Source organism: Cryobacterium sp. 10S3, from assembly GCF_034344045.1.
Taxonomy (GTDB): domain Bacteria; phylum Actinomycetota; class Actinomycetes; order Actinomycetales; family Microbacteriaceae; genus Cryobacterium; species Cryobacterium glucosi.
In genome coordinates, this window is sequence record NZ_CP133773.1 from 1,484,369 (window position 1) to 1,541,826 (window position 57,458).

At 68.0% G+C, this 57,458-nt stretch carries 48 protein-coding genes, 1 tRNA gene, 1 other RNA gene and 1 pseudogene (1 of these 51 cut by a window edge); 20 read left to right on the top strand and 31 right to left on the bottom strand.

The window, feature by feature from the left end:
• The 7 genes in view from RHM57_RS06925 to RHM57_RS06955 are tightly spaced (at most 11 nt apart) and all read right to left on the bottom strand, a layout consistent with a single transcriptional unit that may run on beyond the window.
• Positions 1-164 carry the 5' end (the start) of an SRPBCC family protein gene (locus tag RHM57_RS06925; protein ID WP_322135881.1) on the bottom strand. The gene continues 607 nt to the left of window position 1, outside the view, so 164 of the gene's 771 nt are visible here — the first part of the coding sequence; the start codon lies at positions 162-164; its stop codon lies off the left edge, out of view.
• Complete coding sequence (locus RHM57_RS06930; RefSeq protein WP_322135880.1) at positions 154-1,476, bottom strand: vWA domain-containing protein; 1,323 nt, start codon at positions 1,474-1,476, stop codon at positions 154-156. Before RHM57_RS06930 ends, RHM57_RS06925 begins: the two co-directional genes overlap by 11 nt.
• A 1-nt stretch (position 1,477) precedes the next feature.
• A complete protein-coding gene (locus RHM57_RS06935; protein ID WP_322137316.1) occupies positions 1,478-2,416 on the bottom strand; it encodes a MoxR family ATPase in 939 nt (312 codons plus the stop codon).
• Positions 2,417-2,418: 2 nt separating this feature from the next.
• The gene (locus RHM57_RS06940) at positions 2,419-3,420 is read right to left on the bottom strand and encodes an XdhC family protein (protein ID WP_322137315.1); all 1,002 of its coding nucleotides are present in this window, start codon (positions 3,418-3,420) and stop codon (positions 2,419-2,421) included.
• Positions 3,421-3,431: 11 nt separating this feature from the next.
• A complete protein-coding gene (locus tag RHM57_RS06945; protein WP_322140799.1) occupies positions 3,432-5,825 on the bottom strand; it encodes an aerobic carbon-monoxide dehydrogenase large subunit in 2,394 nt (797 codons plus the stop codon).
• Positions 5,822-6,427: a (2Fe-2S)-binding protein gene (locus RHM57_RS06950; RefSeq protein WP_134446460.1), complete on the bottom strand. Its 606-nt coding sequence runs from the start codon at positions 6,425-6,427 to the stop codon at positions 5,822-5,824. The genes RHM57_RS06945 and RHM57_RS06950 overlap by 4 nt, the downstream gene beginning before the upstream one ends.
• A 4-nt stretch (positions 6,428-6,431) precedes the next feature.
• Positions 6,432-7,340 (bottom strand): xanthine dehydrogenase family protein subunit M, encoded by a 909-nt coding sequence (locus RHM57_RS06955; protein ID WP_322135879.1) that lies wholly within the window; start codon positions 7,338-7,340, stop codon positions 6,432-6,434.
• Between the two features lie 340 nt (positions 7,341-7,680).
• Here RHM57_RS06955 and RHM57_RS06960 point away from each other — a divergent pair, with 340 nt between their 5' ends.
• Positions 7,681-8,946, top strand: a complete 1,266-nt coding sequence (locus tag RHM57_RS06960; RefSeq protein WP_134446462.1) for a ScyD/ScyE family protein — start codon at positions 7,681-7,683, stop codon at positions 8,944-8,946.
• A 99-nt stretch (positions 8,947-9,045) separates the two neighbouring features.
• On the opposite strand, the gene RHM57_RS06965 is transcribed toward RHM57_RS06960, so the two are convergent.
• The 6 genes from RHM57_RS06965 to RHM57_RS06990 all read right to left on the bottom strand — a co-directional run bounded on the left by RHM57_RS06965 (position 9,046) and on the right by RHM57_RS06990 (position 17,083).
• The gene (locus tag RHM57_RS06965; protein ID WP_134446463.1) at positions 9,046-9,759 is read right to left on the bottom strand and encodes a response regulator; all 714 of its coding nucleotides are present in this window, start codon (positions 9,757-9,759) and stop codon (positions 9,046-9,048) included.
• Positions 9,760-12,342 carry a DUF4118 domain-containing protein gene (locus RHM57_RS06970; protein WP_322189673.1) on the bottom strand — a complete coding sequence of 861 codons (2,583 nt, stop codon included), beginning with the start codon at positions 12,340-12,342 and terminating at the stop codon, positions 9,760-9,762.
• 10 nt (positions 12,343-12,352) lie between these two features.
• Entirely contained in the window at positions 12,353-12,967 is a 615-nt protein-coding gene (gene kdpC / locus RHM57_RS06975) for a potassium-transporting ATPase subunit KdpC (protein ID WP_322140801.1), read from the bottom strand.
• 51 nt (positions 12,968-13,018) lie between these two features.
• Complete coding sequence (gene kdpB / locus RHM57_RS06980) at positions 13,019-15,229, bottom strand: potassium-transporting ATPase subunit KdpB (RefSeq protein ID WP_322140802.1); 2,211 nt, start codon at positions 15,227-15,229, stop codon at positions 13,019-13,021.
• A gap of 91 nt (positions 15,230-15,320) precedes the next feature.
• Positions 15,321-16,994, bottom strand: a complete 1,674-nt coding sequence (kdpA, locus tag RHM57_RS06985; protein ID WP_134558434.1) for a potassium-transporting ATPase subunit KdpA — start codon at positions 16,992-16,994, stop codon at positions 15,321-15,323.
• Positions 16,994-17,083: a potassium-transporting ATPase subunit F gene (locus RHM57_RS06990; RefSeq protein WP_134446468.1), complete on the bottom strand. Its 90-nt coding sequence runs from the start codon at positions 17,081-17,083 to the stop codon at positions 16,994-16,996. Before RHM57_RS06990 ends, kdpA begins: the two co-directional genes overlap by 1 nt.
• Before the next feature lie 321 nt (positions 17,084-17,404).
• On the opposite strand from RHM57_RS06990, the gene RHM57_RS06995 reads away from it, so the two are divergent.
• Complete coding sequence (locus RHM57_RS06995; RefSeq protein WP_322189674.1) at positions 17,405-19,207, top strand: bifunctional 3'-5' exonuclease/DNA polymerase; 1,803 nt, start codon at positions 17,405-17,407, stop codon at positions 19,205-19,207.
• Positions 19,208-19,280: 73 nt separating this feature from the next.
• The gene (locus RHM57_RS07000) at positions 19,281-20,195 is read left to right on the top strand and encodes a DUF1684 domain-containing protein (RefSeq protein WP_322135874.1); all 915 of its coding nucleotides are present in this window, start codon (positions 19,281-19,283) and stop codon (positions 20,193-20,195) included.
• Positions 20,196-20,289: 94 nt separating this feature from the next.
• On the opposite strand, the gene RHM57_RS07005 is transcribed toward RHM57_RS07000, so the two are convergent.
• Positions 20,290-20,901 carry a PadR family transcriptional regulator gene (locus RHM57_RS07005; RefSeq protein WP_322135873.1) on the bottom strand — a complete coding sequence of 204 codons (612 nt, stop codon included), beginning with the start codon at positions 20,899-20,901 and terminating at the stop codon, positions 20,290-20,292.
• A 216-nt stretch (positions 20,902-21,117) separates the two neighbouring features.
• Here RHM57_RS07005 and RHM57_RS07010 point away from each other — a divergent pair, with 216 nt between their 5' ends.
• Entirely contained in the window at positions 21,118-22,419 is a 1,302-nt protein-coding gene (locus tag RHM57_RS07010; RefSeq protein WP_322135197.1) for an ISL3 family transposase, read from the top strand.
• 178 nt (positions 22,420-22,597) lie between these two features.
• Positions 22,598-23,119 carry a DUF3145 domain-containing protein gene (locus tag RHM57_RS07015; RefSeq protein WP_134446471.1) on the top strand — a complete coding sequence of 174 codons (522 nt, stop codon included), beginning with the start codon at positions 22,598-22,600 and terminating at the stop codon, positions 23,117-23,119.
• Between the two features lie 132 nt (positions 23,120-23,251).
• Here the strand turns inward: RHM57_RS07015 and RHM57_RS07020 are convergent, their stop codons facing one another.
• The 6 genes from RHM57_RS07020 to aceE form a co-directional block, all read right to left on the bottom strand.
• Complete coding sequence (locus RHM57_RS07020) at positions 23,252-24,487, bottom strand: beta-ketoacyl-[acyl-carrier-protein] synthase family protein (protein WP_134558431.1); 1,236 nt, start codon at positions 24,485-24,487, stop codon at positions 23,252-23,254.
• 88 nt (positions 24,488-24,575) lie between these two features.
• The gene (locus RHM57_RS07025) at positions 24,576-24,824 is read right to left on the bottom strand and encodes an acyl carrier protein (protein WP_134446473.1); all 249 of its coding nucleotides are present in this window, start codon (positions 24,822-24,824) and stop codon (positions 24,576-24,578) included.
• A 60-nt stretch (positions 24,825-24,884) separates the two neighbouring features.
• Positions 24,885-25,889, bottom strand: coding sequence for a beta-ketoacyl-ACP synthase III (locus RHM57_RS07030; RefSeq protein WP_134446474.1), 1,005 nt, complete (start codon positions 25,887-25,889; stop codon positions 24,885-24,887).
• 18 nt (positions 25,890-25,907) lie between these two features.
• On the bottom strand, positions 25,908-26,825 hold the full coding sequence (locus RHM57_RS07035; RefSeq protein WP_134446475.1) for an ACP S-malonyltransferase: 918 nt from the start codon (positions 26,823-26,825) through the stop codon (positions 25,908-25,910).
• Positions 26,826-26,928: 103 nt separating this feature from the next.
• On the bottom strand, positions 26,929-28,134 hold the full coding sequence (locus RHM57_RS07040; protein ID WP_134446476.1) for a PucR family transcriptional regulator: 1,206 nt from the start codon (positions 28,132-28,134) through the stop codon (positions 26,929-26,931).
• A 7-nt stretch (positions 28,135-28,141) separates the two neighbouring features.
• Positions 28,142-30,868, bottom strand: a complete 2,727-nt coding sequence (gene aceE / locus RHM57_RS07045) for a pyruvate dehydrogenase (acetyl-transferring), homodimeric type (protein ID WP_134446477.1) — start codon at positions 30,866-30,868, stop codon at positions 28,142-28,144.
• A gap of 244 nt (positions 30,869-31,112) precedes the next feature.
• On the opposite strand from aceE, the gene RHM57_RS07050 reads away from it, so the two are divergent.
• From RHM57_RS07050 to RHM57_RS07070, 5 genes are all read left to right on the top strand, one after another.
• Entirely contained in the window at positions 31,113-31,580 is a 468-nt protein-coding gene (locus RHM57_RS07050) for a peroxiredoxin (protein WP_134446478.1), read from the top strand.
• A 63-nt stretch (positions 31,581-31,643) separates the two neighbouring features.
• Positions 31,644-31,719: transfer RNA gene (locus RHM57_RS07055), tRNA-Val, on the top strand.
• Positions 31,720-31,951: 232 nt separating this feature from the next.
• A complete protein-coding gene (locus RHM57_RS07060) occupies positions 31,952-32,707 on the top strand; it encodes a GAF and ANTAR domain-containing protein (RefSeq protein ID WP_322135872.1) in 756 nt (251 codons plus the stop codon).
• Between the two features lie 9 nt (positions 32,708-32,716).
• Positions 32,717-33,430, top strand: coding sequence for a GAF and ANTAR domain-containing protein (locus tag RHM57_RS07065; RefSeq protein ID WP_134446480.1), 714 nt, complete (start codon positions 32,717-32,719; stop codon positions 33,428-33,430).
• Positions 33,431-33,509: 79 nt separating this feature from the next.
• Positions 33,510-33,848: a hypothetical protein gene (locus tag RHM57_RS07070; protein ID WP_134446481.1), complete on the top strand. Its 339-nt coding sequence runs from the start codon at positions 33,510-33,512 to the stop codon at positions 33,846-33,848.
• On the opposite strand, the gene RHM57_RS07075 is transcribed toward RHM57_RS07070, so the two are convergent.
• Entirely contained in the window at positions 33,842-34,747 is a 906-nt protein-coding gene (locus RHM57_RS07075) for a universal stress protein (RefSeq protein WP_166790607.1), read from the bottom strand. The two genes, RHM57_RS07070 and RHM57_RS07075, sit on opposite strands and share 7 nt — an antisense overlap.
• Before the next feature lie 65 nt (positions 34,748-34,812).
• Here RHM57_RS07075 and RHM57_RS07080 point away from each other — a divergent pair, with 65 nt between their 5' ends.
• The 5 genes from RHM57_RS07080 to rnpB all read left to right on the top strand — a co-directional run bounded on the left by RHM57_RS07080 (position 34,813) and on the right by rnpB (position 39,203).
• Complete coding sequence (locus RHM57_RS07080; protein ID WP_134446483.1) at positions 34,813-35,316, top strand: DUF427 domain-containing protein; 504 nt, start codon at positions 34,813-34,815, stop codon at positions 35,314-35,316.
• A gap of 38 nt (positions 35,317-35,354) precedes the next feature.
• Positions 35,355-37,085 (top strand): purine-cytosine permease family protein, encoded by a 1,731-nt coding sequence (locus RHM57_RS07085; RefSeq protein ID WP_134558426.1) that lies wholly within the window; start codon positions 35,355-35,357, stop codon positions 37,083-37,085.
• A 92-nt stretch (positions 37,086-37,177) separates the two neighbouring features.
• Positions 37,178-37,999, top strand: a complete 822-nt coding sequence (locus RHM57_RS07090) for a Nif3-like dinuclear metal center hexameric protein (protein ID WP_134558425.1) — start codon at positions 37,178-37,180, stop codon at positions 37,997-37,999.
• 73 nt (positions 38,000-38,072) lie between these two features.
• Entirely contained in the window at positions 38,073-38,810 is a 738-nt protein-coding gene (locus tag RHM57_RS07095; RefSeq protein ID WP_134446486.1) for a zinc ribbon domain-containing protein, read from the top strand.
• 22 nt (positions 38,811-38,832) lie between these two features.
• Positions 38,833-39,203, top strand: an RNA gene (gene rnpB / locus RHM57_RS07100) — RNase P RNA component class A.
• 71 nt (positions 39,204-39,274) lie between these two features.
• Here rnpB and ppgK read toward each other — a convergent pair.
• Positions 39,275-40,039, bottom strand: coding sequence for a polyphosphate--glucose phosphotransferase (gene ppgK / locus RHM57_RS07105; protein ID WP_134446487.1), 765 nt, complete (start codon positions 40,037-40,039; stop codon positions 39,275-39,277).
• Positions 40,040-40,056: 17 nt separating this feature from the next.
• The gene (gene map, locus RHM57_RS07110; protein ID WP_134446488.1) at positions 40,057-40,923 is read right to left on the bottom strand and encodes a type I methionyl aminopeptidase; all 867 of its coding nucleotides are present in this window, start codon (positions 40,921-40,923) and stop codon (positions 40,057-40,059) included.
• A gap of 12 nt (positions 40,924-40,935) precedes the next feature.
• Here map and RHM57_RS07115 point away from each other — a divergent pair, with 12 nt between their 5' ends.
• Entirely contained in the window at positions 40,936-41,124 is a 189-nt protein-coding gene (locus RHM57_RS07115; protein WP_134558423.1) for an SPOR domain-containing protein, read from the top strand.
• A gap of 3 nt (positions 41,125-41,127) precedes the next feature.
• Here the strand turns inward: RHM57_RS07115 and panB are convergent, their stop codons facing one another.
• Positions 41,128-42,000, bottom strand: coding sequence for a 3-methyl-2-oxobutanoate hydroxymethyltransferase (panB, locus tag RHM57_RS07120; RefSeq protein WP_134446490.1), 873 nt, complete (start codon positions 41,998-42,000; stop codon positions 41,128-41,130).
• A 100-nt stretch (positions 42,001-42,100) separates the two neighbouring features.
• Between panB and glnA (RHM57_RS07125) the strand changes: the two genes are divergently transcribed.
• Positions 42,101-43,438 (top strand): type I glutamate--ammonia ligase, encoded by a 1,338-nt coding sequence (gene glnA, locus RHM57_RS07125; RefSeq protein ID WP_134446491.1) that lies wholly within the window; start codon positions 42,101-42,103, stop codon positions 43,436-43,438.
• A 6-nt stretch (positions 43,439-43,444) separates the two neighbouring features.
• Positions 43,445-46,477 carry a bifunctional [glutamine synthetase] adenylyltransferase/[glutamine synthetase]-adenylyl-L-tyrosine phosphorylase gene (locus RHM57_RS07130; protein ID WP_322140803.1) on the top strand — a complete coding sequence of 1,011 codons (3,033 nt, stop codon included), beginning with the start codon at positions 43,445-43,447 and terminating at the stop codon, positions 46,475-46,477.
• A 65-nt stretch (positions 46,478-46,542) separates the two neighbouring features.
• Here RHM57_RS07130 and glnA (RHM57_RS07135) read toward each other — a convergent pair whose 3' ends face one another.
• Positions 46,543-47,967 carry a type I glutamate--ammonia ligase gene (gene glnA, locus RHM57_RS07135; RefSeq protein WP_134558421.1) on the bottom strand — a complete coding sequence of 475 codons (1,425 nt, stop codon included), beginning with the start codon at positions 47,965-47,967 and terminating at the stop codon, positions 46,543-46,545.
• A gap of 144 nt (positions 47,968-48,111) precedes the next feature.
• Between glnA (RHM57_RS07135) and RHM57_RS07140 the strand changes: the two genes are divergently transcribed.
• On the top strand, positions 48,112-48,555 hold the full coding sequence (locus tag RHM57_RS07140) for an RDD family protein (protein WP_134446505.1): 444 nt from the start codon (positions 48,112-48,114) through the stop codon (positions 48,553-48,555).
• Positions 48,556-48,639: 84 nt separating this feature from the next.
• Here RHM57_RS07140 and RHM57_RS07145 read toward each other — a convergent pair whose 3' ends face one another.
• From RHM57_RS07145 to lipB, 3 genes and pseudogenes are all read right to left on the bottom strand, one after another.
• Positions 48,640-49,350 carry a DUF4191 domain-containing protein gene (locus tag RHM57_RS07145; RefSeq protein WP_134446506.1) on the bottom strand — a complete coding sequence of 237 codons (711 nt, stop codon included), beginning with the start codon at positions 49,348-49,350 and terminating at the stop codon, positions 48,640-48,642.
• A gap of 79 nt (positions 49,351-49,429) precedes the next feature.
• Positions 49,430-50,413: pseudogene (gene lipA, locus RHM57_RS07150) on the bottom strand (lipoyl synthase); the annotation flags it as partial.
• Complete coding sequence (lipB, locus tag RHM57_RS07155) at positions 50,410-51,045, bottom strand: lipoyl(octanoyl) transferase LipB (RefSeq protein WP_322135867.1); 636 nt, start codon at positions 51,043-51,045, stop codon at positions 50,410-50,412. The gene lipB and the pseudogene lipA, both read right to left, overlap by 4 nt.
• Before the next feature lie 169 nt (positions 51,046-51,214).
• Here lipB and RHM57_RS07160 point away from each other — a divergent pair, with 169 nt between their 5' ends.
• Complete coding sequence (locus tag RHM57_RS07160; RefSeq protein ID WP_322135866.1) at positions 51,215-52,825, top strand: hypothetical protein; 1,611 nt, start codon at positions 51,215-51,217, stop codon at positions 52,823-52,825.
• A 73-nt stretch (positions 52,826-52,898) separates the two neighbouring features.
• Here RHM57_RS07160 and RHM57_RS07165 read toward each other — a convergent pair whose 3' ends face one another.
• From RHM57_RS07165 to RHM57_RS07175, 3 genes are all read right to left on the bottom strand, one after another.
• On the bottom strand, positions 52,899-54,323 hold the full coding sequence (locus tag RHM57_RS07165; RefSeq protein ID WP_322135865.1) for a 2-oxo acid dehydrogenase subunit E2: 1,425 nt from the start codon (positions 54,321-54,323) through the stop codon (positions 52,899-52,901).
• Between the two features lie 70 nt (positions 54,324-54,393).
• Entirely contained in the window at positions 54,394-55,767 is a 1,374-nt protein-coding gene (lpdA, locus tag RHM57_RS07170) for a dihydrolipoyl dehydrogenase (RefSeq protein WP_322135864.1), read from the bottom strand.
• A 140-nt stretch (positions 55,768-55,907) separates the two neighbouring features.
• Positions 55,908-57,395 (bottom strand): leucyl aminopeptidase, encoded by a 1,488-nt coding sequence (locus tag RHM57_RS07175; protein WP_322135863.1) that lies wholly within the window; start codon positions 57,393-57,395, stop codon positions 55,908-55,910.
• Between the last annotated feature and the right edge of the window lie 63 nt (positions 57,396-57,458).

Genomic DNA, 57,458 nt, shown 5'->3' on the forward strand with positions numbered 1-57,458 from the left:
ACAGGTCCGAGCTTCACCTTCATGCCGACCTGATAGGCGTCGTCGGAGAGACGGTTCAGGATCTGCGCTCCCGGTACGCAACCGGCGACACGTTCGAAGTCCATCAGGGTCGCCCAGACCTCCTCGATCGGCGCGGTGACGGAAAAGGTGCTGTCAAGCTGCATGGTCATGTCCTCTGGTCGTCGGGTGGGGTCGAGTACGGGGATCGGTGCTGGATGCGGTGCAGGGACGGGTGCGGGGGTCGAGCCGTTCTGCGCGGATCAGGTCGGCGAGTTCGCCGAGCGCCGCGTAACTGTGGCCGCTCACGATGGCGTCGATGTAGGGCAGGGCGGCGTTCATCCCTCCGACGAGCGGCTGGAATCCGGGAGCGACCGTACGCGGGTTGACCCAGACGATCCGGTACGCGAGGCGGCGCAGACGGGCCATCTGGTCGGCAACGAAAGCGGGGTCGTCGAGGGCCCAACCGTCGGAGAGCACCACGATCACAGCGCCCCTGGCCAGTCCGCGCCGACCGTGGTCGTCGATGAACCGGCGGATGCTGTCGCCGAGCCGGGTGCCGCCGGCCCAGTCCGAGGAGCTCGCCGCGGCGTTCGCGAGCGCGGCGTCCGCATCCCGGACGGCGAGTTGGCGGGTCAGCCGGGTCAGCCCGGTCGAGAAGACGAAGGCCTCCGCGTGCGCGCCCGCAACGGCGCCCTGGAGCAGGGTGAGGAACACCCGGGTGTACGGTTCCATCGACGCCGACACGTCGCAGAGCAGGACGAGCCTGCGCGGTTGTTCCCTGCGGCGGGAGGAGACCAGAAGGATCGGCTCCTCGCCGGTGCGGTGTGCGGCCCGGACGGTGCGCCTCAGGTCGAGCCGGGCACCGTCCGCTCGGGTCGGCCGAACCCGCCTGCTGCGCCGAAGCGGGGTCGAGAGCGAGATCCGGCGCACGAGGTTCCGAACCTGCTCTGTCTCCTCAGCGCTCAGGAGCGAAAACGAGGTCTCGTGCAGGCGGCGTTCGAGCGAGGCGAGCATCAGGATCGTCTCGCGTTCGACGGCGCCCGGATCTGAGGGCCCTGCTGCGGGAGCAGGCGTCGGAGCCCGGGTCTCTGGTCCTTCGCGCGGTTCCTGCCGTCTTGCGGCGAGGTCGTCGTGTGGCGCCGGGCGGGTCCTGGCCTCCGAGCCGATGGCCGGCGGCGCGTTCGGGTCACCGCGCTGGTCCGCCGGGTCGAGCAGGCCGTCGAAGACGGCAGAGAAGACCGCGTCGAACACCGGCAACTGGTCTCTCGACGAGAGGAGCACGATGCGGCACGTCCAATAGAGTGCCGAGCGATGGGTCGGCGGCACCACCTGGACCGCGTCAGCGAGCCGGGCAGCCCCGTCGACCGAAACCGGCAGGCCCGCGCGGCGGAGCGCGGTGACGAACCCCGCGGCGAATGCGGCCGGTTCAACCCGCGGGGCGGCATCCGCCGGTGCGCGCTCGGTGATCTCTGCCATGTCAGCTCCCGGCCATCCAGTCGGCCCCGCGCACGAGCGCGAGATCGAGGTCGTCCCTGTTCTTGATCAGGGAACCCCAGGTCTGGGCGACGTACTGCGGATCAAGACGGTCGGCCCCGAGAACGGCGAGCGCAGCCGCCCAGTCGATGGCCTCGGCGATGCCGGGTGGTTTGACGAGGTCGAGGGAGCGCAACCGGGTGATCGCGGTCGCGGCGTCGAGGGCGAGGCGTTCGGTACTGCCGGGCACCCGGCGGCGCACGATCTCGGCGATCCGTTCCGGGCTCGGGTAGTCGATCCAGTGGTACAGACACCGCCGGGTGAGGGCGTCGTGCAGGTCGCGGGTGCGGTTCGAAGTCAGGATCACGATCGGCGGCACCGCGGCCCTGATCGTGCCGAGCTCGGGGATCGTCACGGCGGCCTCGGCGAGGAGTTCGAGGGTGAAGGCTTCGAACTCGGCGTCCGCACGATCGATCTCGTCGAGCAGCAGCACGGCGGGCCGGGGACCGGGGTGTTCGATGGCCTGCAGGAGGGGGCGTCGCAGCAGGTACTCCGGCCCGAACAGCGCATCCTCGTCGATCCCTGATCCGCTGGCCTCCGCGAGCCGGATCGCGAGGAGCTGGCGCGGGTAGTTCCACTCGTAGAGGGCCTCGCCCGCGTCGATGCCCTCGTAACACTGGAGCCGGAACAGGGGCGTGTCGAGAGCCCTCGCGAGCGCCTTGGCCGCCTCGGTCTTACCGACACCCGGTTCGCCCTCGAGCAGGATCGGCTGCGGCAGGCGTACCGCGAGGAAGAGGGCCGTCGCGAGGCCTTCGTCTGCGAGGTAGTCCTCCGCGGCGAGCGCAGCCTGCAGTGCAGGCACGTCAGGGACCAGTGCCCGGACCGCGGACGTCGCCCCGCCCCTGGCCGGGCTCGAGGGGATTCCCTCAACGCTCGGTGCCATGGTCAGTGCTCCACGGTCGAGGTGTGGACGTGGGTCTTCGTGAGGGCGAAGCGCTCTGGATCTGCGACGAAGGCCGCGCGACAGCCGGGGGAGCAGAAGTAGTGTGTTGCCCCCGCGTGCTCGTAGTGCAGGCTCGTGGGCAGGGCGGCAACCGTCATCCCGCAGACCGGATCGATGGCGCTCGGAGGCTCCAACGTCGCGTCGGCCTCCCCGGGGGACACCGGGAGCGGCAGGGCCCCCGCGGCCCCGGCGAGCCCCGCCGACCGGAGCCTGAAACGTTCGGCGACGAGTTGCGCGAAGACCGAGACCGCGATCTCGCCGGGGGTCCGGCCGCCGAGGTCGAGTCCCGCAGGGTTGAACACCCTGGCGCGTTGCTCGGCGTCGACGTTGAGGGAGGCGAGCACTGCGGAGCCCCGGGTGGGGCTCGCGACGAGCGCGACATAGGGCACCCCCGCGCGGAGGGCCGCCTCGAGGGCGGGTTCCTCTTCCCGGCCATGGGACGCGACGATGAGTGCGGCGTCGTCCCGGCGCGGTGTCGTGGCCGTGCCGGGGGCGCCGATCGTCTCGGTGAGCTCGACGTCGAAGCCGAGGTCGACCCCGATCGTGGCGAGGGCCCGCGCGACCGGTGTCGCGCCGACGACGATGACCCGCGGTGCCGGATGCCACGGCTCGAGGAAGATCTCGACAGCGCCCCCGCTGAGGCACGGGTTCCGCACCTCGACAGCGCCGTCCTCCGCCACGCCGGACGGGTCCCCTGGCACGACCCGGAGCAGGACGGGCTCGCGTGCGGCGAGTTGCCTGAGCCCGTAGTACCGAACGGATGCCTCGACGCAGGCACCGCCGACGAACCCGTCGATCCGGCCGGCGGCATCCACAACGGCGGTGTCGCCGGCGTGCGCGCTCGTCGGACGCTGGGCGCGTACGACGGTGGCGCGGACGAACGGCTCGCGGCGTTCGGTGAGTTCGTGCGCCCTGCGGGCGAGGGCGTCCGGAATCGGTGGCATCGGCACGGCAATCAGATCGGCGGGCGGGGACGACCCTGGATGGCCGCCCACACCCGTGCCGGCGTGCACGGCATGTCCATGTGCGTGATCCCGAACGGGGCGAGGGCGTCGACGACCGCGTTGACGATCGCGGGGGGTGAACCGACCGTCGCGGACTCTCCGATGCCCTTCGCTCCGATCGGGTGGTGCGGCGAGGGGGTCACGGTGTACCCGGTCTCCCAGTCCGGCACCTCCATCGCCGTCGGGATGAGGTAGTCCATGAAGGAGCCGCCGAGGTTGTTGCCCGACTCGTCGAATTCGATGAACTGCATGAGCGCCATGCCGACGCCGTCGGTCAGGCCCCCGTGCACCTGCCCCTCGATGATCATCGGGTTGATCCGGGTACCGCAGTCGTCGACGGCGACGAACCGGCGCACCGTGACGTGCCCGGTGCCGGGGTCGACGTCGACGACGCAGATGTAGGCGCCGAAGGGGAAGGTCAGGTTCGGCGGGTCGTAGGTCACTTCGGCGTCGAGGTTGCCGTCGATCCCCTCCGGCAGGGCTACGGTGCCGTATGCGCCCATCGCGATCTCGGCGATGGTCTTGCCGACACTCGGGTCGCCCTTGACGAACCAGCGGCCCTTCTCCCATTCGAGGTCTTCCGGGCGGGTCTCGAGCATGGCGGCGGCGATGAACCGGGCCTTCTCGCGCACCTTGCGGGCGACGAGGGCCACGGCGGCGCCACTGACCGGGGTCGACCGGCTGCCGTAGGTGCCGAGGCCGAACGGCGTCTGGTCGGTGTCGCCGTGCACGACGTCGATGTCCTCCGGCGGGATGCCGATCTCCTCGGCGACGATCTGGGCGAAGGTCGTCTCGTGGCCCTGGCCCTGGCTCTGCACCGAGATGCGTACCACCGCCTTGCCGGTCGGGTGCACGCGCAGTTCCGCGCCGTCGTTCATGCCGAGGCCGACGATGTCCATGTGCTTGCGCGGGCCGGCACCGACCGTTTCGGTGAAGAACGAGATACCGATGCCCATCAGTTCGCCGCGGTCGCGTTTGGCTTGCTGCTCCCGGCGCAGGTCGTCGTACCCGGCCATCTTCATCGAGAGCCGCAGTGCACGCTCGTAGTCGCCGGAGTCGTACTCCCAGCCGGTCTTGTTCGGATAGGGGAACTGCTCCGGCTTGATCAGGTTCTTCAGGCGCAGTTCCGCCGGGTCCATCTCGAGCTTCGCGGCGAGGATGTCGACGAGCCGCTCCACGAGGTAGACGGCCTCTGTGACCCGGAAGGAGCACGCATATGCGACACCGCCGGGCGCCTTGTTCGTGTAGACGCCGGTTACCGAGCAGTGCGCGGCCTGGAGGTCGTAGCTTCCGGTGAAGATGTGGAAGAAGCCGGCGGGGTATTTCGTGGGCTGCGCCGTGGCGTTGAAGGCACCGTGGTCTGCGAGGACGTTGGTGCGCACGGCGAGGATCCTGCCGTCTTTCGTCGCGGCGATCTCGCCCTGCATGATGTAGTCGCGGGCAAAGGAGGTCGACATCAGGTTCTCCGAGCGGTCCTCCATCCATTTCACCGGTTTGCCGGTCACGATCGAGCCGACGACGGCGAGGATGTAGCCCGGGTAGATTCCGACCTTGTTGCCGAAGCCGCCGCCGATGTCGGGGGAGACGATCCGGATCTTGTGCTCCGGGATGCCCGCGACCATGGCGAACAGGGTCCGGTGGGCGTGCGGGGCCTGGCTCGTCTCGTAGAGTGTGAGCTTGCCGGTCACCGCGTCGAAGTCTGCGACGGCGCCGCAGGTCTCCATGGGAGCCGGGTGCGATCGCGGGTAGACGATCTCCTGGCTGACGACGACGTCTGCTGCGGCGAAGACGGCATCCGTCTCGGCCTTGTTGCCTGCCTCCCAGTCGAAGATATGGTTGTCGGTGCGCCCTTCCATCTCGTCGCGCACGACCGGTGCGTCTGCGTCGAGCGCCTTCCTGGCGTCGACGACAGGCGGGAGCACGTCGTAGTCGACCTCGATGAGTTCGAGTGCGTCCCGGGCGGCGTAGCGGTCCTCCGCGACGACGAAGGCGACCTCCTGGCCCTGGAAGCGCACCTTGTCGGTCACGAGCACCGCCTGCACGTCGGCGGAGAGGGTCGGCGCCCACGCGAGGCCGAGGGCGAGCAGGTCGGCCCCCGTGATGACGGCGACGACGCCCGGGTGGGCGAGGGCTGCGGTCGTGTCGATCGAGACGAGCCGGGCGTGCGCGACCGGTGAGCGCAGGATCGCGCCGTGGAGCATTCCGGGCAGCGTGATGTCGTCGACGTAGTGGCCGCGGCCGCGCACGAAACGGGGGTCTTCCTTGCGTTGCAGCCGGCCGTAGCCGATCGGGCGGCCCTCGTCGTCCGCCGCCGGGTTGGGTGCGTGTTCCTGCAGGATGGTCATGCGGTCACCTCTTCCGGTTCCGTCTGCGAGGCCGGGATCGCCCTGGCCGCTTCCGCGGCGGCGGCGCCCGGTTCCGTGGTCGTGCCCGCCGAGTCGTCGAGCGCTGCGGGGTCGCCACCTGCGGCATCCGCTTCGGTCATGCCCGCCGGGTGGTCTGCTGCCCAGTGCACCGAACGGACGATCGTCGCGTAGCCGGTGCAGCGGCAGATCTGCCCCGAGATCGCCCGGCGGATCTCGGTGTCGTCTGGGTGCGGGTTCACGTCGAGGAGAGCGCGGGCGGTGAGCATCATGCCGGGGGTGCAGAACCCGCACTGCAGCCCGTGTTCCTCCATGAAGCCCTGCTGCACGGGGTCGAGGGTGCCACCGGTGGCGAGGCCTTCGACCGTCGTGATCGCATGACCATCGGCCATCGCCGCGAGCACGGTGCACGACTTCACCGGCTGCCCGTCCATGAGCACGACGCAGGTACCGCAGTTGGAGGTGTCGCAGCCCCAGTGGGTTCCGGTGAGCCTCAACACGTCGCGGATGTAGTGCACGAGCAGGACGCGCGGTTCGACCTCGTTGGTCACGTCGGTCCCGTTCACCGTCATGGTGATCTGCATGGATTCAGCCTTCCTGCGGTGTGGTGGGGTGCCCGGTCGGGCCGGCGAACTCCGCGACACGATCTGTCGCGCGGCGAAGGACGCGGCGGGTGAGCTCGTCGGCGAGGTGCCGCTTGTAGTCGACCGGTCCGCGCTGGTCGGCGACCGGGTCGGCCGCGAGTGCTGCGAGGCGGCCGGCCTCGATGAAGAGCTGCTCGCCGGGGCGTTCACCGCGGAGCAGCTCCGTGACCGCGCCGACGGTGCCGTCGAGCCCCACGGCGGTCAGGCCGACGGATGCCTCCGCGATCGTGCCGTCCTCCGCGAACGAGAGCGCGGCTCCTGCCGCGGCGACGGCCCAGTCGCCGACCCTGCGCTCGACCTTTTCGTATGCGCTTCCTGAGCGCGGCCGGATCGGGATGCGCACTTCGCAGAGCAGCTCATCCGCGGCGACCGCCGTCTCGTAGGCTCCGCGATGGAACTCGGTCATGGTCAGCATCCGCTCGCCGAGGGGACCGCGAACGATCGCCTCGGCACCGAGCACATCGCAGACGGTCGCGAGGTCCTCCGCAGGATCGGCCTGGCAGAGCGAACCTCCGATCGTGCCGCGATTGCGGACGATCGGGTCTGCGATCACTCGCTCGGCGTCGCCGACGATCGGGAAGAGCGCGGCGATCTCAGCGGACTCGAGGAGGGTCGTGTGCCGGGTGAGGGCGCCGATCCGCAACCGGTCTCCGTCCCGCAGCACGAAGTCGAGTTCGAACAGGTCGTTGATGTCGATGAGCCATTCCGGCCTGGCCAGCCGGAGCTTCATCATCGGCAACAGGCTGTGACCGCCCGCGATGATGCGGGCCTCGGGGCCGTACCGGGAGAGCAGTGCGATGGCGTCGTCGACCGTGTCGGCGCGGGCGTATTCGAATGGTGCCGGAATTTGCACGGACCCTCCCCATTGAGGCATGCCCTGCGGAATGGGGGGCACTGGATGCCACACATAGTGGCCCCGGGCCCCAGCGAAGTCAATGACCCGCCGATCGGGCATTTCCTTTCGGTTCATGGCAAAGACCTAGACAACGCACAGGCTTCGGATTAATCTGCCAGCGTCGGCACCCGTGTGTGTGCCGGCCTCCCCGGGAGACGCTGTGCATCACACGTTCTCTCCGCGGTGCTTGACAACATGCAACCGTCATCTGCTCTCGGCGTACCTGCGCAGCGCTTGTCTTCCGGTGCTTCTGTCCCAGCGGTCGTGGCGAGAGCCGATCGTGAAGAGAACAGAGATCATGACCAGGACACTGCACGGAACAGGACTGCACGGAACGGCACGGCACGGAACAGCACGGCACGGAACAGGACTACGCAGGCGGCTCCTCGCGGGGGTGGCGTGCGCCTCCCTCGCGGTGGCGTTCTTCGGCGCCACCCCGGCATCGGCCGGACAGGGATCCGGACACGGCGACGGCGACGGGGAAGGAACAGGCGCGCCGGTGACGCTCGCGGAGGGCCTGCTCGGCCCGCTCAGCCTCGAGGTCGGCCGGCACAACACCGTCTACGTCAGCCAGAACTTCGCCGGCGAACTCACGAGGGTGGCCCGCGACGGAACGACAGCGACCATCGCGAGCGCCCCGGGCGACGAGATCTCCGCGGTCACCGCGCGGAAGGGCACCGTCTACTACGCCCGGGTGGCCCAGGACCACAGCGCGGCCACGCTCAGGTCCATCGCGCCGGACGGCACCGACGCTCAGCTCGCCGACATCTGGGCCTACGAGAATTCGGCGAACCCGGACCAGGACAACAGCTACGGGTTCGTCGACCTCGACCCGGCGTGTGCCGCCCAGTTCGATCCCGCCCAGCCGCCGTTCATTCCGGCGGCGTACACGGGGGTCGTCGACACGCACCCGTACGCGTCGCTCGCCCTCTGGAACGGGGTGTACGTCGCGGATGCCGGCGGGAACGCGATCCTGCACGTCGACTGGGACGGCACGGTGTCCACCACCGCGGTTCTTCCGCCGAGCGACCCGATCACGATCGATGCGGCGATGATCGCGGATATCGGTTTCCCCGCCTGTGCAGCCGGGCACGACTACCGCTTCGAACCGGTTCCGACGGATGTCGAGCTCGGCCCGGACGGTTGGCTCTACGTCACGTCGCTCCCAGGCGGGCCGGAGGACGCGAGCCTCGGCGCGCGCGGCTCGGTGTACCGGGTCGATCCGGACTCCGGTGACGTCGAACTCGTCGCGACCGGGTTCGTCGGTGCGACGGGCCTCGCGGTCTCGCAGGACGACGGCACGATCTACGTCGCCGAGCTGTTCGGGGGTCCGGACGGCACCGGCCAGGTGTCGGTGCTCGATTCCGGTTCGGACACGCCGAGTGCGCTCGTGGCGGTGTCGCAGCCGGCCGCGATCGAGTTGCGCCACGGTGCGCTCTACCTCACGACGGATGCGATCAGTCCGGACGCGAACGGAGCGCCGACCCCGGTCGGCAAACTCGTGCGCATCCCGCTGACGGGTGGCCACGCCGCGAGCGACTCCCTCGACGACACGACAGACTGACTCTCGCCGCCCACCCGGCCCTCCCGGTCCGGGTGGGCCGGGTGCGGGGATCAGGCAGGGGCCGGGCAGCAGGCAGGGCCGGCAGCAGACCGGCAGGGGCTACGGATCGGGGGTGAAGCGGTAGCCCATTCCGGCCTCCGTGAGCAGATAGCGCGGATGCGCCGGGTCGGGTTCGAGCTTCTTGCGCAGCTGGGCGAGGTAGAGGCGCAGGTAGCCGGAGTCCGTCGTGTGGTGCGGACCCCAGATGTCCGTCAGCAGCGACTGCCGGGAGACGAGCTTCCCCGGGTTGCGCAGCAGGAACTCGAGGATGCGCCACTCGGTGGGGGTGAGCCGGATGGCCTCGGGTTTTCCGGGAGCGCCCCCGGAACCCGTGCCCGTGCGCACGACGCTCCGTGCCGAGAGGTCGACGGCGATCGTGCCGAGCATGATCACCGGTTCGGCACCGGAGTCGACCGGGCCGAGCCTCCGGGTGAGCGCGCGGATCCTGGCGAGCAGTTCGTCGATGGAGAACGGCTTCGTGACGTAGTCGTCCGCTCCCGCGTCGAGAGCGTCGACCTTGTCGGCGGCGCCGCTGCGCCCTGAGACGACGAGGATCGGCACCTGGGTCCAGCCGCGCAGGCCGGCGATGACCTCGATCCCGTCGAGGTGCGGCATCCCGAGGTCGAGCATCACGAGGTCGGGATGCTCATGCGCTGCCGCGGCGAGGGCCTCAGCGCCGTCCCTGGCGGTCACGACGTCGTAGCCGCGCGCGCCGAGGGTGACCCGCAGCGCACGCAGGATCTGCGGGTCGTCGTCTGCGATCAGGATCTTCACTCAGGTCTCCTCATCAGTGCCAGTGCCAGTGCCAGTGCCAGTGCCAGTGCCAGTGCCCGTGGCTGCGGCCGTGCCGGCTGTGTGGCCCGCCGGCGCTGCGGGGTCGAATGCGGGCAGGGCGATGACCATCGTCAGCCCGCCGCCCGGGGTGTCCTCCGCCTCGAGCCGACCGCCCATGCCCTCGGTGAATCCCTTCGCGAGTGCGAGGCCGAGGCCGAGGCCGGTCAGGTTGTCGGTGTCGCCGAGGCGCTGGAACGGAAGGAAGACCTCATCGCGCCGGTCGGCGGGAATGCCGGGCCCGCGGTCCATGATCCGCAGTTCGACGACGCCGCCGAATTCGCTCGCCGAGACGAGCACGCGCCCGCCCGTCGGCGAGAAGCGGATGCCGTTGGCCAGCACGTTCACGACGACCCGCTGCAGGAGCCCGGCATCGGCGAGCATCGGCGGCAGCCCGGGAGGGAGTTCGAGTTCAACCGTGTCCGGCCCGACGCCGAGCTCATCGAGTGCGGGGAGCACGACGTCCGCAGCGTCGACGGGGCCCAGGGAGACCGCGAGGGCACCGGCCTGCACCCGGCTGACGTCGAGGAGGTTCGTGACGAGGCCGGCCAGCGACTCGAGACTCTCTTCGGCCGTCTCGAAGAGCTCCTCCCTGTCGGCGGGCGACAGCGTGAGTTCGGCCGAGCGCAACCCGCTGATAGCGGCTGTCGCAGCGGAGAGCGGCCGCCGCAGGTCATGACCGACGGCGGCGAGAAGGGCGCTGCGCATCCGGTCGGCCTCGGCGAGCGGTCCGATCGCACTGGCCGTCTCTGCGAGGTCGCTGTGTTCGAGCGCGGCGTCGAGCTGGGTCGCGATCACGCCGAGCAGTCGTCGCTCGGACGCTGCGAGGTCGCGTCCGGAGAGCTCGAGGGTGCCCCGGGTCCCGACGGGGACCGTTGCGAGGGGGGTGTCCGGGCCGGCCTGAGCGGGCGAGCCGTCGGAGTACAGCAACGTCCCGCCCGCGAACAGGCGCACCCCGGTGAGGTTGAAGGCCTCGCGGGTCCTGGCGACGAGCGCGGGAACGGCGTCCTCGCCGCGGAGCACGCTGCCGGCAACGGTGGCGAGGAGTTCTGACTCACCCGCGGCGCGCTGGGCGCTGCGGCTTCGTCGGGCGGCGAGGTCGACGACGTAGCTGACGACGCCCGCGTTGGCCAGGTACAGGACGAGCGCGAGGGCGTGTGCGGGTTCGGCGATCGTGACGGTGTAGAGCGGGTTCACGAAGAAGTAGTCGAGGGTGAGCCCGGAGAGCAGCGCGGCGAACAGGGCAGGCCAGAGTCCGCCGACGAGGGCGACGACGATGACGAGGAGTTGATAGCTGAGCACCTCGCTCGTGATCGATTCCTCGCTGTGGGTCGCCACGAGGAGCGCGGTGAGCAGCGGACCGCCGACGACGGCGAGGCCGAGGCCGGCCAGCCGTCTGCGGAGGCTCAGTGCACCGCCGATCCGGGGGAGGCGCATCCGCTCGCCCGCGGCGGAGTGCGTGACGACGTGCACGTCGATGTCTCCGGACTCCCTGACGACCGTCGTGCCGATTCCCGGCCCGCTGAAGGCCGCCTTGAGCCGGGTACGCCTGCTCACACCGATCACGAGCTGGGTCGCATTCGAGGCCCTGGCGAATTCGACGAGGGCGGTCGGGACGTCGTCGCCGACGAGCTGGTGGTAACTGCCGCCGAGTTTCTCAACGAGGGCCCGCTGGGCCGCGAGCGCGCCGGGGTGTGCGGAGCGGAGTCCGTCCTGGCTGATCACGTGCACGGCGAGGAGCTCGCCCCCGGCTGCGCGCCCAGCGATCCGTGCCCCGCGGCGCAGCAGCGTCTCGCCCTCCGGCCCGCCGGTGAGCGCGACGACGACACGTTCGCGGGCTTCCCACTTGCTGTCGATGCCGTGTTCGGCCCGGTAGTTCTTGAGTGCCGTGTCGACCTCGTCGGCGAGCCAGAGTAAAGCGAGCTCGCGCAGGGCGGTGAGATTGCCGAGTCGGAAGTAATTCGACAGGGCGGCGTCGATCCTGGCGGCGGGATAGACGTGGCCCTCGGCGAGCCGGTCGCGCAGGGACTGCGGGGCGAGATCGATCACCTCGACCTGATCCGCGGCACGCAGCACGCTGTCCGGGAGGGTTTCGCGCTGGGGGACACCCGTGATCTGCTGCACGACGTCGTTGAGCGACTCGATGTGCTGGATGTTGACCGTCGAGATGACGTCGATGCCCGCGTCGAGGATGGACTGGACGTCCTGCCACCGTTTGTCGTGGGCGAGTCCGGGGGCGTTGGTGTGGGCGAGCTCGTCGACGAGTGCGATCGCGGGTGCGCGATCGAGGACAGCCTCCAGGTCGAGGTCGGTGAGTTCGATCCCGCGGTGCCGCCGGACGAGGCGCGGCACGACCTCGAGTCCTTCGAGCATCGCGGCCGTCGCAGGGCGGTCGTGGGTTTCCACGACCGCGACGACGACGTCCTTGCCCTCTGCGTGCAGCCGCCTGCCCTCTTCGAGCATGGCGTAGGTCTTGCCGACGCCCGGTGCGGCACCGAGCAGCACCCGCAGTCGACCGCGTTTCATGTCACGCCTTTCAGCCCTGGCCGGGCAGCGCCGCGAGGGCGAGGTTCAGTTGGAGCACGTTGACGGTGGGTTCGCCGAGGAAACCAAGGTCCCGTCCCTGAATCCTAGACTCGACCAGGGCGCTGACCGTCGCGACCGGAAGGCCGCGGGCCGCCGAGACCCTGTTCACCTGGATCCGGGCGTACTCCGCGCTGATCTGGGGATCAAGACCCGACGCGGATGCCGTGAGCGCGTCAGCGGGGATCTGGGCGGCGGTCACGCCGTCGGATCCCTCGATTGCGGACGTCCGGTCGGCGATCGCGGCGATCAGGTCCGCGTTCTCCGGACCGAGGTTACTGCCGCCGGAGGCCGCCGCATCGTAGCCGTCGCCCGCTGCGGATGGCCGGGACTGGAACCACTCCGGAAGGGCCGCTCCCTGGGCATCCGTGAATGACTGGCCGATCAGCGAGGAGCCGATCGCTCCAGAACCCCCCTGGATGAGGGAACCGTTGGCCTGGTTCGGCAGGGCGACCTGCCCGAAGGCCATGATCGCGAGGGGATAGGCGACACCGAGGATGACGGTGAAGACGAGCATGGCGCGAAGGGCGACGCCGTACTGGCGGGCCGAGCTACGAGGGGAACTCATGGTGACGTTGTCCGTTTCCGTGGAAGTGAGGTTGGGGAGAGGTCCGGCGGGTCAGAAACCGGGGAGCAGTGCGACGAAGAGGTCGACGAGCTTGATCCCGAGGAACGGTGCGATCACACCACCCAGGCCGTAGATCAGCAGGTTGCGGCTGAGCACGCTCGCGGCGGCGGCCGGACGGTAGGTGACTCCGCGAAGCGCGAGCGGGATCAGTACGACGATGATGATCGCGTTGAAGATGATGGCGGACAGGATCGCCGAGGCTGGCGAGTGCAGCTGCATCACGTTCAGCACGGCGAGGCCGGGGAAGACCCCTGCGAACATGGCCGGGATGATCGCGAAGTACTTGGCGATGTCGTTGGCGATCGAGAAGGTGGTGAGGGCGCCGCGGGTGATCAGAAGCTGTTTGCCGATTCGGACGATATCGATGAGCTTCGTCGGGTCAGAGTCGAGGTCGACCATATTGCCGGCCTCCTTCGCGGCGCTGGTGCCGGTGTTCATCGCGACCCCGACGTCGGCCTGGGCGAGTGCCGGTGCGTCGTTCGTTCCGTCGCCCGTCATGGCGACGAGATTGCCGCCCTCCTGCTCACGCCGGATGAGGGCGAGCTTGTCCTCTGGGGTGGCCTCGGCGAGGAAGTCGTCGACGCCGGCTTCCGCTGCGATCGTCTTGGCGGTCAGCGGGTTGTCGCCGGTCACCATGATCGTGCGGATGCCCATGCTGCGCAGTTCGGCGAATCGTTCGGCGATTCCCTCCTTGACGATGTCCTTGAGGTACACCACTCCCAGGATCCGCCGCGCCCCGGATCCAGGGACCGCCGAGTTGTCCGCCGTGTTGCCCGCAGCGCTGCCCTCGGCCACGACGAGGGGGGTGCCGCCCAGTTCTGAGATCCGTTCGACGGTCGCGTTCAGGTCGTCGAGGATCGTCGACTCGACGTTCGTGGTTTCGCTCACCCAGGCGAGCACGGCGGAGCCGGCGCCCTTGCGCACGAAGGAGCCGTCGGGCAGGTCGATCCCGCTCATCCGGGTCTGCGCCGTGAAGGGCACCACGACGGCGTCGAGGGTTCCCGGATTCCCGAACCCGGTTTCGATGGCGAGGTCGACGATCGATTTGCCCTCTGGGGTCGGGTCGCTCAGGGAGGACAGTGCTGCTGCGTTGATGAGTTCGCCTCTATCGACCCCGGCGAGCGGGGTGAACTCCCGTGCCTGCCGGTTGCCGTACGTGATCGTGCCGGTTTTGTCGAGGAGCAGGATCGTAACGTCGCCCGCCGCCTCGACTGCGCGTCCCGACATGGCCAGCACGTTGCGCTGCACGAGCCGGTCCATTCCTGCGATGCCGATCGCGGAGAGCAGGGCGCCGATCGTGGTCGGGATCAGGCAGACGAGCAGGGCGACGAGGACGGGCAGGCTCACGGCGGCGGCGGAGTATCCCGCGATGGGGTTGAGGGTGAGGGTGACGACGAGGAACACGATCGACAGGCTCGCGAGCAGGATGTTGAGCGCGAGCTCGTTCGGGGTCTTCTGCCGGGAGGCGCCCTCGACAAGGGCGATCATGCGGTCGACGAAGGTCTCGCCCGGCTTGCTCGTGATGCGGACGACGATCCGGTCGGAGAGCACCCGGGTGCCGCCGGTGACGGCGCTCCGGTCGCCGCCGGACTCACGAACGACGGGTGCGGATTCACCGGTGATCGCGGACTCGTCGATCGACGCGATGCCCCAGACGATGTCGCCGTCTCCGGGGACGAGCTCCCCGGCGGTCACGATCACGGTATCGCCCAGTGTCAGGTCGGCGGAGGAGACGGCGGAGACGGTGGCCCGTTCGGCCGCGGCATCCGCTGCCTCGTCGTAGCCGGCAACGAGGTTGGCGATCGTGCTCGTTCGGGTCTGGCGGAGGCTGTCGGCCTGCGCCTTGCCGCGGCCCTCGGCGACGGCTTCCGCGAGGTTCGCGAAGATCACGGTGAGCCAGAGCCAGAATGCGATGCCGACGGTGAAACTCGCCGGTACGTCGCCGCCGCCCGAACGGGCCGGTCCGCCGAGGAAGGGTTCGACGATCGCGAGCAGCGTGGTGAGCGCGGCACCGACCTCGACGATGAACATGACGGGGTTCCGCCACATCAGCCGGGGGTCGAGCTTGCGCGCCGCCATCGGGAGTGCAGCGACGAGCTGGGCAAGGTTGATCGCGCTCGATGCGCGTTTCCGCGGATGTTCTCCAGCGGGCGCTCGGCCCTCGCCCCGTGGAGAAGTGGATGCTTCGGTGACTGTCGACATGATTACTGCTGCCCTTCCGTCGGGGAGTCCGGCGTGAGTGGTGACAAGGAGAGGAACGGGGGAGCCTGGGTGCCGGAGGCGGTGGTCATGGCTACTGCAGCCCTTCCGCGAGCGGACCCAGCGCGAGCACCGGGAAGTACGTGAGCGCCGTGATGATGACCGTCACGCCGACGAGCAGCCCGACGAACTGCATGCGGTGGGTCGGCAGGGTGCCGCGCGTCGCAGGAACGGTGTCCTGGGCGGAGAGGGCTCCGGCGAGGGCGAGCACGAGGACGATCGGCAGGAAACGGCCGAGGAGCATGGCAACGCCCAGCGCCGTGTTGAACCACGGCGTGTTGGCGGTCAGTCCCGCAAAGGCGGAACCATTGTTGTTGGCCGCGGAGGTGAAGGCGTAGAGCACTTCGGAGAGACCGTGCAGCCCGGGGTTCCAGATGGAGGTGCCCTCGACATCCGCTCGCACGGCGGGGATCGCGAAACTCAGGGCCGTTCCGGCGAGGACGAGGGTCGGGGTCACCAGGATGTAGAGGCTGGCGATCTTGATCTCGCGCGGGCCGATCTTCTTGCCGAGGTATTCGGGAGTGCGGCCGACGAGCAGGCCGGCGATGAAGACCGTGATCACGGCGAGGATGAGCATTCCGTAGAGCCCGGACCCCGTGCCGCCCGGGGCGACCTCGCCGAGCATCATGTTGAGCATCGGCATCAGGCCCCCGAGGGCCGTGAAGGAGTCGTGCATCGAGTTCACGGCACCGGTCGAGGTGAGGGTCGACGCCGTCCCGAAGAGGGCGGACCCGATAATGCCGAAGCGCTGTTCCTTGCCCTCCATGGCGCCACCCGCTGCGAGTGGGGCCGTTCCGGCACCGCCGAGCTCGAAGAGGGTGAGCGCGGTGAGGGAGACCACGAAGATGGCGGCCATCGCTCCGAGAATGGCATAGCCCTGTCGTTTGTCGCCGACGATCGTGCCGAAGGTGCGGGGCAGGCTGAACGGGATCGCGAGCATGAGAACGATCTGGAACATGCTCGTCCACGCGGTCGGGTTTTCGAACGGATGCGCCGAGTTCGCGTTGAAGAATCCGCCGCCGTTCGTGCCGAACATCTTGATCGCCTCCTGCGAGGCCACCGGCCCGCCCGGTATGGACTGGGTGGCGCCCGTGATCGTGGTGACGTCCGTGAAGCCGGTGAGGTTCTGGATGACGCCGCCGGCGAGGAGAACGAGCGCGGCGAGAATCGCCACAGGGAGCAGCAGGCGCAGTACCCCGCGGGTCAGGTCGACCCAGAAATTGCCGATCGTGCCGGTCCGGCGCTGAGCGAAACCGCGCACCAGGGCGATCGCAACGGCGATGCCGACCGCGGCGGATACGAAGTTCTGCACGGCGAGGCCGAGCATCTGCACCGAATAGCCCATGGTCACGTCGGGTGAATAGGACTGCCAGTTCGTGTTGGTCACGAATGAGACGGCCGTGTTGAACGACAGGCCCGACGGGATGGCCGGAAAGCCCAGGGAATAGGGCAGTACCGCCTGGGCTCGCTGAATGACGTAGACGAAAAGCACGCCGATGAGGGAAAAGGCGAGCACGCTGCGCAGGTAGGACTGCCAGGTCTGCTGCGACCGGGGATTGACCCCGACCAGGCGATAGAAGCCGCGCTCGACCCGGTTGTCACGCGACGACTGGTAGAACGCCGCCATGTAGTCGCCCAGGGGGCGATAGATGAGGGCGAGGACAAGCGCAAGGGTGAGCGCCTGGAGAACGGCGAACCAGAGGTCCATCAGAACCTTTCCGGCTTCACGAGCGCGAGCACGAGGTAGGCCAGGGCCGCGACGGCGAGGAGGGCGCCGAGCAGATCGAAGACGATCACAGTTTCTCGACTCCCTTGGCCACGAGGCCGATCAGGGCGAACACGGCGATCACGCCGAGAACGTAGACGATGTCAAGCACGAGGTCGGGCACAGGAGAACTCCATCCACACGGTGACCGCGCCGGTGCAGGCGCGGGTATCCCGGGGTCGGAACCGGGGTACTCCATAGGAATACGCTGGATTCGGGGCGGAGAATGGGGTCCTCACGGTATCCATACGGCGCACCGGCGGAACCTAACGGTTTCTCTGCGCTGGTGCGCGCTCCCGTGCAATGTGCGCGGTCGCTCGTCGCAGCGAGGGTCGTCGGTGCGCGCTGGCAGAATGGAAAGCGTGTACATACTGGTCGGTCGAAGGGGGAACGGGGAGTTCCTCGTCGAGGTGCTGAACGCCGGGGGTGTGACTCTCGGTGCCGCCCGCCCGGTGTCGGCGGACGACTTCCCCGGGTATGTGCTCCAGGAGGAACCCGGGTCGCCGCGCTGGGTCTGGGAGGACACCGCGAGCATCTACCCGGTCCTGCTCGAGGCCGGCGTCCGCGTCGAACGTGCCCACGACCTGCGGCTCTGCCACGCGATCCTGCGCCACTCCGTCCTCACCGCCGCGAGCGACCTCGCAACGGCGGCACCGAGCCGGTGGGATGCCGCCCTCGCCATCGTCGCGGAAACCCGCGATCCCGGAGCCACGCTTTTCGAACTGCTCGGAGAGGACATCGATCCCGCCGGAGAAGCGGACGCGGGCTTCACGGACGCCGGTGCCGAGTTCCGGCGCCAGCTCACGGCCGTCGCCGAGAGCGAGGAGCCGGGGCGGCTGCGCCTGCTGCTCGCCGCGGAGTCCGCCGGCGCGCTCATCGCCGCCGAGATGCGCTTCGCCGGACTGCCCTGGCGCACCGACGTGCACGACGAGCTGCTGAGCAGGGTCCTCGGTCCGAGGGTCGGCCCCGGGATCCGGCCGGCGCTCCTCGAAAAACTGGTCGGACGCATCCGCCTGGCACTCGGAGACCCCCTCGTCAACCCGGACTCCCCGCCCGAGCTCACCCGCGCCCTGCGCCGGGCCGGACTCGCCGTGACCTCGACCCGGGCCTGGGAACTCAAGGAGCTCGACCATCCCGTGATCGAGCCCCTGCTCGAGTACAAGAAGCTCGCCCGGCTGCTGAGCGCCAACGGCTGGTACTGGATGGACACCTGGATCGTCGACGGTCGCTTCCACCCGGAGTACCTGCCGGGCGGCGTCGTGACCGGCCGGTGGGCGACCCGCGGCGGGGGAGCCCTGCAACTGCCCAAGCAGGTGCGCGGTGCTGTTGTCGCGGACTCGGGCTGGAAGCTCGTCGTCGCGGATGCCGCCCAGCTGGAACCGCGCATCCTCGCGGCGCTCTCGAGCGACACGGCCATGGCGGATGCCGGCCGTGGCACGGACCTCTACGCCGGCATCGTCGCGAGCGGCGTCGTCGAGACCCGCGCCCACGCCAAGGTGGCCATGCTCGGCGCGATGTACGGTGCGACGACGGGGGAGAGCGGGCGGTTGCTGCCCCGGCTCGCGCGGGCGTATCCGCGGGCACTCGCGTTGACCGAGACAGCCGCGCGCGCAGGCGAGCGCGGCGACCAGGTCACGACCAGGCTGGGCCGGTCCTCGCCGCCTCCCGGAGAAGAGTGGTATGCCGCGCAGTCTCTGGCTTCGTCGGAGGGAGCCGGCGATGCCGATGAGCGGAGGGCGCGCACCCAGGCCAGGGACTGGGGTCGTTTCACGCGCAACTTCGTGGTGCAGGGGAGTGCGGCCGAGTGGGCGTTGTGCTGGATGGCGGAAATCCGGCGGGAACTCCGGAAACTGGCGTCGGACGTCGGCGCAGATGCCGGATCCGGGTTGGAGCCCCGGTCTCCTTCCCGGGCTCCTTCCGGGTCTTCTTCCGGGTCCCGTTCCGGTCGGGGCGGTGTCGTGTTCGCCGATATCCCGCACCTGGTGTTCTTCCTCCACGACGAGGTCATCGTGCATACCCCGGAGCATCTGGCGGCCAGGGTCGCGACCATTATCGAAGATGCCGCGGCCACGGCGGGGAGGCACCTGTTCGGCACCTTCCCTGTCGACTTCCTGCTGACCGTCGCCACCGTCGACAACTACGGCGACGCGAAATAGCGCCCGCCGCGGCAATAAACCCGGGCCCGTGCCCGTTGCACTGAAGACACTCACACGACGGGATGGCGCAGGCATGACACAGCAGGTAGAGCAGGGCAGCGCAGACCAGGGCGGCGCATTCCAAGGCAACGACGCCCAGGGCAGCACAGACCAGGACCGGACGGACGCCGCACTCGCACGGCTCGCCGAATTCCGGGACGCACGCTCCCGCGCGGTCGTCGGCCCGCGCGGCAACCTCGCCCTCGTGAACACCCAGTGGATCACCGGTGACCCCGCGGTCGGCCAGCCGGTCTGGGGCGTCCCCGGGTTATGGGCGCCGCTCCCCGCTGGGGTGTCCGGGCTCGCGCTGACAGCGGCAGCGAGCGAGGGGATCACCGTCGACGGTGACGTGGTCGATGGATCGGTGCTCGTGGCCGGACTCGACGCGATGCAGCCCTCGAGCATCCGCTTCAGCGACACGCTCACGGGAACGGTGATCGCCGGCGAAGACGGCGGGTATGCCCTCCGGGTCTGGGACGCCGCCTCCGAGGGAATCCGCGATTTCGGCCGGATCGATGCATTCCCCTACGATCCGGACTGGGTGGTCGAGGCGACGTTCACGCCGATCCCCGGGCGGGGTGAGGTCAGCATCGCACACCTGCAGGATGAGGGACGGACCCGCCAGCGCGCCCTGCCCGGCGAGATCACCTTCACCAGGGATGGCATCGACTACAACCTCGTTGCCTTCGAGGACGGGCCGAGCCTGCTCCTCGTGTTCGCCGACGCGACCAACGGGGTCAGCACCTACAGCGTCGGCCGATTCCTGCGCGTCTCACCGGAGGGCGACGGAACGATTCGCCTCGACTTCAACCGGGCCTACCTGCCGCCGTGCGCCTTCAGCTACAACTTCAACTGCCCGATCGCACCTGCCCAGAACCGACTCACCATCCCGATCGAGGCCGGCGAGCGCATGGTCCTGACCGCGGACGGCACGCCGCTGCACGACTGAACCGATCGTCTCGACTTTCGGCGAAGTCGTCCACGGGCTGCATCGTCCACGGGCTGCGTCTCATACTTCTTCCGGACTGGACGCCGTGATCGAGCTATGCCGCCACCGCCGGCCGCCGGCCGCGCCGTGGCTTCTGAAGATTGAGACCGTGCCCGAACTCGCCTGGGGCGGCGGCCAGCGTGCGCTCCGTGCTCTCGAGCCAGGCCAGTGCCGCGGTCGCGAGGGCATGCCGCGCCCCCGCGCCGAGCAGGTCCTGCCCGGCGCCCGGCCGGAGCTCCCCGCCGTGCGCCCCGGCGACGGTGTTGTCGCTTCCTGCGCCGGGACCGGAGTCCGCAAGGTCGGACTCCCAGTGCGTGCGATAGCGGGCGATGATGCCGAGAACGTCCGTATCAGGGAGTGACGACGCGAGCAGCACCCGGTCGACGAGGTCGTTCCACTCCTCGCCGACGGCGCTCTCCGTCGCGGTCAGCCAGGCAGATGCTTCGCTCAATCCGGACGAGGTCGCCCGGTACAGGGGGAGTCCGTCGTCAGTGGTCCCTGCCGATTCCACGACTCCCTGTTTCACGAGTCGCTCGAGAGTGCCGTAGACCTGGCCGGCGTTCACGTTCCGGCGACCGGCCGTACGGGAACTGAGTTCAGCGTGAAGCTGGAATCCGTATGCCGGACCGATCGACAGGATCACAAGCAGACAACTGCGTACCGACACCGGGCCTCCGAAGCGAGAGATAGCTATACCGAGTATAGCGAACCGGTCCACGGGAAAACGCGCGGGAACCGGTTGAACTGGTGGGATCAAATAACCCGATCTTCGGCTCTCCTGACGTTACCGTGGGTGGTTTCCGAGCGCCTTAACGAGTGCACGCCGCTCTCCGTCTAGGTTTCTAACTGACAAAGGCAAGAAACACAGGGACGAGAAAACGGCGTGCAAAACTCAACACTATGGCGGACTCTGCTCGGAGTCGACAAAACCATCGTCGAAGCGGTCGATCTCGACGCGGATACGGGCATGCTGGTCGCGTCGGTGCGCCCAACGGCATCGATGCGGAACCGGTGCGGGGCCTGCCGGAAGCGCTGCCCGCGCTACGACGCCGGTGACGGGCGGCGCCGCTGGCGATCCCTGGACGCCGGCTCGGTGCAAATCCACTTAGAAGCTGCGGCGCCGCGGGTGAGCTGCCGGGTGCATGGCGTGACGGTCGCCGCCGTGCCGTGGGCCCGGCATCAGAGCGGGCACACTTTGTTCTTCGATGACCAGGTCGCGTGGCTGGCCACGCAAACATCCAAGTCCGCCATCACCGTGCTGATGCGCATCGCGTGGCGCACCGTGGGCGCGATCATCACCCGGGTTTGGGCAGATACGGAGAAGCAGTTCGACCAGTTCGCGGGCCTCACCCGGATCGGGATTGACGAGATCAGTTACAAGCGCGGCCACAAGTACTTGACCTGCGTCGTGGACCACGATTCTGGCCGTCTCGTCTGGGCGGCACCAGGCCAGGACAAGGCCACCCTCGAGACGTTTTTTGATGCGTTGGGGCCGGAGCGTTCGGCACTGATCACGCATGTTTCCGCGGACGGTGCGGCCTGGATCGCCAGTGTTGTCGCGGAACGAGCGCCGAACGCTGTTCGCTGCGCTGATCCGTTCCACGTCGTGAAATGGGCCACCGAGGCCCTCGATGAAGTCCGCCGGGGCGCGTGGAACGAGGCCCGCAAAGCCGCCCGGCACAACGATGCCCGACGCACTCGCGGCCGGCCCCCAGCCGACGCCCCGGCACGCCCAGACAGCGCCCGGGCGACGGGCATCAAGAACTGCCGATACGCGCTTTGGAAGAACCCGGAAAACCTGACCGAGAAGCAACAAACGAAGCTCGCCTGGATCGTGCAGACCGACCCCCGGCTGGCTCGGGCGTACTACCTGAAGGAAGGCCTCCGTGTGATCTTCAAACTGCCTCTCGAGGAAGCGACCGAAGCTCTCGACAAATGGGTTGGTTGGGCTCGCCGCTGCCGCATCCCGTCCTTCGTGAAACTGCAGAAGAGCATCGTGAAACACCGCACCGCGATCCTGGCCTCCATCGAGCACAGCCTCTCCAACGGCCGCGTCGAATCCATGAACACCAAGATCCGCCTCATGACCCGCATCGCGTTCGGCTTCAAATCACCCGAGGCCCTCATCGCCCTCGCAATGCTCAGCCTCGGCGGGCACAAACCCGTGCTTCCCGGCCGGGACTAACCCACGGAAGAGTCAGGAGAGCCCGATCTTCCTTGAATACCCACAGGCGGCTGAGGCATAATCCAAGGAGACGGCAGCAATTCCGTCGTAGCGACAAGTTCACACTCGCTTGCATCGTATTGAATCCGCAGTTCTGAGGTCGTTGGGGAAGACGCATCTCACAGAACGGAGAAAATCGATGACAGCAATACCTGCGCGCCGGCCACCAACTGCGCGAGGGGTGCTTTTGGTGCATTCGTCGCCACGGGCACTCAGCCCGCATGTGGAGTGGGCGGTCGGTCGCGCCCTCGGCGAGGCCGTCAACTTCGACTGGTCCGATCAGCCGGTGCTCACGGGTTCCCAGCGCGCCGAATACCACTGGGAGGGCGCACCAGGGACCGGCGCGTGCCTCGCATCCGCGCTGCTCGGATGGGACCACTTGCGCTTCGAAGTGACCGAGGACGCCGGGTTCGGCGTCGATGGCGGGCGGTGGCTGCACACGCCGGAGCTCGGCATTTTCTTCGCACAGACCGACACCGTCGGGAACATCGTGATCCCGGAAGACCGGATTCGCTACGCCATGGAATCCGCCGGCGCGAACGCCGTCGAACTGCATCGCGAACTGCGCCTCGCCCTCGGGCAGGCCTGGGACGACGAACTCGAACCCTTCAGGCACGCGAGCGACTTCAATTCCGTGGTCTGGCTGCACAAGGTCGGCTGACAGTCCTGATTCGCACAAGGCCGGGGAAAGAGACACCTGGCGGAAACGAGAAAAGGCGGAAACGAGAACAGGCCCGACCCCGGGGGGTCGAGCCTGTTGCTGATAGACGTCCGAAGGGACCGAGCTTGTCGACTAGACCGAGCGGAAGGCCACGACGGCGTTGTGGCCGCCGAATCCGAACGAGTTGCTGATCGCGAGCAGGTTGCCGCCGGGCAGGGTGCGCGGTGAGGTCACGACGTCGAGCGGAATGGCCGGGTCCTGCTCGACGAGGTTGATCGTCGGCGGGGCGGTCCGCGTCGAGAGCGCCATCACGGTGAAGAACGCCTCGATCGCACCTGCACCACCGAGCAGGTGCCCGGTGGATGCCTTCGTCGCGGAAACGGGGATGCCCTCGAGCAGGTCGCCGAACACGCGACGGAGTGCGTTGTACTCAGCGATGTCCCCGACTGGCGTGCTTGTCGCATGCGCATTGATGTGGGCGACATCACTGAGATCGGCACCCGCGTTGCGGATGGCGGTGACCATAGCCCGGGCGGCCGCCGATCCCTCGGGGTCGGGAGCCGTGATGTGGTACGCGTCACTCGTGACGGCACCGCCGAGCAGTTCGGCGTAGATGTGCGCACCGCGGGCCTTGGCGTGTTCTTCGGTTTCGACGACGAGTGCTGCTGCACCCTCGCCGAGCACGAAGCCGTCGCGTGACACGTCGTACGGGCGTGAGGCATGGGCCGGGTCGTCGTTCCGCTTGGACAACGCCTGCATCGCCGCGAACGACGCGATCGGCAGTGGGTGGATCGCGGCTTCCGAGCCACCGGCGATGACGACGTCCGCGCGGCCGGCCTGCAGCCGGTCATAGGCGTTGACGAGGGACTCGGTGCTCGACGCGCAGGCGGAGACGACGGTCGTGATACCGGCGCGGGCGTGCAGGTCCATGCCGATTGCCGCGGCGGGACCGTTCGGCATCAGCATCGGGACGGTCATCGGCAGCACGCGGCGTGGGCCGCGTTCGCGCAGGGTGTCCCAGGCGTCGAGGAGGGTCCACACGCCGCCGATGCCGGTGGCCCAGTCGACGGCGAGCCGGTCGGCTTCGACCTCGGGAGATCCGGCATCCGCCCAGGCCTCGCGGCCGGCGATCAGCGCGAACTGGCTCGAGGGGTCGAGACGCTTGATCTCGTGCCTGGCGAGGACCTCGCTGGCGGGGACCCGCGCCTGCGCGGCGAAGGTGATCGGCAGCTGGGTGCGTGCGACCCATTCCTGCTCGAGGGTGGTGGCGCCGGACTCGCCGTTCAACAGCGCAGCCCAGGTCTCGGCGGCAGTGCCTCCGAGAGGGGAGGTCGCACCGATTCCGGTGATAACGATCTTCTTGGTCATATGCAACTCTCCGTGGTACATCAAAACGGCGGGCGGAGCCCACAGACCAGGCCGGTCGGCGATGCCGGCCGGCCTGGGCTCGTTAGTTTTAGTCCTGGGCCTTGACGATGAAGTCGACGGCGTCGCCGACGGTCTTAAGGTTCTTGACCTCTTCGTCGGGGATCTTCACGTCGAACTTCTCTTCTGCGTTGACGACAATGGTCATCATCGAGATGGAATCGATGTCGAGGTCGTCGGTGAACGACTTACCCATCTCAACCGTGTCAGCCGCAATGCCGGTCTCATCATTGATGAGCTCAGCGAGGCCGGACAGTACTTCTTCGGTGGACAATGCCATTTTTTTCTCCTTGGGGTGTCTCGTATGACCGAGATTCAGTTTAGAGGCGGTACGGGAAAACTACGGGAGCACGACGACCTGCGCGCCGAACACCAGTCCGGCTCCGAAGCCGATCTGCAGGGCGAGACCGCCACTGAGCTCAGGGTGTTCGGCAAGCAGGGTGTGCGTGGCGATCGGGATCGACGCCGACGAGGTGTTCCCCGTTGTGGCGATATCGCGCGCGATGACGACGGACTCGGGGAGCTTGAGCAGCTTCGCGAACTCGTCGATGATGCGCATGTTGGCCTGGTGCGGGATGAAGGCCGCGAGGTCGGCACTGGTCACGCCGGCGGCCTCGAGGGCCTGCTTGGCGACCTTGGCCATGTCCCAGACCGCCCAGCGGAAGACTGTCTGGCCCTCCTGGCGGAGCGTGGGCCACTCGGATTCACCGCGGTGGTATTCCTGCAGGGTGTGATTCATCTGGATCGCGCCGGCCTTGGAACCGTCGGACCCCCAGACGGTGCTCGAGATACCGGGGTAGTCGCTCGGACCGATCACGACGGCGCCTGCGCCGTCGCCGAGGAGGAACGAGATGCTGCGGTCGGTCGGGTCAACGAGGTCGGAGAGCTTTTCGGCCCCGACGACGAGCGCGTAGTGAGCGACACCGGTGCGGATGAGGGCGTCGGCCTGGGCCACGGCATATGCGTAACCGGCACAGGCGGCGTTGATGTCGTAGGCAGCGGCCGGGTTGGCGCCGACCTTGTCGGCGAGGACGGCGGCCATCGACGGGGTCTGGCGGCCGTTGCTGATGGTGGCGACGATGACGGCGTCGATCAGGGTCGGGTCGATGCCGGACTTCTCGATGGCCTCGGTGGCGGCAACGACGGCGAGGTCGACGGCCTGGACGTCCTTGCTGGCCCTGACGCGGCTGATGATGCCGGTACGCTGCTGGATCCACTCGTCGGACGAGTCGATCGGACCGACCAGGTCGTCGTTGGGAACGGTCAGGTCACCGCGGGCGGCACCGACCGACAGGATGCGCGTGAACGCGGGGCCGTGCGACTGCTGGAGTGTGGGCTTGGTCATGGTCTCTTTCCGTCGGGCTTACTGCTGGTCGATCAGTGCAAACGCGGCGGGCAAATCGTCCGGGGTCTTGATCGCGACGCTGGGTACGCCTTTGAGTGCACGCTTCGCAAGGCCGACGAGGGCGCCGGCTGGCGCGATCTCGATGATTCCGGTGACGCCAGCGGCCTCGAAAGACTGCATGCACATGTCCCACCGTACCGGCGAGGAGACCTGGTCGACGAGATATCCGACGAACCGCGCGCCGTCGGCGACCTGGCTGCCGTCCCGGTTCGTCCAGATCGGCAGGGTCGGGTTCGAGGGGGTGAGACGCGCGGCGACCGCGGCGAGCGAGGCGACGGCAGGCTGCATATACCGGGTGTGGAATGCACCGGCGACCTGAAGGGGGATGACACGCGAACGGGCAGGCGGAGCGGCGGAGAGACGGGCGAGTGCGTCGATCGCACCGGCTACGACGACCTGGCCGCCGCCGTTGAAGTTGGCCGGTTCGAGGCCGAGTTCGGTGAGGAGCGTGAGAAGTTCGGCTTCGTCGCCGCCGAGCACGGCGCTCATCCCGGACGGTTCGAGGGCTGCGGCCTCTGCCATCGCCGCGCCGCGTTCGCGCACGAACCCGAGGGCATCGGCGTCGTTCAGGATGCCGGCCCCGGCTGCGGCGGTGATCTCGCCGACTGAGTGCCCCGCGATCCCCGCGATGCGGTCGCGGCGACCGCCGGCGAAGAGCGCCCGCATGGTGAGGATTCCGGACGCAACGATCAGTGGCTGGGCGACGGCCGTGTCACGGATGGTGTCGGCGTCACTGACCGTGCCATGGGTGACAAGGTCGAGTCCGCTCGCGGCGGACATCGCGTCGAGTCCGGCGGCGAAGGCGGGGTCTTCAAGCCAGGGAACGAGGAAACCAGGGGTTTGCGAGCCCTGTCCGGGACAGACGACAACAATCATTCCCCTAGTCTCCCAAGCTCAATTCGCCGCGGAGTGTCGATGATCGACCAAGTATCCGGAAAACGTTTGTGTCTTCCCGCAGAAACAGGTCAAACGAGGGGTGTCAGCGTCGGCGGGTGGAGCCGTCGTGGTCGCTGATCGAGCCGAGGATGAGCGCGGACTGCAGGATGAGCGCCTCACGGGCGCCCGTCGCGTCGTAGCCGATGACCTCGGAGACGCGCTTCAGGCGGTAGCGCACGGTGTTGGGGTGAACAAAGAGTTCCCTGGCCGTCGCTTCAAGCGAGCGGCCGTTGTCGAGGTAGCACCACAGCGTCGTGAGCAGTTCGGTCGAGTGCGCCTGGAGCGGCCGGTAGATGCGGTGGATGAGGGTGGCGCGGGCGAGCGGGTCGCCTGCGAGCGCACGCTCCGGGAGCAGGTCGTCCGCCTGGACAGGGCGCGGCGCGTTCCGCCACGACCTGGCTACGGCGAAACCGGCCAGGGCCGCCTTCGCGCTCTTGGAGGCGTCGACGAGGTTGGGCACTTCGTGTCCGAGCACGAGGTGCCCGGCACCGAAGCTCGGTTCCAGTTGCACCGCGATCTCCATGAACGTCAGGGCGGATGCCGTCCCGACGGTGTCCTCGGAGTCCGCTGAGGCGGGGTGCGCGCGACCGATCACGAGAACAAGCCGGTTTCCCTGCACCCCGATCAGCACGTCGGCGGCCATGTGCCGCGCGGAGCGGCGCAGCTGGTCGACATCGAGCATCTTCGGGGTGGTGCCGACGAGCACGCAGACCTCGCCGTGGCCGTGCCAGCCGAGTGCGGCGATCCGGCTCGGCAGTTCGTCGTCGTACTCGCCGCTGAGGATCGAGTCGACCACGAGGGCCTCGAGCCGCACGTCCCAGAGCCCGCGTGCCTCGGCGGCGCGCGCGTAGACATCCGCAGCTCCGAAGGCGATCTCGCGGGAGTAGAGCAGGATCGCCTCGCGGAGGATCTCGCCGCCGTCCTTGACGCGTTCCTCGACGACCTCGACGGAGACCCGGATGAGCTGGAGGGTCTGCTGCAGGCTCACCGAGCGCAACAGCTCCCGCGGCGCGGCACCGAAGACGTCGGCCGCGATCCACGGAGTGGATTTCGGGTCGTCGAACCACGCGATGAAGGACGTGATGCCCGCCTGGGCCACCAGCCCGACCGAGGACCGCCGTCCTGGCGGCATATCGCCGTACCAGGGCAGCGTGTCCTCGAGTCGTTTCAGGGTCGCCGTGGACAGCTCCCCTGAGATGGTGCGCAACCAGGCGAGCGTCTGCTCCTTCGTCTTCGGTGCCGGGGCCACAGTCGGGTTAGCTCTCGCCCCCGGCGGAGCCCGTTGTGCCCGCGGTCACGTCGTGCAGCTGGTACTTCTCGATGGCCTGGCCGACGACCGCCCTGTCGATCTCGCCGCGACGGGCGAGCATCTCGAGGGTGCGGACGACCATGGACGGTCCGTCGATCTTGAAGAACCGACGGGCGGCAGGGCGGGTGTCCGAGAAGCCGAAGCCGTCCGCGCCGAGGGTGGCGAAATCGCCGGGGATGAACTGGCGGATCTGGTCGGGCACGGCGTGCATGAAGTCGCTGACCGCGATGAACGGGCCGGCGGCTCCGGCGAGCTTCTTCGTGACGTACGGCACCTGCGGGCCCTGGTCGGGGTTGAGGAAGTTGTGCTCCTCCGCCCGCATGCCGTCGCGGCGCAGTTCGGCCCAGGACGTGACGGACCAGACATCGGCCGAGACTCCCCAGTCGGAGGCGAGCAGGGCCTGCGCCTCGAGCGCCCACGGCACGGCGACACCGGAGGCCAGGAGCTGCGCCTTCGGTCCGGTGACCTGCGAGTGGTTGATCCGGTGGATGCCGTGCACGATGCCGTCGACGTCGACCTCGTCGGGCTCGGCCGGCTGCACGGCCGGCTCGTTGTACACGGTGATGTAGTACATGACGTTCGGGTCGTCGTGCAGGCCGCCGTACATCCGCTCGAGACCGGAACGCACGATGTGCGCGATCTCGTACCCGTACGCCGGGTCGTAGGACACGACGGCAGGGTTGGTGGATGCGAGGAGCGGCGAGTGGCCGTCGGCGTGCTGCAGTCCCTCACCGGTCAGGGTCGTGCGACCCGCGGTGGCTCCGATCATGAAGCCGCGGGCCATCTGGTCGCCGGCGGCCCACATGGCGTCGCCGGTGCGCTGGAATCCGAACATCGAGTAGAACACGTAGATCGGGATGAGCGGCTCACCCTGGGTGGCGTAGGTGGTCCCGACGTTCGTGAACGCGGCCATCGCGCCGGCCTCGTTGATGCCGACGTGCAGGATCTGGCCCTGCGGGCTCTCCTTGTACGCGAGCAGCTGGGCGTGGTCGACGGACGTGTACTGCTGGCCGTTCGGGTTGTAGATCTTGGCGTTCGGGAAGAACGCGTCGATTCCGAAGGTGCGGGCCTCGTCGGGGATGATCGGGACGATGCGGTTTCCGAAGTCCTTGGCGCGCAGGAGCTCCTTGAGCAGACGGACGAACGCCATCGTCGTGGCGATCTCCTGCGTGCCGGAGCCTTTCAGGGTCGGCGCGTACGTCGAGTCCTGCGGGAGGTTGACCTGGGTGTACTTGCTCCGGCGTTCCGGCACGTAGCCGCCGAGGGCGCGGCGGCGTTCGTGCAGGTACTGGATCGCCTCGTCGTTCTCGTCCGGACGGTAGTACGGCGGGAGGTAGGGGTTCTCCTCGAGCTGGGCATCCGTGATCGGCATGTGGGTGCTGTCACGGAAGGTCTTCAGGTTCTCGAGGGTGAACTTCTTCATCTGGTGGGTCGCGTTGCGGCCCTCGAAGCTCGGGCCGAGGGCGTAGCCCTTGACGGTCTTCGCGAGGATGACGGTCGGCTGGCCCTTGTGCTCCGACGCGGCCTTGAACGCCGCGTAGACCTTGCGGTAGTCGTGGCCGCCACGCTTGAGGTTCCAGATCTCGTCGTCGGTGTAGCCTTCGACGAGCTTCAGGGCGCGCGGGTCGCGGCCGAAGAAGTTCTCGCGAACGTATGCGCCGCTCTCGGCCTTGTACGTCTGGTAGTCGCCGTCGGGGGTGACGTTCATCAGGTTGAGCAGGGCGCCGTCGACGTCGCGGGACAGGAGGTCGTCCCACTCGCGGCCCCAGACGACTTTGATGACGTTCCAGCCGGCACCGCGGAAGAAGCTCTCGAGCTCCTGGATGATCTTTCCGTTTCCGCGGACGGGTCCATCGAGGCGCTGCAGGTTGCAGTTGATGATGAAGTTGAGGTTGTCGAGACCCTCGTTCGCGGCGACCTGGAGTTGGCCGCGGCTTTCGACCTCGTCCATCTCACCGTCGCCGAGGAACGCCCAGACCTGCTGGTCGCTGGCGTCCTTGATTCCGCGGTTGGTGAGGTACCGGTTGGTCTGCGCCTGGTAGATGGCGTTGATCGGACCGAGGCCCATCGACACCGTCGGGAACTGCCAGAACTCCGGCATCAGGCGCGGGTGCGGGTAGGACGACAGTCCCTGCGGCGCGTGCGACTTCTCCTGGCGGAAGCCGTCGAGCTGGTTCGCGGTCAGGCGGCCCTCGAGGAATGCCCGGGCGTAGGTGCCGGGGGAGGCGTGGCCCTGGATGAAGATCTGGTCTCCGCCACCCGGGTGGTCCTGGCCGCGGAAGAAGTGGTTGAAGCCGACCTCATAGAGGGCGGCGGATGAGGCGTATGTCGAGATGTGTCCGCCGACGGAGATCCCGGGTCGCTGTGCGCGGTGCACGAGCACGGCTGCGTTCCAGCGGATCCAGGCGCGGTAGCGGCGCTCGATGTCTTCATCGCCGGGGAAGTCCGGCTCGTTGCCGGCCGCGATCGTGTTGATGTAGTCGGTGGTGGGCACCATGGGGACGCCCAGGTGCAGTTCCTTGGATCGTTTGAGCAGGCTCAGCATGATCTCGCGGCCGCGTTCGTGTCCCTGGGCGGCCACGAGTGCGTCCAGAGATTCGGACCACTCTTTCGTCTCTTCCGGATCCGCATCCGTGCTGTTCACCGAGTATGGGTCCTGGTCGTTGACAGTCACAGTCGACCTCTCTCTATCGGGCAGGTCGTGTGATACGCGACCGTGCCTGGTTAGGCGTGCCGCAAAGCGGTCCCTGTGGACCGCTGGCACCACGCCAGCCTACAGATTCCAGCTGTGTGCCGCGCACGCGCGGCCGGTACGCGACGAACGCTGTCAGCGAAAGAATTGTCTAGGTTTCCCCCATCCCCGGGGCTAGGCTGTTCCGGCGCTTGCCACTGGTGGCTGACGCAGGAAAGGACGCACTATGGCTCTGGAGAATGACACCCAGGCACCCGACTTCGAATTGGTCAACCAGTACGGCGAGCACATCCAGCTCAGCCAGTATCGCGGTGACAAGTCGGTGGCATTGGTCTTCTTCCCTCTCGCGTTCTCGGGAATCTGCAGTGGCGAGTTGTGCACCCTGCGCGACAACCTGAGCCTGTTCGAGAACAGTGGTGTTGAACTCCTGGGTATTTCGGTGGATTCCCGGCACGCGCTGCGCGCCTGGGGAGAGCAGGAGAACTACGGATTCAACCTCCTCGCCGACTTCTGGCCGCATGGAGCCGTCGCCAAGGAATACGGCGTCTTCCTCGAGGAGAAGGGTTTCTCGAACCGCGCAACCTTCCTGATCGACCCGGACGGCATCATCCGTGCGAGCTTCATCACGGCTCCCGGCGAGGCGCGTTCGCTCGACGCATACCGTGCCGCGATCGGCGAACTCCAGCCCGCGTGACCCGATCGCCGCTCCCACCGGTATAGTGGTGTCGGTTCAACCCCGGCGGAAGTCGATACGCAGGGGCCTTTAGCTCAGTTGGTAGAGCGCCACGTTTACACCGTGGATGTCATCGGTTCGAGCCCGGTAGGGCCCACCAGTAGGTCAGCACCTCGGGGTGTCCGAGAGTGATTCCCCGGTTGACCGGGATCTGGTCTCACGGGTTAGGCTTGGGGTAATTCGGTGAGTCCTGCCGGGACTCCCGTGTGAACCGGTCGCTCCTCCGGGAGCCGAAAGGTCGTGTGTGCCAGTGGCTCTCCTGTGGAGTGATCTGCGAGTGGATGTCCCGGTCGGCCGGAGCAGGCATGCCCCCGGGGCACAGGACCCGGCCCGTGTCCCCCGTTAGCCGTGCGGCATTCGATACTGCCGCCCGGGAACTCGAAGCCTGGGACGACTCCGGCACGGAGCTCTGCGCCCCGTTCCTGAGAGTGCTCCCCATCGATGGAGCAGCGATCTCCACCCTCGGCGCGCCCTTCGGGACCGAGACGATCAGCGCGAGCGACGCGTTCGCCGCCCGGATCGACGAACTGCAATTCGATCTCGGCGAGGGACCGTGCTGGCGGGCGCTCGCGACCCGGCGCCCGGTCCTCTCGCCGGACATCCGCCTCGAGCAGAATCCGGCCTGGCCGATGTTTCGCGCGGCACTCGACGACGCGGAGGTCGGGGGACTGTTCGCCTTCCCTCTCGTCATCGGAACGCTCGAGATCGGCGCCGTCGACCTCTACTCGTCCGTTGCCGGCCCGTTGCCGCCGGAGGCTGTCGCCGACGCAACGGAACTCGCGGATATCGTCGCCCGGGTCGTGTTGCGCCGGGCGCTTCGAGACCACGTCTCCGTGGAACAGGATCCGGAGCGACTGGATGCCGACGGACCGAACCCTGCCGACCCGACGCAACCGGAAGCCGAGGGATTCTCGCGCCGCGTGATCCACCAGGCCACGGGGATGATCCTTGCCCAGCTGAATCTCTCCGCCACGGATGCATTGCTGCTCCTCCGTGGTTACGCTTTCTCAAACGGACGATCGGTGCGGTCCGTCGCACACGATGTGGTCGCCCGGAAAATTGATTTCTCCACGGTTATCGCACCTTAGGATTACAACATGGTCACACAATCCCGGGAGGGTCAGCTCGTCGAGACGTTCGTCACGCTGGCCGACACGCTCGTCGTCGGCTACGACGTCGTCGACCTCCTGCAGACTCTCGTCGAGCGGTGCGCGCTCCTCTTCGGAGCGTCCGCGGTGGGTATCATCCTCTCGGCCGGTCACGGAGACTTCGAGGTCGTGGCCTCCACCAACGAGCGCACCCGGCTGGTCGAAATCCTCCAGCTGCGAGCGGGCGCCGGTCCCTGCGTCGAGTGCGTGACGACCGGTGCCGCTGTCGCCATTCCCGACCTCGACGTCGTCGCCCCGAAATGGCCCCTCTTCCGTGCGGGTGCACTCGAACAGGGATTCCTCTCGATGCACGCCGTTCCCCTGCACCTGCGGGCGACGACCATCGGCTCACTCAATCTTTTCTGGGACCGTCTCGGCGGCCTTGGCGCCGAGGACCTGCGCACCGTTCAGGCCCTCGCGGACACGGCGACGATCGGAATCCTGCAGGAACGCGCGATCCGCGAGAGCGACATCGCTCGCGCACAGCTCCAGCACGCGCTCAACAGCCGCGTCGTGATCGAACAGGCCAAGGGCGTCATCGCGTTCATGCACGACGTCGACATGAGCGAGGCGTTCACGATGCTCCGTGACTACGCCAGGAGCCACAACAGGCCGCTCGCCGAAGTATCCGCGGCCGTCGTCGATCGCACCCTTCGCCTCTGAACCGGTTCTGCATATACTGGGGTTGCGCCCCGGACCCTGGCTGCACATGGACAGTTCACTGAGCCAGTGAGGGAAGACGATGAAGCGCATATTCCACGCAGGGGGATCCGTCGTAACCGGGAGTGACCTTGCCGATGCTGTCATGCAGTATGCCGAGAGACTGAGTACCCGAGGCCAGGTCGAAGTTGTCGACATTCCCGTCATCGGCGACAGCGGTCAGGTCGGGAGGGCCCAGTTCCTGATCGGCGCGGCGAGCCAGTTGACGAGCGTCACGTCCCCGACAGGTTTCCGCGAACTCGTCGATACCGACATCACCGCGGGCCTGCGCAGGAAGGCGCTCGCTCCGATGGCGGTGCCCCAGGGTGCTTGGACCGGCGACGGTCTCGATGCTCCCCAGTTCGACGAATTCGACTACTGAGGACGTCCCGTCTGACCGCTTGACGACGTCCCGTCGATTCGGCGCGGAATGACCACGATCGGGCAGGGCAGGTTGAGCAGCACGTCGTGGCTCACCGAGCCCAGGATGAGGCTCCCGACCGAGCCGCGTCCGTGCGTGCCGACCACGAGCAGTTCAGCCTCGGCGGACGCATCGACGAGTGCAGGGGCGGCCGGCCCGGTGTCGAGGATCTCGACGACGTCGAGTCCTGGACGGGCGTCCCGCACCCGTTGGGCCGTGATCGCGAGCGCTTCGGCATTGGCTTCGCGGAGCGCTTCGAACGGCACCGTCGCGCCGAGGTCGATCGCAACCGTCATCGGAATCGACCAGGAGTGCACGATCCGGAGTCCGCGCCCGAGCCTGACCGCTTCGTCGGCAGCCCAGTCGAGGGCTTCCGTGCCGGCGGGGTCGTCGTCGAACCCGACGACGACAGGGCCGATCCGCGGTCGCCACGTCGCCGGAACGACGACGACCGGGCAGTGCGCGTGCGCCGCGAGGCGGAGGGGGAGCGTCCCGTAGACGGCGCCGGTCAGGAGCCCGGTCTTGTTCGAGCCGATCACCATCAGGTCCGCAGAAGCGGATGCCCTGACGAGCTCGTCGACGGGGACACCGTGTCGGATGTAGCTCGTCCTGCGGCACCCCGGAGCCCGGCGTTCCACTTCATGGGTCGCCGCGGCCAGCGCGCGTTCGTAGGCAGGCTGGAAGCTGAGGGCGACGTCGTGCGGCGACCAACCCAGCTCGACGACGGTCGTGAGTTCGAGCTCGATCGGTTGTGCGTCCGATTCGGCGGACGAGCGGTCGACCGCTCGGGTGATCGCCCAATCCAGGGCTGCAGCACTGGCCGGCCCGCCGTCAATCGCAACGATCACGTTCTCCGTCATGCCCGCAGTGTACGCCCGGGGTGCACTGCCAGCCCGCCGCCGGACCGCCGGGCTACTATGGCCCGATGACATCCGCACACAGGGACAGGGTCGTCCCCGGTCCCGGCCAGGAATCGGTGTGGGACTACCCGCGCCCGCCCAGGGTCGAGCCCGTCTCCGAGGAAGTGGTGATCCGCTTCGGTGGGCTCGAGATCGCGCGCACCGAAAACGCGGTCCGCGTGCTCGAGACGAGCCACCCGCCGGCGTATTACCTTCCCCGCGATGCCTTCCGCCCCGGTTCTCTCGTGCCGGCGGACGGCCGATCGGTGTGCGAATACAAGGGAACCGCGTCATACCTGACCGTCGTGTCCGGCACTGCTCGTGCCGTTGGCGCTGCCTGGACCTACCCTGAGCCCGAGCCTGGGTTCGAATCGCTCGCGGGCCGGATCGCACTGTATCCGGGGCGGATGGATCTTTGCACTGTCGACGGTGAAGTCGTCCACGCGCAGGCCGGATCCTTCTATGGCGGTTGGATCACCTCGCGGGTCGTCGGGCCGTTCAAGGGGGAGCCGGGCACCCTCGGCTGGTAGACCTGCCGCGATTTCGGGCATCTGGCTACACTCGGGGCATGTCCGACAGGTACCCGAGGGGGCAGGACGGCCCCGTTCCGCCCGAACCCGCCTCCCCGGCTGACGACGACGCGCTCACGGTGGAGTCACCGGCCGTGATCGAACTGGGCATCACGCCACTGGACGGGAGCGCGCCGAGGACGGCCGCGACCGAGATCGTCGGCTTCGGAGTCGACGACGACCTGCCCGACGACGCCGACGACGTACCGACGGGGGTGGCCGCGCCCGTGGCGAGTCCACGGGTCAGCGACGACGAAATCGTCCTCGTCGATGCCGCTCTCGCCGAGGAGCCGCGGCTCGTGATCGAGCGTTACGCACAGGCTCCGACCCCGGTGGTGAACCGGGTCGGACGCGGAAGCCGGGTCTTCCGTCTCTGGTTCGCGGTCATGGCATCCGTCGTCAGCGTCGCGGTCGGTGCGCGCCTCGCCTACCTCGGACTCAGCATCCGCCAGGTCGTACTCGTCACCGTGCTCGGCATCGTGCTCTCACTGATCCCGCTCGGCCTGGGAACCCTGGCCGGTCGGCGCAACGGGCAGTCGATGGTCATGCTGTCGCGGGCAACGTTCGGCGTGATCGGAAACGTCGTTCCCACCGTGTTCGCCCTGCTTGTCCGGATGGCCTGGGGCGCACTGCTCCTCGCCATCCTGGGCCGGGCCGTGACCGCAGCAACGAGGCCGCCGACGCTGGCAGGTGGAACCAGGGACGGGTCCGTTCCGCTCCCCGCGCTGGCGGTCCTGATCGTGGCGACCGTGGTCGCGCTCTTCGGCTATGCGCTCATCCGCTCCGTTCAGGCCGTGCTCGCCGTCGCAGGTGCCGCCCTGGTGATCGCGGTGATGGTGCTCTCGGCCGGACTCGTCGACGTGGGCTCGGCGCTCACTGTTCCGGATGGAAGCGGTTTCACGGTGTTCGGCGGGGTCACCCTCGTGTTCGCCTACCTGGGACTCGCCTGGGCGTCGAGCGGCGCAGACCTTGCACGCTATCAGGGCAGGTCCGGTTCCGGATCGAATGCGGTTCTCTGGCTCCTCGCGGGGGTCGGGGTACCTGCCCTCGTCCTCGCCTCCTGGGGGGCACTGCTCGTCTCGTCCCAGGGCCAGCGGGGAGCAGACCTCGCCGTCGACCCGGTCGGAACGCTCGCCGCGCTCCTGCCCGCCGGTCTCGAATGGCCGTTGCTTCTGCTCGGAACGGTCACCGTGCTCTCCGCACTGATCCTGACGTTGTACTCGGGCGGCCTGGCGGCCGCGGCGCTGTCCTCCGGGCTCCCTCGGGCCGCGGGAGTCGCTCTCACGGCGATGGGCGCGGCACTGCTCCTCCTGCCGTCCGGTGGGTTGGGTGTCCGGGCGGCGTTCCTCACCGTGCCACTGACCCTCGCGATCCCGGTCGCGGCCTGGTCGGGGCTGTTCTCCGCCGAGACGTTCGTGCGCGCCAATCGGTACGACACCCGCAGCCTCCTGAAGCGCGGTGGAGCGTATGCGGACGTGCGCTGGGTCAATCTGGCCGCCTTCGTCGTCTTCAGCGTGGTCGGCTGGGGACTCCTCGTCCCTGGGGAGGGCTGGTCGGCCTGGCAGGGATACCTCTTTGAACCACTCGGCATCGACCCCGGCGGGGAATTCGCGGCGACGAACCCCGGCGTCCTGATCGTCTTCGCCCTGGGCCTCGCGACACCCCTCCTCGCGGGCATTCCGGCGATCCGCAGGCAGGAGAACGCCAGGACCCCGGCGTCCGCGGGGTGAGTCCACGGGTCGCCGGGTGGGTGTCGTGAGACCGGCGCCTGCGAGTCGGCGCCCTGAGAATGGCCGGGGTAGCGCACGGGTAGGCTGACGGGGTGTCCTATTCGCTCGCAGAGATCACCCGGACCGTCCACGAGCTCTGGCCGTTGTCGGGTGCGGAGACGTGGGATGCACCCGGACTCGTGAGCGGCGACCCGTCGAACCGGGTCGATTCCGTCCTCCTCGCGGTCGACGCCGTCTCCGCGACCGTCGATGAGGCGATCGAGGTCGGTGCCGACCTCCTTCTCGTCCACCATCCGCTCCTTCTTCGCGGAGTCACGTCCATCGCAGAGGACCGGTACAAGGGTGCCCTCCTGGCCAGGTTGATCCGGTCGGACTGCGCACTCCTCGCCGCGCACACGAACGCGGATGTCGTCGTCGACGGTGTCTCCGACGTCCTCGCGTCGCGACTCGGACTCGTGGACGCCCAGCCGATCACCGCGGGAACCGTGCCAGGGACCGGTATCGGGCGGGTCGGGCTGCTCGGGACTCCGACCACACTCGGCCAGCTCGCCCGGCGCCTCGCGACGATCCTGCCCGCGACAGCCTCCGGGATCCGCGTCTCGGGGGAGTACACCGCACCGGTTCGCTCTGTCGCGCTCTGCGGTGGAGCGGGGGACTCCCTGCTCAGCGTTCCGTCCGTGCTGGCCGCGGATGTCTACATCACCGCCGACCTCCGTCATCACCCGGCCTCCGAGGCGAGGGAACAGGCGCTGCTCGACGGAAACACACCGGCGCTGATCGACGTGTCACACTGGGCGAGCGAGTGGTTGTGGCTCGACACCGCCGCCGACGCGTTGCGGAACGCTTTTCCGGGACTACGGGTGGACGTGAGCGATCTGCGCACGGACCCGTGGGACTTCGTCATCGTGCAGTAACCTGCACAACCCCACCGACAGTATCCGGCCACCGGGCCGGTCGAACTCAATACCCGTGAAGGTCAGGACTCAAGTGAAGGCATCCCCCATCGAGCAGAAGGAACTGCTCCGGCTCCAGGCTCTCGACATCAGGCTCCAGCAGGTCGACCACCAGACCAGGGCGCTCGCCCAGCACGCCGAACTCACCGCACTCGCCGGAACCGCGGACAAGACCCGGATGAACCTCACGACTCTCCACGGAGAAGTCGAGGACGTTCGTCTCGAACTGAACCGGATCGAGTCCGACGTCGAGGTCGTCGAGAAGCGCATCAAGCGCGACGACGAACGCCTGCAGACGACGAGTTCGGTCAAGGACGTCCAGGCGCTCGACACCGAACTCGCCGCACTCCGCAAACGGCTGCTCGCCCTCGAAGAGATCGAGATCGCCGTGATGGAGCGCCTCGAGGAACGTGAATCCGCTGTTGCGGTCGTCGAAGCGGAACGGGACGCGCTGGCCGCCCGAGTCGAGGAGACCGAGACCTCACGCGACGCCGACCTCGCCACCCTGCACCGCCAGCTCGAGGAACTCCGCCGCGACCGGGCCGTGATCGCAGGGACGATCGCGCCGGATCTCGCGAGCCTTTACGAGAAGCTCTTCGTGAGCGGCCACGGGAACGCTGCCGCGCTGTTGCGCCAGCGCACCTGCAGCGGATGCACCATCACCCTCACCGGAAGCGACCTCGAGTCCGTGCGGTCGTCTGCGGCCGACGAGGTGCTGTTCTGCCCGGATTGTGGTGCGATCCTTGTGCGCACGGAGGAGTCCGGAATCTGATCCTGTAGTCTGGGAGGAAGAATGGGTCGGCAAGACGGCCGCGTCAGCCGGTTCCCTTCGGGGGAGCGGCTGCCGAGGAACGTCCGGGCTCCACAGAGCAGGGCGGTGGGTAACACCCACCCGGGGTAACCCGCGAGACAGTGCCACAGAAAGTAGACCGCCACCGTTTTTCGGTGGTAAGGGTGAAACGGTGGTGTAAGAGACCACCAGAGGCCAGGGTGACCTGGTCGGCTCGGTAAACCTCGTCCGGAGCAAGGTCACACAGGAAACGTTAAGGCGGCTCGCCGAGTTTCCGGGTAGACCGCTAGAGGGCTGCGGCAACGTAGTCCCGAGATAGATGGCCGTCCCCGGTGAAAACCGGGACAGAACCCGGCGTACCAGCCGGCCCATTCCCCTTTTCCCCGTTGGGGCCGCTTCCCCCACGGGGTGCCGTCACCCGACCACGGGACGAGACCGGTCCTGGTCTAGTCCAGGTCTTTCACGGCGAGGGCCGCAGCCCCGAGAATGCCGGCGTTGTTCTTGTGCACGGCCGGGACGATCGGCGTGTGCAGCGCGAGCAGGGGCAGGAAATCGTCGTGGTGCTTGGAGACGCCGCCGCCGACGACGAACAGGTCGGGGGAGAAGAGCGCCTCGAGCGTGGAGTAGTACTTCTGCAGGCGTGCCGCCCAGGCCGACCAGGAGAGATTCTCCCGTTCCCGCGCGGAGTACGAGGCGCGGGTCTCGTAGTCGACTCCGTCGATCTGCAGGTGACCGAGTTCGGTGTTGGGAACGAGCACCCCGTCGTTCAGGAGCGCCGTGCCGATGCCGGTGCCGAGGGTGGTCAGGATCACCACGCCCTCCACCCCCTGCGCGGCACCGAACTGGGATTCGGCGTACCCCGCGGCATCCGCGTCGTTCACGAACGTGATGGGTGCGCCGAGGCTCCTTGCGAACAGGGCCGCGGCCTCGAGGCCGATCCATTTCTTGGACACGTTGGCGGCCGACATCGTCCGTCCGTGCCTGACGATCGCGGGGAAGCAGATGCCGACGGGGACATCCGTCACGCCAGCAATGGCACTGACCCTTTCGAGGATGACGCGGGTCGTCTCGACGATGTCGGCAGGGCGCCCGCCCTTGGGCGTGGGGAGCTTGACGCGGTCGGTCAGCAGCGCGCCCGTCGCAAGATCGACGAGTGCCCCCTTGATGCCGGTCCCGCCGATGTCGATGCCGATGGCCGTCTGAGAACTCATAGTAGAAAACCTACCGTCTAGGGGAGGGTCAAGACCTCTGCGCCGCGTTCGGTCACGACAAGGGTGTGCTCGAACTGGGCGGTGATGCTCTTGTCCCTGGTCGTCACGGTCCAGTCATCCGCCCACATGTCCCAGTCCGTGCCGCCGAGTGTGAGCATCGGCTCGATCGTGAAGACCATGCCGACCTCCATCACGGTGTCGTACTGCGGGGCAGAGTCGTAGTGGGGGACGATCAGGCCGGAGTGGAAGGCCTCGCCGACCCCGTGGCCGGTGAAGTCCCGAACGACGCCGTAGCCGAACCGCTTGGCGTATGACTCGATGGTCCGGCCGATCACGTTGACCTGACGCCCGGGGGCGACGGCCTTGATACCGCGGGCGAGGGCCTCCTTCGTGCGTTCGACGAGGAGCGTCACCGCTTCGCTCGCCTCCCCGACGATGAACGTGACGTTGGTGTCCCCGTGGACGCCGTTCTTGAAGGCGGTGATGTCGATGTTGACGATGTCTCCGTCTTCGAGGACCGTCGTGTCGGGGATGCCGTGGCAGATGACCTCGTTGACCGAGCTGCACAGCGACTTGGGATAGCCCCGGTAGCCGAGCGTGGAGGGGTACGCGTCATGCTCGATCAGGAATTGGTGTCCGATCCGGTCGAGTTCTTCCGTGGTCACGCCCGGGCGGATGCCCCGGCCGACGGCTTCGATCGCCTCCGCGGCGATCCGGCCGGCCTCACGGATCAGTTCGATCTTCGCGGCGGGGTAGACGTCGGAACCGGTGAATCGCGCCGGTGCGGCGTGGCCGACGTATTCCGGACGGGGGATCCTGGCGGGGACGGGACGGATGGGGGATACCGGGCCTGGCAAGAGGTGACCGGCGGAATCCTTAGGCATAGGATCTAGCTTATGGCCGAAGATACTGAGCACCAGTTCTGGTACAACCTGCGCACGGGCGCCGTCGAGGAGGGAATGGTCTCTCTCGCCGTCGATCGGGTCGGGCCGTTCCCCACCCGCGACGAGGCAGCCCACGCACTGGAGAAGCTCCGCGCGAACAGCGCGAAATGGTCGGCGGAGGACGCTGCGGAGGACCGCTGACAGCTATTCGTAGCTGTGTTCCGGCCCGGGGTACACGCCGCTCTCGACGTCTGACTTGAACTGGTGCACGGCATCCGTGAGGACGCTGCGCACGTTGGCGTACTGCCGCACGAAACGCGGCACGCGGCCCTCGGTCATGCCGGCGAAGTCTGTCCAGACCAGCAGCTGGCCGTCGACGTCTGGTCCTGCCCCGACACCGATCGTCGGGATCTCGAGCTTGCTGGTGACCTCCGCGGCCACGGTCGCCGGAACCATCTCGAGGACGACGGCGAACGCGCCGGCGTCCTGCACGGCGAGGGCGTCTTCGAGGAGTTTCTCCGCGGCGTCGCCGCGGCCCTGGATGATGTGGCCGCCGAGACCGTGTTCGCTCTGCGGTGTGAAACCGATGTGGGCCATCACGGGGATACCGCTCGTCACGATTCTCTTGATCTGCTTGTGGCTGCGCACCCCGCCCTCGAGCTTGACCGCGTGGGCCTGTGCTTCCTTCATGAACCGCACCGCGGTGTGGAGGGCCTCCGTCTGGCCGGTCTCGTAGGAGCCGAAGGGCATGTCAGCGACGACAAGGGCGCGGGTGACGGCGCGGGCGACTGCACGGGTGAGCGGGATCAGCTCGTCGACGGTGACGGGAAGAGTGGTCTCGTAGCCGAAGACATTGTTCCCCGCCGAGTCTCCGACCAGGAGGAAATCGATCCCGGCCTGGTCGAAAATCTGCGCCGTGAGCATGTCGTAGCTGGTCAGGCCGGTAATCGGGATTCCATGCTGTTTCGCGTTCGAGAAATGGCGGGTCCGCACCCGCTTGGGTCCTGCGGGGGCGGGAACGAAGGGATTCAGGTCATTGACGGAACGGGGAGCATCTGACGCGGTCGACTCTGGCATGCCTCCAGTGTAGCCAGCGGCCGATTCCGCCCGCCGGGGCCGTTTTCGCACGCGAGGTCACGACAGCCAGTAACCTAGTGATCAACAAGAAAGGGCGTGGATGGACAAGCAGCGCGACTTCGTTCTTCGTACCATCGAGGAACGGGGCATCAAGTTCATTCGTCTCTGGTTCACGGACGTCGTCGGCACCCTGAAATCGGTGGCGATCGCACCGGCCGAGGTCGAGGGCGCATTCGCAGAGGGTCTCGGTTTTGACGGCTCGGCCATCGAGGGCCTGACCCGGTCCTTCGAAGCGGATGTCCTCGCACATCCGGATCCCACAACGTTCCAGATTCTGCCGTGGCGGGGCGAAGTCGACCCGACCGCACGCATGTTCTGCGATATCACGACCCCCGACGGTCAGCCCGCGGTTGCCGACCCGCGCAACGTGCTCAAGCGCACGCTTGCGAAAGCGGCGGATCGCGGCTTCACGTTCTACACGCATCCTGAAATCGAGTTCTACCTCCTGAAGTCGTCGAAGTTCGGCAAGGACGGGCCGGTGCCCGTCGACTCCGCCGGATACTTCGACAACGTCCCCGGCGGAACCGCCCACGACTTCCGGCGCCGTTCCGTGCGGATGCTCGAGGAGCTCGGCATTTCGGTGGAGTTCAGCCACCACGAGGCCGGCCCCGGCCAGAACGAGATCGACCTCCGGTATGCGGACGCCCTCTCGACGGCCGACAACATCATGACTTTCCGCACCGTCATCAAGGAGGTCGCTATCGAGCAGGGCGTCTACGCGACGTTCATGCCGAAGCCGATGTCCGACCAGCCTGGCTCGGGCATGCACACCCACCTGTCCCTCTTCGAGGGCGAGACGAACGCCTTCTACGAGGCGGGCGCGCAGTACCAGCTGTCCCGCACCGGGCGTCAGTTCATCGCGGGCCTGCTCAAGCACGCACCGGAGATCACCGCAGTCACGAACCAGTTCGTGAACTCGTACAAGCGGCTCTGGGGCGGGGATGAGGCGCCGAGCTTCGTCTGCTGGGGCCACAACAACCGGTCCGCGCTGATCCGCGTGCCGCTGTACAAGCCGAACAAGGGCAACAGCTCCCGCATCGAATACCGGGCGATCGACTCCGCAGCGAACCCGTACCTCGCATACTCGCTCATGCTCGCTGCCGGCCTCAAGGGCATCGAAGAGGGCTACGAGCTGCCTCCGGAAGCCGAGGACAACGTCTGGGGGCTCAGCGACACCGAGCGCCGCGCACTCGGTTACCGCCAGCTGCCTGCGAGCCTCGACCACGCCATCCAGTTCATGGAGGAATCCGAACTCGTCGCCGAGACCCTGGGCGAGCACGTGTTCAACTACGTGCTGCTCAACAAACGGCAGGAGTGGAAGGAGTACCGCTCTCAGGTCACTCCATTCGAGCTGCAAAAGAACCTCGAGATGTTGTAGCGCACGATGGCGCGAGAGGCGCTGACCCTCACCGAACTTGCGAGGGTCGGCTTCGCTGAACTCGGTGAGGTCCGGGCGTGCCTCGACGAGGTCGTCACCAGGGGCGGGCCCGATTCGGCAGAACTCTTGCCGTTGCTCGCCCGCACGGCGAGCCCGGACGCAGCACTCTCCGGCCTGATCGCCCTGCTGCGGCAGGCACCGGCGGAGCTCCTGGCCCTCCTGGCCTGCCCGGGCGCTCCGCTGCGCCTCCTGCTCGTGCTCGGCGCGTCCCGCGGCCTGACCGATTTCTTCCTGCGGCACCCGGAGGAGCTCGGCGTCCTGGCCACCCGCTCACGGTCCCTTCCCGGCCCCGAGGAACTCACCAGGGATCTGCTCGCCTCGGTCGGGGCCGTCGACGGCTTCGCTGCCCTCGTCGACGACGCCGGCTGGGTTGCGCTCCGGGTGCGGTACCGGCGGAGGCTCGCGGAGGTCGCCGCTTTCGATCTCGAACAGGCTGACCCCGTCGCCGGCCTTGACGGTGTCGCCAGGGCGCTGTCCGATCTCGCCGCCGCCGCGCTGGAGGGGTCCCTCGCCGTCGCGCGAACGATGGTGGCTGCCCCCGTTGCCGCCCCTGGCGTCTTCCCCGTCGACCAGGTGCGCTCCACCCGGCTCGCCGTGATCGGCATGGGCAAGGCCGGGGCGAGGGAGCTCAACTACGTCAGCGACGTCGACGTCATCTTCGTCGCGGAAGCAGACCCCGAAACCGGGCTCGAGTCCGGTCGTGCGGTCGACATCGCAACCAGGCTTGCGATCCTGCTGATGCGCGGCCTCAACCAGCCGACGCTCGAACCCGAACTCTGGGAGGTCGACCCGAACCTGCGTCCAGAGGGAAAGTCGGGGGCGCTCGTGCGTTCCCTCGACTCACACATCGCGTATTACGAGCGGTGGGCGAAGAGCTGGGAATTCCAGGCCCTGCTCAAGGCGAGGCCGCTCGCCGGCCATGCCGGGCTCGGTGAACGGTACCTCGCCGCGGTCGGTCCGAAGGTGTGGACGAGCGCCAGCCGGGAGAACTTCGTCGAGTCTGTGCAGCGGATGCGGGAACGGGTGACCGACAACATCCCCGACGACGAGGTCGATGTCCAGCTCAAGCTCGGCCCCGGCGGGCTGCGCGACATCGAGTTCACCGTGCAGCTCCTCCAGCTCGTTCACGGCCAGGCCGACGAAGACGTGCGACAGGCCGGCACCCTCCCCGCACTCGCGGCCCTCGCCGAGTCCGGCTACGTTGGTCGCGCGGAAGCGGCGGAATTCTCGCAGGACTACCGGATCCTCCGGTTGATGGAACACCGCCTGCAGCTCTACCGCCTGCGACGTACCCACCTCGTGCCGCGCGACGAGGCGAGCCTGCGCATCCTCGCCCGGGCGACCGGACTCGCCTCGGGAGCCGCCCAGCTCAGCACGCGCTGGGCGGACACCAAACACCGGGTGCGTGGACTGCACGAGCGCCTCTTCTACCGGCCTTTGCTCTCCGCCGTTGCCGCGCTGCCCGATGGTGAGCTCGTTCTCACGAGCGCGCAGGCCGAGGCCAGGCTCGCGGCGATCGGTTTCCGCGACACCAAGGGCGCCTTCGCCCACATCGCCGCGCTCACCGGGGGCGTTTCCCGTCGGGCGACGATCCAGCGCCACCTCCTTCCCGTCCTCCTGCAGTGGTTCTCCGAGGGTGCCGACCCCGACTACGGCCTGTTGGCCTTTCGGCGCCTCAGCGACAGCCTCGGGTCGACCTACTGGTTCCTGCGGATGCTTCGTGACTCCTCCGGCGCCGCCGAACGGCTGACCCGGGTGCTGTCCTCGTCCCGGTTCGTCGGCGAACTCCTCGAAACCATTCCGGAGTCGGTCGCATGGCTCGAGAACGAGAACGACCTGCGTCCGCGGCCCCTCGCCGTGCTGCGCGCAGAGTCCCGCGCGGTCCTGGCACGCCACCAGACGCCGGAAGCAGCGGCATCCGTCCTCCGTACGGCGCGGCGCCGCGAGATCCTGCGCCTGGCCTTCTCGTCCATCCTCGGCAGGATCAGCATCGACCAGCTCGCGACGGGCCTGACCGACGTCACCGCGACCGTGATCGAGGGCGTCACCGCGGCGATCCGCGGCACCGGCCTCCGGGGCGAGCCCGACGGCGACGCGGACGGCATCGAGTTCGCCGTGATCGGCATGGGCCGGTTCGGGGGAGCCGAGCTGGGCTTCGGGTCCGACGCCGACGTGATGTACGTGTTCCGGGCCGGAAAACTTAGCGGCGAGGCCGCGCATGCCCGGGCGATGTTCATCGCGAGGGAACTCAAACGCCTCACCGAGGACAGCCGCCTGCCGCTCGACCTCGACCTCGGTCTGCGCCCGGAGGGCAAGAACGGGCCCGTCGCCCGATCCCTCGACTCGTACGAGGCGTACTACCGGCGCTGGTCGCTGACCTGGGAGGCGCAGGCGCTGCTGCGGGGCAGGGGCGTCGCCGGCGATGCCCGGCTGCTTGCCGACTTCGAGACCCTCGCGGACTCGGTTCGTTTCCCGCTCGCGATCGACGACCAGGCTGTCCGGGAGATCAAACGGATGAAGGCCCGCGTCGAGAAGGAACGGTTACCGCAGGGCGCAGACCCGAACCGGCACCTCAAGCTCGGCCGCGGATCGCTCAGCGACGTCGAGTGGTTCGTCCAGCTGTTGCAGTTGCAGCACGCCGCGGCGATCCCCGAGCTGCGCACGCACTCGACCCTCGGTGCACTGCACGCCGCCGCCAGGGCCGGGCTCGTGAGCGACTCGGATGCCGAGACCCTCCGGGCGGCGTGGATCTTCACCTCCCGCTGCCGGTCCGCGATGACCCTGTGGATGAACCGGACTGCGGACACCCTCCCGACCGACCGCATCCAGCTCGAGGGCATCGCCCGGATCCTCGAATACCCGCCGGGCTCCGCCAACCGGCTCGAAGACGACTACCTCGCCGTCACCCGGCGCGCCCGCGCCGTGTTCGAGCGTCGCTTCTACGGCCCCGTCGAACACGCGGGCCCGTTCGCCGGCTGACCGGGGAACGACGAACGGGCCGTACCCCGAGAGGTACGACCCGTTATGGTCAGGCTCGGTGCGGTTTAGACCCCGTAGTACAGTTCATACTCGAACGGGTGCGGACGCTGCGCGAGCGGCTTGATTTCCTGCTCGCGCTTGAAGCTGACCCAGGTCTCGATCAGTTCGGGCGTGAACACGTTGCCGGCGAGGAGGAAGTCGTGGTCGGCTTCGAGGGCCAGCAGCGCCTCCTCGAGGGAAGCGGGAACCTGCGGGATGTTCTTGGCTTCTTCGGGCGGGAGCTCGTAGAGGTCCTTGTCGACCGGCTCGTGCGGCTCGATCCGGTTCTTGATCCCGTCGAGGCCGGCCATCAGCTGGGCAGCGAAGGCGAGGTACGGGTTGCCGGAGGCGTCGGGCGCGCGGAACTCGATGCGCTTGGCCTTCGGGTTGGTGCCCGTGATCGGGATGCGGATCGAGGCCGAGCGGTTACCGGCAGAGTAGACCAGGTTGACCGGGGCTTCGAAGCCGGGGACGAGGCGGTGGTACGAGTTCACCGAGGGGTTGGTGAACGCGAGGACGGCCGGGGCGTGCTTGAGCAGGCCGCCGATGTACCAGCGGGCGATGTCGGAGAGTCCGCCGTAGCCGGCCTCGTCGTAGAACAACGGCTTGCCGCCGGACCAGAGGGACTGGTGGGTGTGCATACCGGAACCGTTGTCGCCGAAGAGCGGCTTGGGCATGAACGTCGCCGTCTTGCCCCACTCGTGCGCCGTGTTCTTCACGATGTACTTGAACTTGAGCAGGTCGTCCGCCGCGTGGACCATGGTGTCGAAGCGGTAGTTGATCTCGCCCTGTCCGCCGGTGCCGACCTCGTGGTGGCTGCGCTCGAGGATCAGGCCTGCGTCGATGAGCTTGAGGCAGATGTCGTCACGCATGTCGACGTGCTGGTCGACGGGGCTGACGGGGAAGTATCCGCCCTTGTACGGGGTCTTGTTGGCGAGGTTGCCGCCCTCTTCCTTCTTGCCGGAGTTCCAGGCGCCTTCGCTGGAGTCCACGGCGTAGAAGCTCGAGTACTGGTTCACTTCATAACGCACGTCGTCGAAGATGTAGAACTCGGCTTCGGGGGCGAAGAACGCGGTGTCGGCGATGCCGGTCGACTCGAGGTACTTCTCGGCCTTCTTCGCGACCTGGCGGGGATCCTTGGAGTAGATCTCACCGTTACGCGGGTTGTAGATGTCGAAAAGCATAATGAGCGTGCGTTCGGCGCGGAAGGCATCGACGTATGCCGTCGTCACGTCCGGGATGAGCTGCATGTCCGACTCGTGGATGGACGCGAAGCCGCGGATCGACGAACCGTCGAACATCTGCCCGACCGTGAAGAATTCCTCATCGACGGTCGACGCGGGGATGTTGAAGTGCTGCTGCACACCAGGAAGATCGGTGAAGCGAATGTCAAGAAACTTGACGTCAGTGTCCTTGATGAACTTGAGTACTTCTGACGAATCGCGGAACATGCGGTTTTACTCCAAACGACGAGGGCGTTAATGACAGAAAGTCGCGCACGGCGGCTACCCAGAGAGTATTACGGCAGCATTACTCAACTGTGACGACTTTGTTTCTCACATGTTACAGGCGGGGCCCTTGGCTAGGATCATCCCGTGCCTCCCTCTGCCTCGCAACCGACCACCTTCGGACAGCTCCCGCCGAGCAGATGGCCGGGGGAGCGACTCGGGCTTCCCGACGCCGGCCCACTGTCCATCGGCCGCGCCGGGCGACGGATGCTGGGACTCCTGATCGACTATGCCCTCGCGATGGCGCTGGCATTCACGGTGTTCCGCTATACGTTCCTCGACTACAACGGTTTTGTCGTGACCGGGACCTATGTCCTGCTCCAGGTCGTGTTCATCCCGACGATCGGCGGCAGCATCGGCCACCGCCTCGTCGGACTCCGGGTGATCCCCCTCGCGGGCGGCTGGGTCGGTCCGTGGCGGCCGATTGTGCGTTCCGTGCTTCTCGGCCTGGCATTCCCCGCACTGGTCTGGGACTCCGACCAGCGCGGCTTCCACGACAAGGTCGCCGGAACCGTCCTCGTCCGCGGCTGAGCCGCGCGCCGACAGGCAGACGCAAGAACCCCTCGTCGTGACGACGAGGGGTTCTTGACGTGCGGAATGGATGGGTGGACGCGCCTAGTTGCCGCGCTGGGGGCGGGCCTTGGTGGGATCGACACCCTTCGGGATCGGAAGCTTCTTCGTGATCGAGCTCAGCCGGTTGTTGACGGCGAGCACCTCTGCCTTGGTCAGGCTCGGCTTGATCTTGCGCAGACGGCTCGCGAGCTTGTGCAACGGCACGGCGTCGGAGTCCGGACCGACGGAGAGGACTGTGACGGGCACGTGACCGCCGAGACGGGTGACCGTGCGGCGTTCCTCCTCGAGCATGCGCGCGGTCCGGGTGCGCGGGCCCTCGCTGATCAGGACGACGCCGCCGCGACCGACCGCACGGTAGACCGCGTCCTGGGTCTTGCCGTTGACGGCGATGGGCATCTCGCTGCCGACCCAGCCGCCCTTGAGGGAGCTGCGCAGCACGGCGCCGACGGCGCCGGGCTGGCCTTCGATCTGGGAATAGGCGGCCTTCTCGGCACGACGGCCGAGGATGATCAGCACCGCGAGCACCCCGGCGAGGAGTCCGGCGATGATCCAGAGGACCAGCGTGAGAACGTTTCCGTCCGTCGCAACGATCGCGACGATGATCGACGCCACGAGCGGCACGAAGAAGCCCACGAGGAGGAGCGGAACGATTTTGGAATCGTACCGCCGGGTCATCTGGAACACCTGCCACATCTGCTTGATGCGGCCGGGTTCCTTGTGGGGTTTGGGAGTCTTGTCCTTGCTGCGTGCCATGATGTCGAGTTTACCGAGTCGCCAGAATCTCCGATGACCGATTTTCGGTCGAGTCAGCGACGATGCCGCCTGGGCGGGCGACGGCCTGGGCGAAGCCGAGGGAGGCATCCGCCAGGTGGCGGAGCTCGGCGGGCACCTCGCGGTTCGTCGCGAGCATCGACTGCGCCCAGAGGCGTCCTGCCCGGTAGGAGGAGCGCACGAGCGGACCGGAGAGCACCCCGAGGAATCCGATGGCTTCCGCTTCGGCATTCAGCTCGACGAACTCCTCCGGCCGCACCCACCGGGCGACGGGGAGGTGCCGGGCGCTCGGCCGCAGGTACTGGGTGATGGTGATGATGTCGGTTCCGGCGTCGTGGAGGTCCTGGAGCGCCTGGCTGACCTCGGCTCGCTCCTCGCCCATGCCGAGGATCAGGTTCGACTTGGTGATGAGGCCGGCGTCGCGGCCCTGGGTGATCACGTCGAGGGAACGGTCGTAACGGAAGGCCGGGCGGATGCGTTTGAAGATGCGCGGGACCGTCTCGACGTTGTGCGCGAAGACCTCCGGCTTTGCCGAGAACACCTCGCCGAGCAGGTCGGGGTTGCCGGAGAAGTCCGGGACGAGGATCTCCACTCCCGTACCGGGGCTCTGCGCGTGGATCTGCCGGATCGTCTCGGCGTACAGCCAGGCACCCTCGTCGGGAAGGTCGTCACGGGCGACGCCGGTCACCGTGGCGTACCGAAGGTTCATCGCGACGACGGATTCCGCGACCCGTCTCGGTTCGTCGGTGTCGTACTCCGCAGGCTTGCCCGTGTCGATCTGGCAGAAGTCGCAGCGCCGGGTGCACTGCGAGCCACCGATGAGGAAGGTCGCCTCGCGGTCCTCCCAGCATTCGAAGATGTTCGGGCAACCGGCTTCCTGGCACACGGTGTGCAGGTTCTCGCCCTTGACGAGGTCCTGGAGCTTCCGGTATTCCGGTCCCATCTTGGCGACCGTCTTGATCCAGGCGGGTTTGCGTTCGATGGGGGATTCCATGTTGCGGATCTCGAGCCGCAGCATCTTGCGGCCCTCTGGCACGGCGCTCACGCGGCAGCCACCAGTTCCGCGGCGAAACGGGCCCGGATCGGTTCCACCAGTTGCTCCGGTGTCACCTCCCGGCCGAGGACGCGGGAGATCGTGGTGATGCCGGCGTCGCGGATGCCACAGGCGATGATGTGGTCGTAGGGTTCGAGGGAGTTGTTGCAATTGAGCGCGAAGCCGTGCATGGTCACGCCTTCGGCGACCCGGATTCCAATGGCGGCGATCTTGTCCTCGAAGCCGGGACGGCCGACCCAGACCCCGGACCGTCCGGTGACGCGACAAGCGTCGACTCCGAACCCGGCGAGGACATCGATGAGGATGCCTTCGAGGCGTCGGACGTACCCGACGACGTCGATGGGTTCGGCGAGGCGGAGGATGGGGTAGCCGACGAGCTGGCCGGGACCGTGCCAGGTGATCTTGCCGCCCCGGTCGGTGTCGATGACGGGAGTTCCGTCCGTCGGCCGCTCGTCGTCGGACGTGCGTCTACCCGCGGTGTACACGGCGGGGTGTTCGAGGAAGATGACGGTGTCCGGGCGTTCCCCGGAAACAACGGCACGATGGACGGTGCGCTGGAGCTCAAGGCCCACGAGATACGGCACGGAGTTGGCGCTTAGCCCCGCGACGAGAAAGTCGAGCATTGGGCCAGTCTAGGTCAGCCCGTCCTCACCAGCTACCGGATCGGCCGGAGTGTGCACAGCCTGTCCTGAGTGGGCTTGCCGCCGGCTCTCAGCGGGCGAAGATCGCCGCGTGACGAGACGTGCGGGAAGTCGGCGGAGTAGGACGCCTGCTGCGGAGTCCCCTGCCGTGGTGGGGGACTCCGAAGCGCAGCCAGCGGATGCCGTCGGAAACGTCGCCGGATACCGGGTGCTGAGGCGCATCGGCTCTGGTGACCTGTCCGACGTCTACCTCGGTGCCTCTGCCGAAGGCGGGATCGACGGCCAGAGGGAGGTCGTCGTTCTCAAGGTGTTCCGTGAGGTGCACGCGGTGGGCGCAGGCACCGGCGGCGCGGCGATCGACAGGGAGGTGCGCGCCCTCGAGAGCATCCCGGACGGCGGGGTGGGCCGGTTGCTGGACGTTGCGACGTTGCCGGACGGCCGGGTCTGCCTCGTCCTGGCCGAGGACCGTGGCGGGGCGCTCGGGGCGGTCCTGGCCTGCGAGCGATTGCTGGACCCGGGGGAGGCGGTCACGATCCTGGCGCCGGTGCTCGCGGCCGTTGCGCGGCTCTACGACGGGGGCTGGCTGCATCCGGGGATCAGCCCGGGTGTGATCCGGTTCGACGGTGCGGGCCGACCGGTCGTCGGGGGCCTGGGCGGTTTGCGGGACCTGCCGCCGCCGGGGCAGGACCGCGACGAACTGCAGGGCGAGGCCAGGTGCGCCTGCGGTGATGTTGTGCAGGCCGTTCTCGACCGGGTCGCGAAGCGCGGGCAGCCGCCGGCCGACGCCCTGTTCGCGGCCTGGCGCTCTGGCACGTACCGGGAGGCGCTTGCCGGACTCGAGCGGGCGCTGTTCGAATGGTCTCCCGCGGCACCGGTCCGGTTCGGCGGGCACGACGTCGCCCCGGGACACGGGACGTCGACGGACATCCGGGGGCGTTCCCCCGGCCAGGGTCCGCTGGCGAGCCTCGAGGCCGCGCTGGACGCGCGCGTCTGGCCGCTTCTGCGGGCCTGGGCGGTTCAGGTCGCCGGGACCATCGGAGGACGGCTGACGGGAATCCGGCGCGTGGTGCCTGCGCCGCGGGCGCACCGCGGCCGGGCGGCGCACTCCTTCGGACCTGGAACGAGACCGGGTCCTGAGCGAAGTCCCCGGCCGTCGACGCGCCGGGGCACGTGGACGGCCGCGGACGACCCCGCCCGCTGGCGGCGCCGAGGCCTGATCCTGGCCGGAGCGTCCGTCGCCGTCATCCTCGTCGTCGGCGCCTGGACAGCGCTCGCCCCACCGGCACTCAGCTCGGGTGCGCACCCGTCTTCGGTCGGCGCTGTTCCTCCGCGGTCTGCACTCGGGAGCGGGGGAGGGCTCGCCACGGGTCCGACCACTGCTGACCAGGTCGTCCTGCGGGGCGAGGACCCCGCCGCTGCCACCGCTGCGCTGCTCCGCATACGGGCCCTGTGTCTCGTCACGGCGGATCGGGAGTGCCTTGCGGAAGTGTCCCAACCGGACTCTCCGGCACTGGCAGGGGCCAGCGCCCTGATCGGGCACGCGTCGGACGGTGCGACGGGCAGCGCGACGGGATATCCACACGACAGCAGCGCCCCGACCGTCGACGGTTCCCTACCGACGGTCGTCAACCGGATCGGGAATCTCGCGCTCGTGGCCCTGTCCGTCGGCGGAGCGGCACCCGGAAACGACAAACCGGCCTCCGTCCTTGTGGTCAAGGGCGAGGCCGGTTGGCGATTACGCGAGTTCTTCGGTGCCGGCTAGCAGAACGTGCCGGCTAGCAGAACGTGCCGGCTAGCAGAACGTGCCGGCTAGCCGGACATGCCGACTGGCCGACTCAGATGCCGAGGTTGGCTTCGAAGTCGCCCGCCTCGAGACGCTGCTTCATCGTGACGAGGAAGCGTGAGGCATCCGCGCCATCGATGATGCGGTGGTCGTAGGACAACGCCAGGTAGACCGAGGAGCGGATCGCGATGGCGTCGAGGCCACCGCTCGACACGACGAGCGGCTTCTTGTAGACGACGCCCGTTCCGAGGATCGCGCTCTGCGGCAGGAACACGACGGGGGTGTCGAACAGTGCCCCGCGCGAACCGGTGTTGGTCAGCGTGAAGGTGCCACCGGACAGCTCGTCGGGCTTGAGCTTGTTGTCCCGCGTGCGCTGGGCGAGGTCGGCGATCTGGGCCGCGAATCCGGCCAGGTCGAGTTCCGCGGCGTTACGCACGACCGGGGTGAGCAGACCGCGCTCGGTGTCTACGGCGATGCTGATGTTCTCCTGAGCCGGGTACACGATCGTGTCGCCGTCGATCGTGGCGTTGATGATCGGGTTCGCCTGGAGTGCTTCTGCGGCGGCAAGGGCGAAGAACGGCAGGAAGGACAGCTTGTTGCCGGTCTTCTCGAAGAAGGATGCCTTGACCTTGTCGCGGAAGATCGCGACGCGCGTGACGTCGACCTCGACGACGGTCGTCAGCTGGGCCGACGACTGCATCGAGATGACGGCGCGCTCGGCGACGACCTTGCGGAGCCGGGACATCGGCTTGGAGGTGCCGCGCAGCGGCGAGACCTCGAATGCCGGGGCGGATGCCGCGGCGCCGGCGGCCGGGATGGCTGCCGTGATGTCCTGCTTGCGGATACGTCCGCCGACACCGGTTCCGGTGACGCTGGACAGGTCGACGCCGGCCTCGTTCGCGAGCTTGCGGACGATCGGGGTCACGTAGCCGGAGGTGCCTGCGTGGGAGCCACGGGAGACGGCGGGCTCTGCCACGACGGGTGCCGCGACGGGCGCAGGCGCTGCGACCGCTGCCGGAGCCGCAACGGGAACCGGCGCAAAGACCGGTGCCGGTGCTGCGACGGGGACCGGGGCGTAGACCGGCTGGGCGACGGGCGGTGCGACGGGTGCTGCGACCGGGGCGGGTGCGTAGACCGGGGCTGCGACGGGAGCGGTGGCTGCAGGCGCCTCGACCACGGGAGCCGCGACCGGGGCCTCGACCACGGGAGCTGCGACCGGTGCGGGAGCGGCGGCGGCCGAACCGTCACCGATCAGGACCAGGGCGGTACCCACCTCGACGGTTTCGTCCTCCTGAACCAGGATCGCTTCGATGATGCCGGCAACGGGGGACGGGATCTCCGTGTCCACCTTGTCGGTCGATACTTCCAACAGGGGCTCGTCGACCTCGACGCGGTCGCCCACGTTCTTCAGCCAGCGGGTAACCGTACCCTCTGTGACACTCTCACCGAGTGCCGGAAGGCTAACGGATTCGCTCATGCGTTTGTCTCCTTCAAAACCATTATGTGATCTGTACTTAGCTTATAGACGGTCGGTAGCCGGGAAACGGCTACATCGCGTGGAGGGGCTTCCCGGCCAGGGCCAGGAATGCCTCGCCGAGCGCTTCGTTCTGGGTCGGGTGCGCGTGCAGGAACGGGGCGATGTCCTCCGGGTACGCCTCCCAGTTCACGACGAGCTGGCCTTCGCCGATGAGCTCGCCGACGCGCGCGCCGATCATGTGGATGCCGACGATCGGGCCGTCGTTGACCCGGACGACCTTGATCGAACCGCTCGTGCCGAGGATCGAGCTCTTGCCGTTGCCGCCGAGGTTGTACTCGTAGGACGAAACCTGGTCTGCGCCGAACTTCTCGGAGGCCTTCGCCTCGGAGTAGCCGACGGACGCGATCTCGGGGTCGCAGTATGTGACCTTCGGGATGTTCAGGTCTTCGACGATGATCGGGTTGAGGCCGGCGATCTCCTCGGCGACGAAGATGCCCTGCTGGAAGCCGCGGTGCGCGAGCTGCAGGCCGGGAACGATGTCGCCGACGGCGTAGACGCCGGGGATGTTCGTCGCGAGGCGTTCGTCCGTGAGGACGAAGCCGCGATCCATCGCCACGCCGACCTCGTCGAAGCCGAGTCCGGCCGTGACCGGTCCGCGTCCGACGGCGACGAGCAGGATCTCGGCCTCGACGGTCGAGCCGTTCTCGAGGGTGACGACAACGCCGTTCTCGTGCTGGGTCACGCTCTGGAAACGGATGCCGAGCGAGTACTCGATCCCGCGCTTGCGGAAGGCGCGCTCAAGCTGCTTGGAGACCGATTCCTCTTCGTTCGGGACGAGGTGCGGCAGCGCCTCGATGATGGTGACGTCTGCACCGAAGGACTTCCAGACGCTCGCGAATTCGACTCCGATGACGCCGCCGCCGAGCACGGCGACCTTGTTCGGGACGAAGTTCAACTCGAGGGCCTGCTCACTCGATATGACGCGGCCGCCGATCTCGAGGCCCGGGAGGGATCGCGAGTACGAGCCGGTGGCGAGGACGACGTTCTTGCCGACGATGCGGTCGTCGCCGACCTGGACGGTGTTCGGCGCCACGAGGCGGCCTTCGCCCTGGATGACGGTGATGCCGCGTGCCTTGATCAGGCCCTGGAGGCCCTTGTACTTGGATGCGACGATTCCCTCACGGAAGGCCGTGACGGTCGCCATGTCGATGCCCTCGAACTGGGTCTTCACGCCGTACTTCGCGGCTTCCCTGCTGACATCGGCCACCTCGGCCGAGTGCAGCAGGGCCTTCGTCGGGATACACCCGACGTGCAGGCAGGTGCCGCCGAGTTTTCCCTTCTCGATCAGGCCGACGGTCAGGCCGAGCTGGACGGCGCGCAACGCTGCTGCGTAGCCACCGCTTCCTCCACCGAGAACGACAAGGTCAAAATTCTGTTCCGACACTCAGGGACTCCCTTTTATTCACATACGGGCGCTGGACACAAGCGCGTACTCACAAGCGGAAAAGCACAAAAAGTCTGCGGGACGGGAATCGATGACACCCGTGAGCCGGGCGCTTTCTTCCCCATGCCACCTCGACTGTACTACGGGCGCGAAAAGTCCTCGGCCAGACGCAGCAAAGCGCGCACCGAAACGCCGGTGGGACCCGCGTTCGTGAAGCCCCAGCCGCCTCCGGTGTTGTGCGCAGGTCCGGCGATGTCGAGGTGCGCCCAGGGGATGGTCGCGGCATCGTCCCCGGTCCCGCGGGTCCCGATGAACTCGCGCAGGAAGACGGCGGCGAGGAGCATTCCGCCGGCACTCGAGCCCATCTTGGCGTTCGCTATGTCGGCGACGTCGGAGTTCAGCGTGGCGCGGAGCTCGTCGGGGAGCGGCATCGCCCACAGCTGTTCACCGACACCGGCACCGGCGGCGAGCACGCGGGCGACGAGGGCGTCTTCACCCATGACGCCGTAGTAGCGGTTGCCGAGGGCGACGATGGCGGCTCCCGTCAGGGTGGCGACATCGATGATCGCGTCGGGTTCTTCCTCACCCGCTGCGACAAGCCCGTCGGCGAGGACGAGACGACCCTCGGCATCCGTGTTGAGCACCTCGACCGTGCGGCCGCCGCGGATGCGAAGGACGTCGTTCGGGCGGATCGCATTGCCGGACGGCATGTTCTCCGCGATGCAGAGCCACGCAGTGATGCGCACGTCGAGGGAGAGGCGGGCCGCGGCGAGCACGACAGCGAGCACCGTTGCAGCGCCGGTCATGTCGTATTTCATGCCGACCATGGAGCCGGCCGGCTTGAGGGAGAGTCCGCCGGTGTCAAAGGTGATGCCCTTGCCGACGAGGGCGATGTGACGGCTCGCGGTTTCGGGCGCGTAGCTGACCTTGACCAGGCGCGGCGGACGGGTGGAACCCTGGCCGACGCCGGCGATGCCGCCGAAACCGTCGGCGGCGAGTTCGGCCTCGTCCCAGACCCTGACCGTGACGGGCAGGTCTGCGGCGGCGGCGACTGCGCGGTCGGCGAGTGCCTCGGGGTACAGATCGGACGCCGGCATGTTCACGAGGTCCTTGACGAGGGCGACGGCCTCCGACACGACGAGGGCGTGGGCGACGGCGTCCGTTCCGTCGAGCGCACTGTGCACGGTGACGCGGCCGGCGGGAAGCCGGGTGCCGGCGAGGGACGCCTGGCGGTACTCCGTGTACGAATAGGCTCCGAGCGCGGCGCCCTCTACGACGGCGGTGAGCTCGGCGGTGCTCGCGAGCGGGAACGCGAAGGCGACGCTCTCGACGCCGGTCAGCTGGCGGACGGCGGAACCGGCGGCCGCGCGCAGGGCGTCGACACCGGCGTCCTTGCCGAGTCCGACGATTGCGATCGTGCGCGCGCCGCCGACGGATGCCGGAATGCGGACCACCTGGTCCCGTGCGCCCGTGACGCCGAGGTCGGCGAGGACGGTGGACAGGGCCGTGAACGCCGGGTCGGCGAAGAGCACCGCGGAGTCTGCGGACTGGAGCGCGCCCACGATCAGGACGTCGGCGGTTGATTCGATGGCGGGTTGTGCGGACACGGAGAGAACGGGAGCGGTCATCCTTCGATGCTACTGGCCGCCCCTGTGCGGCCCGTTCGGCCGGTGATGCCTGCGTGGCCTGTT

Coding starts and splice junctions, on each gene's coding strand:
- kdpB (WP_322140802.1), bottom strand. CDS start 15,229: ATGTCGACAGTCACCGAAGCATCCACTTCTCCACGGGGCGAGGGCCGA.
- RHM57_RS06930 (WP_322135880.1), bottom strand. CDS start 1,476: ATGGCAGAGATCACCGAGCGCGCACCGGCGGATGCCGCCCCGCGGGTT.
- RHM57_RS07085 (WP_134558426.1), top strand. CDS start 35,355: ATGTCCGACAGGTACCCGAGGGGGCAGGACGGCCCCGTTCCGCCCGAA.
- RHM57_RS07130 (WP_322140803.1), top strand. CDS start 43,445: ATGGCGCGAGAGGCGCTGACCCTCACCGAACTTGCGAGGGTCGGCTTC.
- RHM57_RS07015 (WP_134446471.1), top strand. CDS start 22,598: ATGACAGCAATACCTGCGCGCCGGCCACCAACTGCGCGAGGGGTGCTT.
- RHM57_RS07065 (WP_134446480.1), top strand. CDS start 32,717: ATGGTCACACAATCCCGGGAGGGTCAGCTCGTCGAGACGTTCGTCACG.
- RHM57_RS07050 (WP_134446478.1), top strand. CDS start 31,113: ATGGCTCTGGAGAATGACACCCAGGCACCCGACTTCGAATTGGTCAAC.
- RHM57_RS07075 (WP_166790607.1), bottom strand. CDS start 34,747: ATGACGGAGAACGTGATCGTTGCGATTGACGGCGGGCCGGCCAGTGCT.
- RHM57_RS07080 (WP_134446483.1), top strand. CDS start 34,813: ATGACATCCGCACACAGGGACAGGGTCGTCCCCGGTCCCGGCCAGGAA.
- RHM57_RS07175 (WP_322135863.1), bottom strand. CDS start 57,395: ATGACCGCTCCCGTTCTCTCCGTGTCCGCACAACCCGCCATCGAATCA.
- RHM57_RS07020 (WP_134558431.1), bottom strand. CDS start 24,487: ATGACCAAGAAGATCGTTATCACCGGAATCGGTGCGACCTCCCCTCTC.
- RHM57_RS07165 (WP_322135865.1), bottom strand. CDS start 54,323: ATGAGCGAATCCGTTAGCCTTCCGGCACTCGGTGAGAGTGTCACAGAG.
- RHM57_RS06940 (WP_322137315.1), bottom strand. CDS start 3,420: ATGCCACCGATTCCGGACGCCCTCGCCCGCAGGGCGCACGAACTCACC.
- RHM57_RS06970 (WP_322189673.1), bottom strand. CDS start 12,342: ATGAAACGCGGTCGACTGCGGGTGCTGCTCGGTGCCGCACCGGGCGTC.
- RHM57_RS06960 (WP_134446462.1), top strand. CDS start 7,681: ATGACCAGGACACTGCACGGAACAGGACTGCACGGAACGGCACGGCAC.
- RHM57_RS06945 (WP_322140799.1), bottom strand. CDS start 5,825: ATGACCATCCTGCAGGAACACGCACCCAACCCGGCGGCGGACGACGAG.
- RHM57_RS06995 (WP_322189674.1), top strand. CDS start 17,405: ATGGAAAGCGTGTACATACTGGTCGGTCGAAGGGGGAACGGGGAGTTC.
- kdpC (WP_322140801.1), bottom strand. CDS start 12,967: ATGAGTTCCCCTCGTAGCTCGGCCCGCCAGTACGGCGTCGCCCTTCGC.
- RHM57_RS06950 (WP_134446460.1), bottom strand. CDS start 6,427: ATGCAGATCACCATGACGGTGAACGGGACCGACGTGACCAACGAGGTC.
- ppgK (WP_134446487.1), bottom strand. CDS start 40,039: ATGAGTTCTCAGACGGCCATCGGCATCGACATCGGCGGGACCGGCATC.
- map (WP_134446488.1), bottom strand. CDS start 40,923: ATGCCTAAGGATTCCGCCGGTCACCTCTTGCCAGGCCCGGTATCCCCC.
- RHM57_RS06935 (WP_322137316.1), bottom strand. CDS start 2,416: ATGGCACCGAGCGTTGAGGGAATCCCCTCGAGCCCGGCCAGGGGCGGG.
- glnA (WP_134558421.1), bottom strand. CDS start 47,967: ATGTTCCGCGATTCGTCAGAAGTACTCAAGTTCATCAAGGACACTGAC.
- glnA (WP_134446491.1), top strand. CDS start 42,101: ATGGACAAGCAGCGCGACTTCGTTCTTCGTACCATCGAGGAACGGGGC.
- kdpA (WP_134558434.1), bottom strand. CDS start 16,994: ATGGACCTCTGGTTCGCCGTTCTCCAGGCGCTCACCCTTGCGCTTGTC.
- RHM57_RS07145 (WP_134446506.1), bottom strand. CDS start 49,350: ATGGCACGCAGCAAGGACAAGACTCCCAAACCCCACAAGGAACCCGGC.
- RHM57_RS07035 (WP_134446475.1), bottom strand. CDS start 26,825: ATGATTGTTGTCGTCTGTCCCGGACAGGGCTCGCAAACCCCTGGTTTC.
- panB (WP_134446490.1), bottom strand. CDS start 42,000: ATGCCAGAGTCGACCGCGTCAGATGCTCCCCGTTCCGTCAATGACCTG.
- lipB (WP_322135867.1), bottom strand. CDS start 51,045: ATGCTCGACTTTCTCGTCGCGGGGCTAAGCGCCAACTCCGTGCCGTAT.
- RHM57_RS07030 (WP_134446474.1), bottom strand. CDS start 25,889: ATGACCAAGCCCACACTCCAGCAGTCGCACGGCCCCGCGTTCACGCGC.
- RHM57_RS07000 (WP_322135874.1), top strand. CDS start 19,281: ATGACACAGCAGGTAGAGCAGGGCAGCGCAGACCAGGGCGGCGCATTC.
- RHM57_RS07115 (WP_134558423.1), top strand. CDS start 40,936: ATGGCCGAAGATACTGAGCACCAGTTCTGGTACAACCTGCGCACGGGC.
- RHM57_RS07070 (WP_134446481.1), top strand. CDS start 33,510: ATGAAGCGCATATTCCACGCAGGGGGATCCGTCGTAACCGGGAGTGAC.
- RHM57_RS07025 (WP_134446473.1), bottom strand. CDS start 24,824: ATGGCATTGTCCACCGAAGAAGTACTGTCCGGCCTCGCTGAGCTCATC.